Below are 57,671 nucleotides of genomic sequence, written 5' to 3'. Positions count from 1 at the left end.
TAAATTTTTATTAATTATAGCACATAAAGAAAAATCAGTAAGTAAAGCTTTACCTACTGATTAAAAATATTATGAAACCTTTAGTGATCTTATTTTACATTCTTTTTGTAAGTAGTTATCTTTTATATAGTTGAAAACTTCTTTATAGTCCTCTTCACCATATTTTTTAACTAACATAACATTTAAACTTGTACCAAACCATACTCTACAGAAAGAAGGATCTATCATTAATTTTGCCCCTTCTTTACCATTTATTCTTACATTTTCATCTTCTAATAATGTATTAAAGTGATTTATAAGCCCCATCATTATTCTGTCACCCATTTTAGGATCTTCATCAGCTATTGTAACGAAGTAATATGACCAAGCATATAAAAGATTTTCTTCTATAGCTATTCCTGCTACTTTTTCTCCTATAGTTTCATTAAAACATCTATGCATATAGTAAGATAATTTCTTTATATTTTCTTCAAATTTCTTTTCATAGAAATTCATTTCATATCCTACCATCATATCTAATTTGCTCATAATACACCCCCACCAATATTTGTATTCTCAGTATAACATAAAAAGGGTAAGTAAATCATTACTTACCCTCGTCTATCTTTGAAAAATTTTGTTAATATTTTACTACATTTTTCATCATTCTCCCAAACTACTTCAAGAAAATAATTTAGATTATGATTTTGAAGAATATTAACTACAGAACCAGCCGCTCCTGTTGTATCATCAAAGGTACCAATATAAATTTTTGAAAGTCTACTTTGAAGAATAGCTCCAGCACACATAGGACAAGGCTCTAAAGTAACATACATCTCGCAACCATGAAGTCTCCAATTATTTAGTTTATTACAAGCTTCCCTTATGGCAATAATTTCTGCATGAGCTGTTGGATCTTTTAAGGTCTCCTTTAAATTATGAGCCCTTGCAATGATTTCTCCATCCTTTACTATTACAGCTCCTACAGGAACTTCTCCCTTTTCTCTTGCTTTTTCTGCCTCTTCCAAAGCTAAACTAAGCACCCTTAACTCTCCTCTTTTTTTCGTTTATATGTGTAAACTCTAACCTTTTTTACCCTATTTCTATCTAATTCTTCAACAATAACTCTAAAGTCATTAGTTTTTATTTCCTCTCCAACCTTAGGCATTCTTCCTAAATAACCTATTACATATCCTCCAATAGAATCAAATTCCTCAGATTCTATTTCAAATCCTATCATATCGCTTAAGTCAGAAAGTCTTGTGCTACCATCTACTACGAACTCATTTTCTTTGATAACTTCTATATCTTTATCTCTCTCATCGTATTCATCTTCAATATCTCCTACGATTTCTTCTATTAAGTCCTCAATAGTGACAATACCAACTGTTCCACCATATTCATCTAGTACTACTGCTATGTGATTTCTAGTTGTTTTCATCTCTGCAAATAGTTCTGTTATCTTTTTAAATTCAAAGGTTCTAAAAGGTTCTCTCATGTATTCTGTTACATTGAAATTTTCCTCATCACTATCTAAAAGAATTAAATCTTTAACATTTAAAATTCCAACAATATCATCTATTGATTCATTATAAACTGGTATTCTTGAAAATTGTTGTTCTTTTATTACTTTTAATACTTCTTCATAGGTAGCTGTAACATTTACTGCAATGACATTTACCCTTTGAACCATTATATCTTTTACTTGAAGATCTCCAAATTCAAAAACATTGAATATCATTTCTTTTTCTTCAACTTCAAGAACTCCCTCTTCTTCACTTACATCAACCATTGTTTTTAATTCTTCCTCTGTTATAAATGGCTCACTTTTATTTAAATCTCCACCTAATAATCTTACTATTAGGGATGATACTGAAGAAAATAACCAAACAAGAGGTTTGAAAACTGTAACCACTATATTTATTATAGGAGCTACGGCTAAAGAAACCTTCTCTGCATTTTGCTTAGCTAAGGATTTAGGTGTTATTTCTCCAAATATTAATACTAATATTGTCATAACTCCAGTAGCTAAGGCAACTCCACCATCACCAAATATTCTAAACGCAAGTGTTGATGCTAAGGATGATGCACCTATATTAACTATATTATTTCCTATTAAGATTCCACCTAATAATTTATTAGGGTCTTCTAATAATTTTTCTAATAACTTAGCTCCTTTTATCTCTTCATCAACCATATGCCTTACTCTTATTCTGCTTAAAGCCATTAAAGCTGTTTCTGAGGCTGAAAAAAATCCTGATAAAATTATCAAGATAATAAGAAGCACAATTTGAAACGTATATGGGTCCAAATAAACCCCTCCTATTATTCTATATATTTTTCTTCTTTTTTTTATTTTCCTATATAATTATTATATTATACAAAAATTTCATATTAAATAATAATATTTAAAAAACTCCATATAAATATGGAGTTTTTCCTTCACAGTTAAAACCATGGTATCCCCAGTAGGAATATTTCCATACATTTTTATAAATATGTATGCACTTATAAAACATCTATAAACCTACTTAAATACTATATTTGCAAGTGATTAAATATTCCTATAAAATCACTTGTATTTTCTTTTGTGTTTACTAATTGTCCCCTTTTTGTCCCTTTAATATAAAAATTAAATTTATTACACATTTATTAATAAATAGAATATTCTAATTCAAATAATTTATTTAATTATATTTTTATAAATCTTTTATTGATTAAAAAAATATAACTTTTCTTTATCGCCATATTTTTTTAGATTTGTCCACATTTTTGTATTTTTAAAATGCTCTAATGTAAATGAACATCTTAAAAAACTTTGCATTGTATCTATACCATAATCTTTCCCCCTGATTTTGGAACAATATACATTAAGCATATAAACAAAATCATGGCCTCTTGTAATATCCAACAATTCTTCCAAAGTATATTTCTTTTTTCCATATTCATCAATATATTTACTTATAATATTTTTATTTGCTTTCCACAGTTCATTTCCCTTATTTTTAAAATCTACCATTTGAAAAAGTTTTGTTTTACACACAGTATTATCTTCCAACAATATATTATGTATAGGTATTTTATTTATATTAATTTCTAATTTATTTTTAGCATTATATCTTCTTAATAGACTTATATTTATAAGTCTATTAAGAATTTCTTCTCTTAGCTCCTCTTCATTTACTTCTTTAATGTAACATTCACAACATACATTTTTAAAACATTCTATTTCACTATTAATCATCATTTCCATACTAGAAAAATCATAATAAAAAATTCCTTTGGTATCTAATTCATCATCATAGTCTTTGTCTATTATCCCTATAACATTATTCTTTTCTTCAAAAAATTTTTTTATAGATAGCACACCTTCTTTTCCTGTAAATGATTCTTTTAATAATACATCATTTTTTATAAATTTTCTAAGAAATTTATAATCATCCTGTCCTTCTACTATAATTACTTTCTTTGTTTTATTAGCACTTAAAAATAACTTTATCTCTGAAATAATATCTTTCTTAGTTATTGTGCTCCTTATAGAATTATTCCCCATCTATTTCACCCAAATCTATTTGATTTTCCCAATAATTGCTCAATATTTGTGGTGAATGTGTCGCAACTATAACATTTATATTTTTTTTCTCTAAAACTCTCAATACATCACTCATAAATTCTTGTTGCCAACTTATATGAAGAGATATTTCAGGTTCATCTATTAATAATAAACTTTCATTATTAATCTCAAATATTAAGTTATAAAATAACACTATCATTTGTTTTTCACCAGAAGATAACATTGATAACTTAACTTTCTCTCCTTGCATATCTACTATAGACAAACCTTTTTCTTTAGAAATTTTGATATTTTTAAATGCTAATTTAGTATTTATTATATCCATGAACAAATCAAATTTTTCTAACATACCTTCATATACTTGATATTTCTTATCAAAGTCATCAAAATAGATTTTTAATGCCTTTGCGTGTTCTTTTTTAAACTTAATATCTTTTTCAAATTTAACTTCAGAAATATCATATACATTTAGTTTATCAAATTTCTTTCTAATATCTATTATTTTTGATTTGTATTCATTTTCTGTTAAACCAACATTTGTTGCAAATAATCTTACTGGATAACTACTATCTATTATATTAGCTTCTTTTGAATATTTTTGAGATAAATCACTGATTATACTTTTTATTTTTCTAGGTATATTATCTATTACTTCTGTTGTTCTATTTATTTTAGAGCCAACATATCTCGTATGTCTTTTTTTATAATCAACATCATTATATTCCATATCATTACTTAATTTTTTTATTAGTCTTTGCTCTTTTATAAAATAAACTTCCTCTGCATTGTCATAAAGTATTTTTATACCACTAACAACATTAATATCATTATCTATAATACTATTAAATTCAAAACTATCTACATTAAAATATTTGTTTATTAAAGTTTTAAAATATTCATTTCCATATTCCTTTTCTCTTTCTAATATTCTCTTTTCAATGTATCTTCTATTATTAATAGTTATACCATCAAATTCTTTATTAAATAAATTTTCTAATATAACACTAATATTTTCTTCATTTATAATTAATTCATTTTTCACTTTTTTTAATTTTACTTTTTCTTCATTATTTTTAAAATTCAAAGTAATTTCTTCAAAATTTATATCATAAAAATAACTCAGATTAACTTTATTTACAGCCTCTAAAATTTTTAATATAGTTGATTTTCCATATCCATTAGGACCTGTTATAATTATTAATTTGTTATTCTCTAAATTAATATTATAATCAAATATATTAAATAATTTTTTTATTTCAATACTCTTTAACACAACTAACCTCCTAAAATATTTCTTATTTTATTATAATATCCAATTAAAACTATGTACAGAAATTTAAATATATACTATATATTCTAATTATATAAATCAAATCTAATCATTACTTTATTTATATAGCTCTTTATACTTCTAAAATCTTTTAAGTTCTCTACACTATTTAGTTACAATCATCTCATAACCAATACATTCAATTTGAGCTTTCATAGTTTTATAATTGCTTAATAATTTTTTAATATTTTCTCTTTGTTCCTTAGTCATAAATCCTCCTAAATAATAAAAGCACTTACACTATACGTAAATGCTTTAAATTTTATATTCTATATTGTTCTTTTCATAGTAATTAATTAGTAGTTGCTCTACCTCTTCCATGGAATAAACCTTCTTATTTTTATCTCTAAATACATGACCTAAATTAACATAGAACTTGAATACAGTATATAAATCAACCTTAATAATTACTGGTTTCTTAATCTTCCTTATGCTCTTATCAGTTTTCTTACATTGGACTAAACCTAAATCTTTTTCTATATCAACTATAAGCTTATAATGGTCAAGATCACTTTTAATAAACTTACGTAGATTCTTTTCTTTTATGAAGAGGTCTTTTTTAGTTAATCCCATTTGCTCGGCTCTTTTTAACATCTCATTTCTTAATTCATCACTCATAATGCATACTCCTATTAATTACTAAATACTTATACCATAATCTAAATTTCTTAATACTCTCATAAAGGTTATATCTTCTGAATATCTTCTTTGATATTGGTTTCTAAACCATTGACTACCTCTTAACTTTCTTATAGCTCTTGCCTTTGTATTTTTTATATCACTTGAAGATGTTTCAAATATATCAGATATTTGTTCTATGCTTAACTCTTCAGTATCCCACCCATAATATAGCTTTAATATTTCTCTTTCATTAAGAGTGTTATACTTGTCCATAACCTCCTCTAATTCAAGCCTTAATTCACTTAGATATAATTCCTCTTCTCTATCCTTTATCTCATCACTATTGCTCTCTATACTATTTATTAGTTCATCTTGATTCTCTTCACTTACTGGTGTATTAAGACTTATTTCCTCATTAGTATTGTATGTAGTAATAAATCTATGTATTTTTTGATAGATCCAATAAAAAGCATATGTAATAAACTTAGTTTTCTTTATATATTCAATATCATATTTACTACAAGCTAATATAAATCCTATTCTCCCCTCCTGGAGCAAATCATCAAACTCAATAGAACTCGTTTTATCTGAATAGAATTTACTGGCTATTTTGTATATTAACTTATCATTATTTTCTAAAAGCTCATCTAAAGCTCTTTTATCTCCTTGCTGATATAATACAACAAGCTCCTCATTAGTCATTGCTCTCACCCTCATGTATTATTGGATATGGTTTATCTATTCTATTTAAAAATAATAAGTCTTTTATTTTATAATTACTAAAATCATATACCTGTAAATTAGTATTTTCTATTGATTCTATCTTTTCAAAATCAGTATCACCACAAAGAAATAACATTTTTTCCTTAGCCTTAAATATTCCATCTGATGTTTTAATAATAAAACTAGGAAATAACTTACCTTTATTTTTCTTTTTTAATATTTTTTCTATCTTTAATAATCTCTTATTTATCATCATTTATATAGCTCTCCAACTCTTGTATTTTCTTCTCTAGCTCATCAGCTCTTATACTATTTAATATCGAATTACATGAATAAATTATAGTATTAGCTTTCTTAGAATCTATTTCATTGTTTACTATCATATTAGTTATTTTGGCTAATGTTTTTCTTATATCTTTTGGTGAGTTCAATCTTAATCTTATTTTTTTATTTTCATCACCCATAGGGGTACCCCCTTCCTTTCACTCTTGTAATTTCAATGCTTACATTACATTTTTAAGTGCCAAATAATATATAAAAAGAGGTATTTAACCTCTCTTTAACATATTATTGATTACTCATTTCTTCCCAACTAATAATACTTAGATCATCTCTTAATCTGTTTTCTATAAAATTAATCATTCCATTAAATACTAAGTTCATATCATTTTGTATTTGATATTGGCTTATATAGTTATCAATATTATTCTTTAAATCATTTAAAGATTTTTTGATATATTCCCTATTGTCCTTTGGAATTAAAATTAATAAATCAACTCTCTCTGAATTTATCAATTTTCTTATAGTTGCCAAAGCGTTATAATCATCTTTGTAAACCTCAATTATATTTTTAAAGTCCTCTGAATCTGTTATAACTCCTTTTTCTATCATGCTTATAGTATTAGCAAGTCCAACTTGATACCCTGTATCTGATAATCTTCCACTACTATTAGCCTTCCATTTCTTCTGTAAATCTTCTATAGCTCCATTTATTAAATTCATTACATTATCATGAATATTAATTACCTTTGGTGTAAATTGCTCTACTATCTCATTTATTCTTTTTTCCTTGCCTTGTGGTGTTAATTCGCTATTTTTATTTACTTCAAGTATGCTTTCATACACATTATTTTGACTATCCTTATAACTTTTAATTAAACTTAATAATTGACTTTTCTTACTCATTTTCATTACTTCCTTTCTTCTTTACAAACTTTATTTTCCCAATAAGTAGTATTATATTTTTTCACTTTATCCTTGTTCTTTTTACGCCATGCTCTTAAATATGCGTTTCTTTCTTCTCTTGCTTTATCATTCACCCTCAATGCTCCTCTCTGTTTTTTAATCAACAAAAAAGCCACGAGAACAACACCAGTATTCATATACTGATTAATTGTTTCCCGTGGCTATATAACACGCCTTCCACCTTATAGGTAGGGTACTTAAAATATTCTTTTTCTTAATCTAATTATACCATTTTTCCTTATTTAAAACAATAAAAAAGGCTAGTTAATACTAACCTTTAGGTGTTTGATAATGTAAGTTTCTATAAATTGCAATCTAAAACTAATTTAATTAATACTAGAATACTTTCATTACCAGTAGACAAAAATTACAGTAATGTAAATAGATTTTAAACTAAAATAAATTTATATTCAATACTTTATTAAAATAATAAGGCTCGACTTAATGTCGAACCCCTTAATATTAGGTTACGCCCTTTTTGGTAGTAACCTACTCTATATAAATATATATTCTCTTATAAAGTCCTTTTCTATAAGGCTTACTAATCTTCTTTATCTTAACCCCAGTTGATAAAGCTTTAATGATCTGCTCTCTTTCCTCAACTGTTTGATAGCTTATAATTATCTTACTCATTTGATACCCTCTTAATCTATGCTCTATATTCATTAATTCCTATTAAATTCTCTAAAAGTGCTAACACTCTAACTTGTCCAATAGCATTTAGCTTTTTAAATCCCCCTACAATCTTATCTTCGATATTACCTATTAATTCAATTTTCTTCTTGCACTCATTCTCTAATGCTTTATTTCTGTAATATTTAAGTTTCAAATCTATTCTCCATAAACCTCCAAGTGTTTTCTTAGTTGCTCCTAAAGGATTATCCCAAACCTTACTTACGTACTTTATAGCCTCTTCAAAACCAACTTTATCTATCCAATTTTTGTTTATTACTATATCAAAACTTTTAAAAGAACTATCAGCATGAAGAGTAATATAAAACTTCTTGCTATCCCCTTGAAAATCTAATGTTTCAAAATAAAAATTAAATCCGTTTATTGTTCTAACTATATTCACTTTTTAAATTCCTCCAATATTTCTTATGTTTACCTCTTGATTTATTGGAGCTAACATGATACCTTGAAATTGCGAGTTTCTAGGGTATCATGTTAACCCTTAAGGCTAATGTATGTATCTTTACATTAGTCTTTTTTTATATCATCTATGTTTCTTATAGTGTTTTTATCCACTTATTCACCTCATAGAAGAGGTTTGTCTATTATTTAATGTGGACATAGGTTAAATTTTCATAAGTGCTTATACGAGCCATTATCCTCCTTGAAATATGTAAACTAAAATCTATTTATTATTGCCTTTTCCACTCATTAAAACGCCAACTAATATTTTTGTCTTCTTATCTGATTTTTCATAGAGTATGGCAATTAGTTTAATTCTTTCTTTTAACTCCATATCTCGCACTCCTATATTTAATTATTTCCCGAACTTTTCAGTTAATCTTTGAGTTGGTAAATTGTAATCAAACTTAACTACTCCAGTTCTACCATTTCTACACTTAGCAAAATTAATTTCTAAAACATCATCTTTTATATCTTCATTGTTTTCTCTCGCTTTGTAATATCCATCTCTATAAAGTAATCCAATAACATCTGCGTCCTCTTCAATAGAACCTGTGTCCCTTAAATCACTTAGAAGAGGTCTTTTATCTGACCTTTGCTCTGTAGCTCTTGAAAGCTGACACAATCCAATCATAGCAACATTTAGCTCCTTAGCCATTGCTTTTAATGAGTTTGATATAAAACTAGCTTGTTCGTATTTAGTACCCTTAGAAGTTGATTTTATCTTTCCTATGTGATCTATTATTATTACATCTAATCCATGCTTTAATTGAACCTCTTTAGCAACTAATCTTATTTCATTTATTGTTATTGATGAAGGTTCATAGATAAATATATTTTTCTTTCTAAACAACCTATCCATTACATTAGTTATTGATTTTAATTGATTATCACTAAACTTACCTCTTGCTATAACACCATTTTCAATATTGGTATTCATTGATAATACTCTCTGTCCCATTCCTTCAATACTCATATCTAATTGGATATAAAGTACATTTGCTTGTATGTTTTCTAATAATGCAAGTGAAAAGGCTGTCTTTCCCATGCTTGGTCTAGCTCCAAAAACTATAAAGTCTTTTCTATCTAATCCATTAGTAACATTGTCTATCATTCTTATGCCTGTACCTATTCCAGCAAAGCCCTTTTTACTAACATAAGCTTTCTCAATCTTTTCAAAAGTCCTCTCCATAGCCTCACCTATTGTATAAATCTTATCCTTTCTATTGGATTGATTAACTTCTAAAAGCTTATTTTGTAAGTAATCTACTTTACTATTAACATTACCCTCACTACTAATAACTCTCTGACAAGCCATTACGAGCTCTCTCTCACGACTTTTTTCTTTAACTATATTTACATGACTTGATAGTGTTCCATAGTCTACATGGCTTGTTTTTTCTGCTATATCTGTAAGTGTTATTGCTCCATTCTTAACCTCATTACTTAACTTCTCTGATAGTACAACTACATCAAATTGTATTCCCTTACTATAAAGGCTACACATAGCTCTATAAATCATTTGATTCTTGCTATTATAAAAGTCCTTATCTTCTAATTCTCCTATAACCTTAAGTATATATTTATTGTTAGCCGTAACAGTTCCTAAGATAGCCTCTTCTGATTCTAAGGAATATAATAATTGTTTATTCTCCATGTTTATTGCTCCTTCCTAATAATCAAAGTTACTTGTATTATTTTTTAACTTTGGTTCTTCTTTTGATTTAGTAGTAATATCTTCTTGATAATTACAATCTAAATAATCCATATATCTCCCATTAAAGAATGTTGAACCATGTAATATAAATTCTTTTGACTTATTATCTTTCTTTATTTCTTCAACGTATCTCTCAATACATCTGACTATTTGTTCTTTTCCATATTCTTTTAATAATTTAGGTATTTTCTTAATAGCACTTGCTTTACCTTTCTTTAGAGGATATAAACTCCATATTTCCTCTATATCTTGATTACTATTATCTTTACTTTTAGATTTCAAATTCTTATCTAACTCCTTTAATAAATCTAACTTACTAATGTCTTTATCTTTAAGTTTTTCTAATTCTTCTTTTATAAGTTCTTTAGGATATTTACTATTTATTTTATTTATTAAATCTTTTTCTACTTCTTTAGTATTAAGTTCATTTTCTAATGAACTATATATATTTTTATGTTCTTTTTCTGTTTCTTTTATGTTAGTACCCTCATTTTGTGGGTAATCATTACCTACATTTTGTGGGATATTATCACCCTCATTTTGTAGGTTACCTACATTTTGTGGGTTACTGTCATTTTGTAGGTAATCTTTTAATATTAATGCTATGTTTAATTTATAATAATTTCTTCTTTTAATAGTCTGTTTTGTAAAAAAATTCTTTTCTCTCAAAGTTTTTAATGCCTCGATTACTTCTCTATCACTTTTATAAAACCATTCATTCTGAATAGTCTTTATAGTAGGATTACATATACCTGTTTTCCAGTTGTTATGTCTTATTAAAGAAATCAAAACCATTTTCTCAACTCTGTTTATTTCTATCGGTGTTTTATTGTCCATTATAGCGTTAAAATAATCAAACCTATTGTTTTTAAATTCATTTAACACCTCCTTATCCGCCACTCTAAGCACCTCCTTTTATCTTAAGCAAATATACCTCTAAATATATTTAAGTCTTTCCAGTTAGGCTCCTTGCCAGTTTCTCTACATAGCTCTAAATACTTCTTAAATAATTTAAAGCTCATATTAAATCACTTCCTTACTCCATTAGTTAGCATTAACTCAATATTAGTTATGTTGCCTTTGATAGCACCTAAAACAAATTCATAATGCTTTACTTTACTTTCTAGCTCCTTAATATAAATCTCTTTCTTAAGCTCTTCTTCATTGGTTGTAATACCTAAATATCTATCTACCTCTTTACTGTCTACACTCCACTCTTTACCTACTTTCTTAGCTTTAATAATTCCTTTTCTACATAGTTCTCTAGTATATGGGACTGTAGCTCCTATTCTTTTAGATACCTCTTCAATCTTTAGTATGTTACTCACTTCTCTCCCTCCTCTATTCTTCAAGCTCTTTTAAAACTTGAAGAAGTGCTTTTAAATATTCCTCCATAGTTTCCTTCTTATTCTTCATCTGAAAAGAATAGCTCTTGGACTGTTGTGTCTAGTGTTTTTGCTATCTTTTTTATAATTCCAAACCTAATTCCATCAATATCACCTTTTTCAAGTTTAACTATTGTATTTCTTGAAACGCCTGACTCTTTTGATAAATCTTCTTGTGTCCAACCTTTAGCAATTCTTTTAAGTTTTATTTCCATATACTCACCTCTTTTTGCACACAAACGTATGCAATAAATTATATTTTTATTATATGCACACATTTGTGTGAAGTCAATACCTTTTTAAAGTTTTTTTGTTTACATTCGTGTGTAAATATTTTATTATATATCTATATAAGGAGTGATTTTATGAATATAGGTGATAGAATTAAATTCTATAGAAAAGAAAAAAAGTTAAATCAAACCGAATTAGCAAATAAAAGTGGAATTTCAAGAAATGCTCTTTCAAATTATGAGTTAAATAAAAGAAAGCCAACTATTGAAGTTCTAAAAAAAATAGCTAACGCACTGGAAATTAATATCGCTTATTTAGTTGAAGAAAATCTTAGAAACGAAATTATTGATAGACTAAAAAATGACTCAAGTTCTGATTCTGTAATATCTCTACTTGAAGAGCGTTTTAGTAAGATTGGCAACTATGATAGACAATTTGCAACTTACTTTTATGAAAAGTTTCTAGATATATTTAAACCAATGGTAAACCAGTATGACTTTATACAGAGAATAGATGATGTACACTCTATTAAAATTGAGTTTGATGAAAATCTTGCAAATACTTTTGCTAATGCTATGTTTAAACAGTTCCTTGAAAAGGATCTATTAATTATCGAGAAAGACCCTGATAACCCTCTTAACTTAATTGTTGAATTTAAAGATATTGAGGACAACTCTTTAAATGATTCAAAATAAACTATTCCTAACTATATAGGAATTTCCCATTTGAAGTGAGGAGAGGAAAACAGAACCTTTCTAAGAATTGAGTTAGAAAAGTGAATCGCTGCTATCGATTGAGTTTTAACAAATTCTGAAATTCGGAAGTCGTTTAAACCGACATCTGAATTTTAAATGTCTTTATTGAACCTATAGAGATTTAAGGTTTCACAATGAAACTTTGGAAGTCAATTAAATTAACATCTAACTTAAAGAGCTTACCAAATGAGATTAGAGAACCTATTTTAAAAGTCCTAAATAAGGACATTTGAAATCTATTTTATAACTGGTATCTTAAATAAAGAAACCATGAACAAAATAAAAGCCCCTTTATAATAAAGGAGCTTTACTTAAGACATACAGGATATAAAAGACTTCTATATTAGTCTTCAAATATATTATATCAATAATGCTTAATAAAGTTAATAGAGAAAAGGGAATTTATACTTATCACTTTAAAACCGATAGTATCTGTTTATAGTTAGTTATTCTTACTAAATAACGGTGGTTTTAAATCACTGTTATTTTAAACTTAGTATAGGTCGTTAAACACGACCGTTATAATTCGTGGTCAATTTAATTGACTTCGGAATTTAATTTCCGAAAAATTTAAAGGTTCTTTAGAAGAACCCTAATATATTTCTAAGTGCTTTGAAGAAACTTAGAGATTTCTAAATCCTTTAGAGTGATTTAGAACTTTAAGTAGTGCTTAAAAGTCAGCATACCCATTTGTGGGTTCGTCCTAAGTACGAAGGTTAGCCGAAAGTTTGGCTCACCTCTTCCCACTTTAAATGGGAATAATATTTTAACTAAGCTCATTTTGTAGCTTAGTATTTTCGCACACTTTTGTGAGAACGTATTTTGCGTTTTCTCAACTTGTTGGGAATGTAATTTATTAGATAATAGCTATTTACGATTATTTATCTTGATAGTGCGAATTTTGCACTTTCCCCCACTTATGGGTGAATTAATTGGATAATGGGAATTTTCCTGTTCTTTTCATAGGTAGAGAATTATTTTGGCAGCTCAATTTTGAGTTTTCCTATTTATTATGAATTAATATCTCTAGCCAGTCCATTTTTGGATTGGGCAAACTAAATAAATATAATTTACCTGGTAAAAGCTTAGTACAAATTTCGTACCTACCTCTGATTTATTAAAAGTTATATTTTAAGAATTGCTGACTTTTCAGCATACCTCTTCACCAGTAACTTTTAAATTAATAAGGTTAAGAACATTAATCCTATCCATGAAGCATTAAGCACTTTATCATATAGGAACGCTGAACGCAATTTTGCGTTTAGTAAAACTTCCTCATAGCATTAAACACTTTATATTATAGAAATTATTAGAAGGCTTATGAGGTAAGCCGAAAACTCGGCTGACCTATTTATATAGCAAATTTAATAAAAGCCGTCGTGTTTCACGACCCCTTTATAGGAATTTCTATTTTTGAATCTCTTTTTATGGGTGCCGAAAGTGCCGAATACCTAAATGAATAACACTCATTTTAAATCCTAAACGTAGTCATTCAATGACCATGTTTTAAACTCAGTTGTTATCACCAACTAACTTTTTGACTTAATCACTCGTACTAATAATACGAGCGTTATATATTTATTAATCCTATAGTCATTAATATTGTCTTTTGAACTCCTTTTTAGTGAATCAGAAAAGTCAGATAACCATTTTTAGGGTGTTCAAAAAGTTAAATTAATAATCTTAGTCAATAAAAACAACTGACTTTTATAGCTGCTACAAAGAATAGCTGCATTAGCTTACCCGATATTATCGGTTAACCTAAAGGAAGTAATTTTATCTCTCTTTTTAGGGCCTCGCAAAACTCGCAATAGTCCTTTTTAAGGACTGTAAAAACTGTAGATACTAAACTCTATATATTGCTTAAATCCCTTTTTAGGGACTCCAAAAACTCCGAATACTTAAGTGTTGGTCATTCAATGACTAACTTTTAATATTACTTATAGTGTTTAAATTAAATGCCACTACACAAATTTAAATCCATGGTCATTTTAATTGACCTAAAAATTTTTAAAAATGGGAGGAAAATATATGAAAGAAATAACCAACTATAATACTTTAATCTTTGAAGATATAAAACATATAAATGAATATGGACAAGAATTTTGGTATGGAAGAGATTTATTAGAGGTTCTTCAATATTCTAAATGGGAAAATTTCAAGAAAGTAATAGAAAAAGCTAAAGAAGCATGCAACAATAGCGATTTCTTTATTTCTGACCATTTTGCCGACGTCAGGAAAATGGTCCTATTAGGATCTGGAGCAAAAAGAGAAATTGAAGATATAAAATTATCAAGATATGCTTGTTATCTTATAGTTCAAAATGCAGACGCTAGAAAAAAAGTAGTTGCTTTAGGACAAACCTATTTTGCAGTACAAACTAGAAAACAAGAAATAGAAGAAAACTTTGAAGATCTTTCAGAATGTAAGAAAAGACTAGCCATAAGAAATGAATTAAAAGAACATAATAAGAATTTAGTAGATACTGCTAGGATATCCGGTGTAGAAACTAACCTTGATTATGCTATATTTCAAAACAATGGATATATGGGCTTATATGGAGGGTTAAATGCTAGAGATATTCATACAAAAAAAGGATTAAAGAAAAGCCAAAAAATACTTGATCATATGGGAAGTACAGAACTTGCTGCGAACTTATTCCGTGCAACTCAAACTGAAGAGAAACTAAGAAGAGAAAAAATTAGAGGAAAAGAAAAAGCAAATCAAGCTCATTATGAAGTTGGTAAAAAGGTTAGACAAACAATAAGAGATTTAGGTGGTACTATGCCTGAAGACCTTCCAACACCTAAAAAGAGTATAAAACAACTAGAAAAAGAAGAGGCTAAAAAATTAAAAGCTAAAAATAAATAATATAAGTTTAGATAGCTGAATTAACTTTTACCATTATTCAGCTATCTATTCTGCCATAAGTGGTAGAAAATAAATTATCAATATCAAGGAGGGAAATATCATGGCAAGTTATAATCAAATATCAAAAGGTAATTGGCAAGTTGTTATTTCCTTAGGCAATGATCCAGTTACTAAAAAAAGAATAAGAGTTAAAAAACAAGGTTTTAAAACTAAAAAAGAGGCTGAAAAGTTTGTTAATGAATATAGTTCTAAGGTTGATAATGGCTTTTTATTACCTAAATCAAAAGATATATTCCTTAAGGATTTTATCCTAGATTGGTTCTATAACCATAAAGTATTATCAATAGGTATAAATACTAGGAATAACTATTTAAGTCGCATAGAAACCTATATAATACCTCTTCTAGGCAACTATAAATTAACTGAACTAGATACGCTTACTATACAGAACTTTTATAATCATTTACTTACTAAAGATAACCCTTTAAAGCCTTCATCAGCTAAGAAAGTAATAGAGGCTCTTAGCAACTGTTTAAAGTATGCTAAAAAACTTAAATTAATAACTTACTTACCTACAGATATAGAGAAAGTTAATATAGAAAAACCTAAAATAGAATTTTGGAGTAAGCAGCAGCTTGATTTTTTCCTTAATGAAATCAAAGATACTTATTTATACTTTCCAGTTTTAATATGTGCTTTAACTGGTGTAAGAGTTGGAGAACTATGTGGTTTAAAATGGTGTGATGTTGATTTTGGAAGAGGTTATCTAAATATAACTAGACAAGTGATTGCTGACAAATCTACTAATACATTAGTATGTACTGAAAATTTAAAGACTACTAAGAGTGATAGAACTATATCTATTCCAAAGGTATTATTAAGAGAATTTGAAAAGAATCTAAAGGATCCTAACGAATTTATAGTTTTAAGTAGAGAAAATGAAATGTGTAATCCTAGAAATATATCAATGGACTTTACTAAGAAGGTAAACAAGTATAAAGATAAACTACCTCAAATATCAATACATGGCTTAAGACATACTCATGCTACTTTATTAATATTAAATGGTGAGAATATAAAAATAGTTTCTGATAGACTAGGACACAATGATATTACTACTACTTTAAATACCTATACTCATATCATGGAAGAAATGAAAGATAATACGGCTGAATTACTTGATAATTTATTCATAAATACTGCTTAAATATACATTTATTTCACTTAAAAATACCTCAAATAAACTTTTTGTCCCCTAATTGTCCCTTTTTAAGCATAAAAAAAGACTTAATCTAAGTAATTAAGCCATTTCTATTTAATAAGTGGTATCCCCAGTAGGAATCGAACCTACATTTATCCCTTAGGAGGGGATTGTTCTATCCATTGAACTATGGAGACTTATTTGAATTTTATAATAATTTTAACTCTTTAACTAATATATGTCAACAAAGCTTATTTTATAACTATACCATCTAAGATGTTAATTGTAATCTCATCTATAACTTTATTAACATTAAACTCTTTATCTCTACTTAATTCATATAGGGATGTTGATATAAGACTTCCAAATAAACTGTGAGCTAGTAAGGAAATATCACACTCTCTTATTTGTTTTTTGGAAATAGCTTCTTTTAGTATTCTCTCTATTCCTTCAATATACTCAGTTATTTTATTTCTTAGTTCATCCTGCCTAGTTTCTTTTCCCCAAAGCTGACTCATTACCATTTTAAAAAATGCTCTATTTTCATATAATAATTCAAATTGCATTTTAAAAAGTTTTTTTAATTTTTCTATAGGCTCATCTTCTAAATTTTCTATATCAGTTAATTTTTCATGCCAAATTTCTAAGCCTTTACTAATTACAAAATTAAAAATTTCCTCTTTACTTTTAAAATTATAATAAAGTGTTCCCTTAGCAACATTAGCTTTAGATGCAATTTCATCTACAGTTGATCCATTATAACCTGAAGTAGCAAAAACGTTTATAGCTGCTTCAAAAATAGCTTTCTTAGTTCTATTCATACTACCAACTCCAACACTTATTCTTAAAACAATTTAATCATATACCACTTATTTTATTTAATCAATAATATAAATTTGTAATTTCTTGTTTACAAGTTGAATTTATATATATAATAATATAATATATGTATTTAACATAATTTTTAAAGGGAGATTATAATTTATGATAAAAATTTATAACAGGAAAACAAAAGCTTATGATGTTGAGCAAGTAGCTGGTCTTAAATATATAAATTGGTCTTATGCATCTCCTATAGGAAAAAGCTTCTTAGAATTATTTATTAAAAAGAAGATGTTCTCAAAACTTTACGGAAATTTTTGCGATTCTTCTTTAAGTAAGAAAAAAATTAAAGCCTTTATTGATGAGTTTAATATTGATATGTCTCTTTGCAATAAAAATATAGATGAATTTGAAAACTTTAATGATTTCTTTGCAAGGACTCTAACTCCTGAAGCTAGACCTATTGATTATAGTGAGAATATTTTAATTTCTCCTGGAGATGGCAGATTATCTGCATTTGAAAATATAGATCTTGATAAAGTTGTTCAGATAAAAGGATATACATATTCTTTAAAAGAATTAATAGATGATCCTAAAGTAGCTGAAGAATTTGAAGGTGGAACTTGTCTTATACTAAGATTATGCCCAACTGACTATCATAGATTTCACTTCGTAGATAGTGGAACTTGTAGTGAAAGCAAGAAAATTTCAGGTTTTTATTATTCAGTTAATCCTATAGCTCTTAATAATGTATCTGAACTTTTCTGCAAGAACAAAAGAGAATGGTCTATTTTTAACTCTGATAATTTTGGTGAAATTCTTCATGTAGAAGTTGGTGCTACTTGTGTTGGTACAATACTTCAAACATATTCTCCTGAAAAGAGAGTAAAAAAAGGAGAGGAAAAAGGATATTTTAAGTTTGGTGGTTCAACTACTATCTTATTCTTTAAGAAAGATACTATAAAAATAGATAGTGATATAGTTGAACAAACTAAATTAGGTTTTGAAACTAAAGTTAATATGGGTGAAACTATTGGTCATAAATAGTTAAAAAGGAGCTTAATTATGTTAATAATTAAGCTCCTTTTTTATAAAATAAGATTATAGGAGAATTTAAATTTATTTTCTCCCTATTTTCTTTATTTATCCCAAATAAAAATTTTATTTTATTATTTTTTCTAATTCTTCTTTAAATGATTTTTTATTGCCATCAAAAACAACTAAGTTTATTCCCATCTCTTTAGCTCTTTTTGAAATAGATGATTTAATTGGAGGGTGTGTTGCTACTAATATTTTTATTACATTTTCTCCTCCTAATTGCTCAGAATAAACATTTAATTCATTTAAGGCAACTTCATCATATTTTTTTGAATCCTTACAAGAAACACAAATAAGCACTGAATCCTTTATGGCAACAACATCTAGCTCATTTTTAACTCTAGATTCTTTATCATTCCAAAGAAATAATAAACCACTTTTTATATCATCAATGCTTTTTATTTCCTCAATAATATTTTTTGTTAAAACTTCAAGCCATGTTCCACTTTTAAAAATAAATCCCTTTATAAATTCATTTTGGAATGTAACTTTTAAGCATTGATCTAATTCTTTTACTTTTATTTGGCCATTTTTCTCTAAAAAGTTAAGTATTTTATCAAGAAGCATAACTTCTTCTCTGCTCAATAATTCCTTATCTATTTTTATGCTCCTAGGATTTGATTCATCATGGATAAAAGCAGAATTATCACTTAACCTTATTTTATACTTTTTCCAAAGATCTAAATTATCAGCTATATAGTTAGTCATAGTCTCTATAATATTTATCTCTGAAATTTCTGTTGAATCCACAACAATAGAAGCCCCTATACTGTCTATGATGTCTTCTACATCCAAATCTACGAAATTACACTTTTCACATTGTACACTTTCTAAATTTAACTTTAAAAGTTCCTCTTTAGGTATATCAAGGAAGAATCCATCTATATTATGTTTTAATGCTAGGGTATACATTATTAAAATATCTTTTTTATCCCCTTGATTTAAACATATAGCTGTATTTTTACTTTTCATTCTCTTTATAATTTCTTCTATGGATGAAATAGTATCCTTCCCTAATTTTTCATCACTAAAATTGCAATTAGGAAATTTATTCAAATAAAACTGTCTCAATGAATTTAAAACCTTTAATTCTTCATCCTTTTTATATAGATAAATTATCTCTTTAGGCTTTAACTTTTCTGCTAATAAAATACTTGATTCATTATGTTCATCTAAAATCGTAATTATAAAATCATAATTCATATTATCACCTTTAGCATATTATTTTATCTTATTTATAAGATAATCGGACTAAAATTCTTGATGAATTAAGCTCATTTTATAATTATTTTCACCTAAGTAAATTTTTTTATTCCATATTAAAATTATATACATATAAATAAAAAAGCTTGTAACTTAAAGTTACAAGCTTATGGTGCGGCGAAGAGGATTCGAACCCCCGACCAATCGGTTCGTAGCCGACTACTCTATCCAGCTGAGCTACCACCGCATATTAACAGACTTATAATATCATATATTCATTAATAAATCAAGATATTACATATTCTTCCCAAAACTTAAATTATTATTAAATATACTATTTATGGCTCATTCTTGTATTATATACCCTAGATATTTTTTACATTAAATATTATACTTATTTAGAATAACTCTATTAAGAAAAGGAGGAAAATTTATTTTGAAAAAATTTGTTATATTTACTGATTCGGCAGCTGATCTGCCAAAAAGCATGGTAAAAGATTTAGATATTAATTATTTAGGACTTATATGTAATATTAATAATACAGAATATATTGATAATATTGATAGCGAATTAACTCCAAAAGCTTTCTATAATAAATTAAGAGAAGGTATCATGCCATCAACAAGCCAAGTAAACTCATTTAGATTTGTTGAAGCCTTTGAAGAATATGTTAAACAAGGGATCTCTATTTTATACTTAGCATTTTCATCAGCTCTAAGCGGAACATATAATAGTTCACTTATTGCTAGAGAGGAATTATTAGAAAAATATCCTGATGCTGATATAAAGATAGTAGATACTAGAGCTGCATGCCTAGGTCAAGGATTACTAGTTTATTATGCTGCTCAAATGAAAAAGGATGGAAAATCTATAGATGAAATCTACTCTTGGGTAGAAGAAAACAAAAATAGGTTATGTCATTACTTTACAGTAGATAGCTTAGATCATTTAAAAAGAGGGGGAAGAATTTCGTCTACAGCAGCGGCTATTGGTAGCTTATTAAGTATAAAGCCAATGCTATATGTAAATGATGCAGGTGAACTTCATAACTTTGCTAAGGCTAAGGGAAGAAAAAAATCTTTAAAAATGTTATTCCAAGAGCTTGAAAAACGTATTGTAAACCCTAATGAGCAAACAATTTTTATCGCTCATAGTGATTGTATTGAAGATGCAGAGACTTTAGCAGAAATGATTAGAGAAAAATATACTGTAAAAGACATACTTATAGATTATATAGGAATAGTTATAGGTTCTCACACAGGTATAGGAACATTAGCTGTCTTCTTTTTAGGGGATACAAAAGAACCTTAATAAAGTAAGTTTATTATAAATTATTAAAATAAATAAAAAATTAAAACCTATAAATATATTTTGATTAATTATCTAAATATATTTATAGGTTTATTTTATTTAATCTTATTTTTCAGCATAAATTTTTATTATGTTTAGTATTACTTCAACAGCTTTTTCCATTGAATTTATTGATATATATTCATATCTTCCATGGAAGTTTTCTCCACCAGTAAATAGATTTGGTGTTGGTAGTCCCATAAATGATAATCTTGCCCCATCAGTACCTCCTCTTATAGGATTTTTGATTGGCTCAATTCCACATTGTTTCATTGCTTTTTCAGCAGTTTCTACAATATGCATTCTAGGTTCTATCATTTCCTTCATGTTCATGTATTGATCTTTTAAAGTTACTGTAACAGTACCTTCTCCATACTTTTTATTTAACTCTTTAGCTATTTCATTAAATCTTTCTTTTCTATTTTTAAAGCCTTCTTTATCAAAATCTCTTATTATAAATGATAATGAAGTTTTTTCTACTTCACCTTGTATATCTAATAAGAATGAGAAACCTTCATATCCTTCTGTTTTTTCTGGAACTTCATCTAAAGGAAGCATAGAAACAAATTCATGAGCAACTAAAATAGAGTTAATCATTTTTCCTTTAGCACTTCCTGGGTGAACATTTTTACCTATTATTTGAACCTTAGCACTTGCAGCATTAAAGTTTTCATATTCTAATTCACCTATTCTTCCACCATCTAATGTGTAAGCAAAATCTGCTCCAAAGCCTTCAACATCAAAGTGATCTGCTCCTTCTCCGATTTCTTCATCTGGAGTAAATCCTATTTTAATATCACCATGTTTTATTTCTGGATGATTTATTAAATATTCAATAGCTGTTACTATTTCTGCTACCCCCGCCTTATCATCAGCGCCTAAAAGAGTAGTTCCATCAGTAGTTATTAAAGTTTGACCTTTATACATTGGAAGTTCTGGTGAAAAACTTGGTGATAATGTATATCCATTTCCAAGTTCAATATCTTTACCATCATAATTTTCAACAATTTTAGGATTAACATTTTTTCCACTCATATCTGGTGCAGTATCCATATGTGAAATAAATCCTATTTTCGGAATATCCTTATCACAATTACTCTTTAAACAAGCATATACATATCCTTTATCACTTATTCTTACTTCATCTACTCCGATTTCCTTTAATTCCTCTGCAAGGATTTTCCCTAATTCTAATTGACCTTTTGTACTAGGAGTAACCCTTGTTGTCTCATCTGATTTAGTATCTACTTTTACATATTCTAAAAACCTTTCATGAACTTTCTTCATGCTCAACACCACCTTATATAAAAATTGTTAATATTTTGTTAAAACCATTACTTTATACTAATATTATGACTGTTTCACAAAAAAAATACAATAGTTGTCATTTATTAATAAGTAAAAATATCCTATAATGATTAATGTTGGCATTATTGTCCATAATTAAATTAAATTACTAAATTTAATCGAGGTAAAATATGAAAAATAAAAAACTTTTAATTTCAATTTCTTCAGCAATATCCGTATTATTAATTATAGTTGTTTCATACTTTATTTTCTCATACTCAAATAACTTAAACAAATTTAAAGAGGATTTATCATCAAATAATTATGAGGATGCCTCCTATTGTTTTAATAATGGAACAAAAAATATTATATTGAAAAAAACTTTTATTAAATCATCAGAAGATATAATTACAGAAAAACTATCAGAAATAGAGAATGAGTATTATTCTGGCGATATATCTGAAGAAGAAACTGTAGAAGATTTAAATGGACTATTATCCTTAAATACGTCTAATGAGGAAATCTTAAATTTTAAAAACACACTTCCTCTAATAAAAGATTCAAAGGACTCTTTTGATATTGGAATTTCTAAGCTAGATGAAGGAAATTATTTAGAAGCTTTAAACTACTTTAAAAGTGTACATAATCTTTCAGATTGTAAACCTCAAGCACTAGAATATGAAGAAACTTGCTTAGATAAAATAAGAGAACCTATTTTAAAAACTGTAGATGAATATATATCTAATGAAAAATATTCAAAAGGAATAGAGTATTTAGATTCTCAAATAAATTTTCTCCCTGATGATCCAAAATTACAGGAAAAAAGAGATGAATTAGAAAAGCTTAGATTGGAGCATCTTGAAGATTATAGCCAAAAGAATATAGATAAAGCTACAGCTAGAACTGCTCCTGTTATGGAATATTATAAAAAATTAAATGAAGATACAATAAACCAATTTGATATAACTAGTAACACTAATTATTTGGTTTTTGTGAATATAGCTGAACAAAAAACTTATGTCTATGAAGGTTCAAAAAATGATTGGACTTTAGATAAGACCTTTACTTGTTCAACAGGTATTGAAGGAAAAGAAACTCCTGTAGGAGTATTTACTGTACAAAATAGAGCTCCTTGGTTTTTCTCACCTAAATACGGACAAGGTGGTAAATACTATGTTCAGTTTATGGGGAACTATTTATTTCACTCAATCCCATTTGATTCTGACAGAACCACAGTATCAGATCCAACCTTAGGGGTGCCATCTTCCCATGGATGTATAAGATTATCAGTTGAAGATTCTAAATGGTTATATGATAATGTACAAAATGGTTCAAAAATAATAATTTACTAAAATAAAAAACAGCTCATTACGAGCTGTTTTTTTAATTATTTTTTTCATACATTCCATGATTGTATATTCTTCTACTATCTAAAGACCAAATTCTTTCTGAGAATTCATTTTCCTTAGTTTCCTTAATTGCTTTTTTCATATCGTACATTCTAGCATCCATTACATCTAAATAATGTAACATCTCAGCTTCTGGTATAAGAGGCTTAACAGGACTTCCGTATTCAGGCTCATAGTGATGTGATAAAACCATATGTTGAAGTAACATTATAATCTTACTATCAGCATTAACTTCTTTTCCTATTACCTCAATTTCCTTTATTCCTTGAGTAATATGCCCAAGTAAAGTTCCTTCTAAAGTATATTCATCAACTATTCCCATTTCATTAGAAGACATCTCTTTGATTTTAGCCATATCATGAAGTATTACCCCTGCATAAACTAAATCTCTGTTTAAGAAATCATATATTCCACAAATATTCTCAGCTAACTTTAACATAGTTGTTATGTGATATAAAAGTCCACCTTTTATAGAGTGATGATTTGACTTTGCTGCTGGATAGTACATAAGTTTATCCTTATTAAGCTCTAAAACTCTATTTAGAATGTTCTTTATATCTATATCATTCATATTATCAACAGTATCTTTTATAGTATTAAACATTTCATCGCTAGTATATGGCGCACTCTGAACAAAATCATCTAAGTTTATATTATCTTCTTCAGTAACTTTGCTAGCATGTTCCACTTTTAACTGTAAAGTTCCCTGCCAACTATTCACCGTACCTCTAATTTTAAATACTGTATTGCTTTTTAACTCTTCATGCTCAGGTTTAATCTCCCACACTTTACCTAATATATCACCAGTTTTATCACTTAAAACTAAATCTAAATATTTTTTTCCACCAGAATTAGTAGTTTTTAAAGTAACTGATTTTAAAAGAAAAAAACCTTCGACTCTTTCTCCTTTAACGAACTCACCTATTTTTTTTACCGGTATTTCCATAAGTCTATCCTTTCTTTCCATTTTAATCTCTATTTTAATTATTGCATATTATTATTTTTTGTAAACAAATAAGTACTCTATTTATAGCTAAATTTTATATTAATTGATAAAATAACTACTAGGAGGTGACTTGTTAATGAAATTACCTAACAATGTCCAATATATCTTAGAGAAATTTAACTCTAATGGTTTTGAAGCCTTTATAGTTGGTGGTTGTGTAAGAGATTCTTTATTAAATAAAAAACCTCAAGATTATGATATTACAACCAATGCATTCCCTGAAAAAATAGAAGAGCTTTTTGATAAAACTATCCCTACTGGTATTAAACATGGAACAGTAACAGTTTTAATCGACAAAACTCCTTATGAAGTAACTACTTATAGGGTAGATGGGGAATATTTAAATAATAGAAAGCCTAAAGACGTAAAGTTCGTTTCTAATATAGAAGAAGATTTATCAAGAAGAGATTTTACTATAAATGCAATGGCATATAGCCCATATTTAGGATTTAAGGATTGTTTTAATGGAAAAGAGGATCTAAAAAACAAATTAATAAGATGCGTTGGAGATCCTGATAAACGCTTCTCTGAAGATGCCTTAAGAATGCTTAGAGCAATTAGATTTAGTTGTCAATTAAACTTTAAAATAGAAAAATTAACTGCTGAATCTATAAGAAAGAATTTTAAATTAGTAAAAAATATAAGCATGGAAAGAATTCAAAGCGAATTCACTAAAATCATTCTAAGCAATGATCCTGATAGAGGTCTTATGCTTCTTAGAAATCTAGGATTTTCTGACTTTTTAGTTAAGGAATTTAAGAATTTAAAAATAATAAATTGCTATGATTTATATGATGATATTCATGATACTTATGGATTAATAAATTCACTTCCTAAAAAGCTTCATGTAAGATTAGCAGGATTATTCTATAAGGTTTTTAATTCTGAAAATGCAGTTGAGAAGTGCAGAACTATATTAAAGAAACTTAAATATGATAATAATACAATCAACGATACTTGCAACTTAGTAGAAAATATAAATAGTATTTCATGTAATATGACAAGAAAAAAACTAAAACTACTTATAAATTCAGTTGGAACTGAAAATATCTTTGATTTATTAGATTTACAAAAATCATATTTATCTTATATGGATGAATATGATACTGAATGTATAGATATATTAAAAAACAGAGTTTCTGATATATTAGCTTCAAAAGAACCCATATTTATTAAGGACTTAGCCATAACAGGAAATGACTTAATTACCGAACTTAATTTTAAACCTGGAAAAAATATAGGTGTTATATTAAATTTTCTTCTTGAAAATGTAATGCAAACACCAGAGTTAAACAATAAGGAAGACTTACTAAACCTTAGTAAGCAATTTTATTTATATAATTAAATTTAGCACTCTAAAACTTTGAAAACAGGTGCTTTAACTTTAAGGCACCTGACACCATAAGCAAGTTTAATCCTAAACATAGAAAAATAAGCAAGGAAATTATTCCTTGCTTATTTTTAATTCTTTTTCAAGATAGAAGGAATACAGATAAGCTTCCTTAACTTCTTCCCCTAAAATTTTATTTAATGTGTCTTTATATAAGTTAATTTGAATTTTGTATTTATTTATGAAGGCTTCTTCCTCTCCCTCTTTAACATAATCAGTTTTATAATCTAAAAGAACATATCCATCCTCTTCCTCAAAGAAGGCATCTATAATACCTTGTAATCTTACTTTTTCCTCTCCATAGATTTTAGGATCAAGATTTTTTTCTATAATACTGCTTGGAATCTCAGTTATAAAAGGTAATTCTCTATATACCTTTTTGCCAGATTTATATGAGCTTAACATTCTCTGTCCTAATTCACTTTTAAAGAATTTTTGTATTTTAAATACATTTACTACTTTTCCTTCTTCTTCTGTTAAAAGTTCTTTTTTAACCATTTTAAGAACTTCTTCTCTTATTTCATCTATATAAGTTACCTTATCTAAATCAATATGTTGCATTACAAAGTGAGTTATAGTCCCCTTCTTAGCTGCTGAGAATTCTTCCTGTCTTTCCTCCATAAATCTTGGTTTTCTTTTTATTTTTTCTTTTTTATTTTCTTCACTACTTTCATTATCAATAATATTATAACTTTCTTGCATAAACTCTTCATCTTGATGAGCTCTCTTTAATTCAGTTACAGAAATATTTGAAGGAGTATTACAAGACTCTATATATTTATATTTAAAGCCTAGTCTATTTCTTATTTCTATAACTTCTTTTATATCTTTTTTAGATTCAATCCAATTATTACTTTCAAAAATATCAATATTATTTTTTTGTTTTTTATTGTTATTTGTTTCTAAAAGCTCACTTCTATCAAAGCTTTTAAAACTCCAATTAGATTTATCATCTAAATTTAAAGTTATATCTCCATTACCAATATTTCTTATGGCATCTCCATCCTTGTGCTTTGTTAAAGCCATGCCAATCCAATCTAAATAACTCTTCCCCTTTAAAACATTTCCAGGGTTTATTCTATTATCCTCTGAAGAAGCTGAAGCTTTGCACCAATTTTCACAAGACTTTTCTAAATCTGATACAGCACCAGTTATAATTAATTTTTCCTTAGCTCTTGTAAAGGCAACATAAAGTATCCTCATTTCTTCTGATAAAACTTCTAATTCACATTTTTTCTTTATAGCATGCTTTTGAAGAGTATCATACTTTATTCTCTTCTTAACATCTATACAATTTGTTCCTATACCTAAGGTTTCATGAAGTAGTATATCTTCTCTTAAGTCCATCTTGTTAAATTGCTTTCCTGTTCCACCTAATATAACAACTGGGAATTCTAGACCTTTACTCTTGTGAATACTCATTATCCTTACAACATTCTCATTTTCTCCAAGAATCTTTGCACTTCCCATATCTCCAGAAGACTTTTTAAGTTTATTTATGAAGTTTATAAAATTAAATAATCCCTTAAAACTAGTTGATTCATATTGCTTTGCTCTTTGGAATAGTATTCTTAAATTTGCTTGACGTTGAACTCCATTTGGCATTGTTCCAACATACCCATAGTATGATGTATCAGAATATAAGAACCAAATAAATTCATCTATTGGCATATAAGCTGCCTTTTCTCTCCACTTATTTAAATAGTCTAGGAAGTACTTACACTTTCCTTTTAAATCTTTAGATATACTTTCATCATAAGTTCCATCTACAACTTCCTTTATTATTTCAAAGAAGTATTTATCTCTATTTAATAATCTTAAATCTGCAAATTCTTCAGATGTAAATGAAAATATTGGTGAACGTAAAGCAGATAGTATATAAATATCCTGCATTGGATTATCTATTATGTGTAATAAGGCTAATATAGTTCTAATTTCAATAGTTTGAAAATATCCTGTTCCTGTGTCAGCATAAACAGGTATTCCATAGGTTCCTAACTCATCAACAAAGGTTTCTGCCCAATTTTTAGTTGCTCTAAGCAGGATAACAATATCCTTGTATTTAATCTTTCTATATTTTCCTAAATCCTTATCAAAAACCATATAGTGACTTCCATCTTCAGGATTCATTAGCTCCTTAATCTTTTTGCCAATTATTCTAGCTTCTAACTGTATGCTATCTAAATCTTCTTCCTCTTCTCCTAGTTCATCCTCATTGCTATAATCCTTGTTACCTGCTTTATTTAATATGTTTAGCTCTATATCACCAGCTACCTTTAGATTTTCTATTTCATCTATATATTCTTTCTCTACATTTTCCTCATTTAACTCCCCATAGGATGCCCCTAGGTTTAAAGCCTCTTTTTCATCATATTCAAGCTCTCCTACAGTATTGCTCATTAATGTTTTAAAGATATAGTTTACTCCATTTATAATTTCTTCTCTGCTTCTAAAGTTTTTATAAAGCATTATTTTTCTATTAGAATCTTCAAACTCTCTATAATTAATATATTTCTCTAAGAAAAGTTCTGGATTTGCCTGTCTAAACTTATATATACTTTGTTTAACATCTCCAACCATAAATACATTAGGATTTTCTACATCTCTTCTTGATACCATTCCTACAATAGTTTCTTGAATGGTATTACTATCTTGATATTCATCAACTAAAACTTCTTCAAATTTATCCTTAAATTCTAAGGCAACCTGTGAAGGTTTTATATTCCCATCTTCATCTTTATCTATTAATATTTCTAAGCAAAGATGCTCTAAGTCATTAAAATCCAAAATATCCTTTTCTCTTTTTTTATCTCTATACCTATTAGAAAATTCAATTATTAAACCACTTAAACATTTCATTAATGGATACATCTTTTTCATGCCTAAAACAGCTTCTTCTAAAGAAGTTTCAAAAACATTATCCCTTAAATTTTCTATTATTTTTTTGCTTTCATCTCTAAGGCTTTTAGTTTTTTCTAAGGCTCTTTCATCATCAACACTAGCTTTTCTAACTGATTTTAGTCTTCCAAAGCTTGCTCCCATAAGCTTATTATAAAACTTTACTATTCCTTCACTTAAAGCAATTCTAAGCTCTTCAACTTGAATTATTTCAGGATATATATTGACTAAATAAGGCTCAAGTCCTCCCCCCATTTCAGCTATATCCCTAGCTTGAGTAAGCATTGAATAGGCATTATTTAAATCTAAAATTATACTTTCCTTTAATACCTCTATCCACTTCTTACCTTCAAGTTCCTCTATAGAATTTATATTAAATTCTTCTACCTTATCATTTAACCAAGCCTCTGGCCAAGGACCACTCATTATAAAATTATAGAATTTTAATATTATGCTATTTAAATTATCATCACTTTTGCTTCCACCATAAGCCTCAACTAAATCTTTAAAGCACTCATCATCCTTAGCATACATATCCTCAAAAAGGTCAGCTAAAATATCTTGCTTTATAAGTTCACATTCTGTTTGATCTCCTATTCTAAACCCTGGGTCTAAGTCTATTAAGTGGAAATTATTTTTTATAACTTCTAAACAAAAAGAATGCATAGTTGTTATACTAGCTCTATTTAAAAGAGCTAATTGTCTTTGAAGCACTTCAGAACTAGGATCCTTCTCCAAAGCTTTAGATATCGCATCACCTATTCTCTCTCTCATTTCAGAAGCAGCAGCATTAGTAAATGTAACAACTAGTAACTTATCTATATCAACAGGATTTTCTCCCTCTGTTATCATTTTTATAATTCTTTCAACTAATACAGCAGTTTTTCCTGAGCCAGCCGCAGCCGCTACTAAAAGGTTGCATTTTCTAGTATTTATAGCTAATTCTTGTTCTTCAGTCCATTTAGTCCCCATTTACTTCACCACCTACTTTTTCATTTATACTCTTCCATATCTCTTCATCTTTTTTCTTTGGAATAACTTTATATCTATTGTCTTCTAAACTAGAATCAAACTGGCATATATGTGAGTAGTTGCAATAATCACACACTATATTTTTATTTTCCTTACATGGTTCTATATCAATTTTACCTTCTATCATGTTTTGGCATATCTCAATCATTTTTTCATTTACATACTTTCTTAATAATTCAAACTGCTCCATGGTTATTAAAGCTTTATTTTTCCCTAAATCCCCAGCCTTTTTCATATTTGCAGGTATTATAAGAGAGTGTGTTCCAGGTTCTAAAGTATTATCCATTGCCTTAACAACTTTTACGTCGTCTAGTAAAAGACCTTCTAATTTTAACTCTTTTAAAACCTCACTTTTTATTTCTTCTTCTGTTAAATCTCCCTTAGACTTTAATATAGGGTCATCTATTCTAAAATAAAGTATTGCGCCTGGCATAGCTTGATTTTCAACTATATTTTCTGAATTATTTATAAGTGCATCTAAGTAAACTAAAAGTTGCATTTGGAGTCCATTATAAAATTTATTTAAATCAAACTTTTTAGAACCAGTTTTATAATCTATAATTCTTAAATATGTTTCACCATCTAAATTTAATTTATCAACTCTATCTATTCTTCCATTTAAATAAAAACTTTCTCCTGAAGGAAGGTCTAGTTTTATTGAGTTCACATCTTTAGAAAATCCAAAAGCCAATTCATTTTTATAAATTTCAAAATCACTTCTCTTCATTTGTTCACTAATTACCATAACTGATTTTGTAAGAATTCTCTTAAATCTATCTGTAAAATAAGAATATCTCTTTGAACTATTTAATATGGATGACTTATTGTTTTTAACCTGATTATCAACTAAAGAATTTATTATGTTTCTACAATTCTCCTTGCTTAAATCACTCCACTTTAAATCTTTTTCTTTAATTTCATTGGTAAACTCATCTAATATTTCATGCATAAAGCTACCTAAATCAGGTGCTGTAAACTCATATATTTTTCTGTCCTTAGCTTTTAATCCATATTGTATATAGTAAGCAAATGGACACTGGGCATATCTCTCTAATCTTGAAACGCTTAGTGAAATTTTATTTTTATTATCTTCATAAAGCTTTTTAGCCTTTTCCTTGGAAATATTATTTTCTAAATTAGTGTATTCAAGCCCCTTCCTTACATACTCTATTCTTTCTTTCCACTTAGGTTCTCTTAAATACCAATCATAAACATATTTCCAATAGTCCTCTATTTCAGCACCATCATAATTTTTTCTAATTGCTATCATAAGCTCATTTAAAGTAGGAATTTTAGCAGAAATCTTATCATACTTATCATTTACTAATTTAAAGCCTTCACTTTCTTCCTTTACATTTGGAAGTATCTTTTTAAGTCTATGAACTATAATAGAAGGTCTTTGAGATTTACCTTCAAAATCTGCTAAAGGATAAGTAACAACTAAGTATTCCTCTGCTATGGTAAAGGCTGTATAAACTAAAAATTGCTCTTCAAAGATTTTTGTTCTAGTATCTGAAGCTAGTGAAATCCCTTTTTCAAGTAAAATTTCTCTATCATTATCTGATAATATTCCTTCTTCTTTGCTAGCTGAAGGGAGCACCCAATCATTTACTCCTATAATGTATAAAGCCTTTGTTCCCCTACTTTTTATTCTTGTTATATCCCCTATGTTTACTTGATCTAAGGCTACAGGAATTAAACCCATTTCATATTGAGATAATCCAATATTTAATACTTTCATAAATTCATCTAAATTCATAACTTCATTTCCTAGAACATCAACTGCTTGCTCTAAAACATCTATGAAAATATCTCTTACCTCAGAATATTCCTTTGCCTCAATTGCCATATCATTTTCCTTGAAATACTCAACATATTTATCTATGGTATCCATAATATCTAATTTAGAGTCTAAAAATTCATATAAAATTGTGGCAAATTCCTTTAAGGTTTTCTTTCCTTTACACTGCTTATTAAACTCATCTAAAGGAGTTACTATAGTCTCTCTAATATCATTTAATCTTTCTAATCTTTGCTTATTTTCCTCTGATACCTCTTCTTCTTTTAAAATGCTAGAACTATAGTTAACCCATTCTTCCATCCACTTTTTACCCTTTATTCCATAGGCCAATACATAGTTTTCTAGTTCATCAATAAGCTCTGCTCCTTCAACCCCTCTAAACTCTTTAATAAGTCCAGTTTTAAGATATTTAAACATGCTTTCATAAGTCCAATTCTTGCTTATTATATCTACTGCTGAATTTATAAAAACAATAAGTGGATTACTAGCTATATCTATCTTTTTATCTATATAATAAGGAATCTCATATTCTGCAAAAATAGCTGATACAACCTTCTCATAATTATCTACATCCCTGCATATTACTGAAATATCCTTAAATCTGTATTGCTTCTCTCTAACAAGTCTTAATATATCCTTAGCTACAAACTCTATTTCATCATAGTTATTATTTGCTCTATAAAGCCTTAAACTATTATTTTTCCCTCTATACTGTTTAAAAGGATATGCATAGAGTTGCCTTTCTATATGTGCTAATTCCTTATTTTCTTTGAATCTATAGGAAATATCCTCATTTAAATTAATATATCCATTAAAAGCAATTCCTTCTTCTTGTATTAAATTCATTAATCTTTTTTCTGTATTTTTTGTAGCAACAAAAAGATCACTTTCCCCTTTAGGTGAATTTACTTCATCTATGGATAAAGTTATGTTAACACTTTTAGCTCTTTTTAATAATTTTCCTATAACACTTAACTGATTTGGAGTAAAGGAACTAAACTCATCTATCCAAATCTCAGCTCCATCATATAAAGAACATCCATCTAACTTCTCATTTAATAGTAAAAGTTGATCCTCTTCATCAACATATCCCTCATGAAGTCTTGAGTTAAATTCATTAAAAACATCCTTTAATTCTTCCATCTTCATTTTTAGATTTTCATCTTCTATTTCATTAATAGTTAAATCTAAAACTTCATTATTAACATTATACTTTTTAAACTCAGTTATTGTTTTTGATGCTATGTCTATAAAACCCTTTTGTCTAGAAGCATTTTTAAACACAGTCATATTATCCCCTAAATCTTCTAGTACCTTAAAAATAAGCATGCTTTTACCAGCATCCCCCATAATAGTTCTAGTTGCTCCTCCACACTCATTAAAAACATTGTGAGCAAGTCTTTTAAAACTAAGAACCTCAGCATTTAAAACATACCTTTCTCCTATGGCATTTAACACTTTATTCTCAGTCTGAAAAGTAAATTGTTCTGGAACAATTAAAATTAATTTATTGGTAGGTGAATTATTTATTTTCTTTTTTATTTGATTTATACAAAAAGTACTTTTACCAGTACCCGCTCTTCCATATATAATTTTTAAGCCCATATTTACACCTCGAAATTTATTTATATATTTCCAAATTATTACCTCTTATAATAACATTTTATACTTAATTATGCCTTTTAAATAGCAATATGACAAAAAAAATATATAAGGTATTTTATTATAGAAATAGATTACAATACATTATATAATAATGGTGAAATCATAAATAATCATAAAGATGGTTATTAACCAATAAGGGGTGTTTTAAATGAAAATAGGTGATACTTTCAAAAAATTTATGGATACTACAGCTGAAATTGAAACTAAGCTTGGCAATCCAATGGCATGTTTTCTTGAAGAGCAAGAGAGAGAAGAAAAAGAGAAAAAAGCACACCATAAAGAAGTAAAAGCTAAGGGAAAGAATGATAATTAAAATATAATTTATTAACATAAAAATTGAAATTATCAACAGAAAATATAAAACTCTAATGTTTTTTGTGTATAACATTAGAGTTTTTTCTTTAATAATTTTCTATTCTAATAGGTCCACCTATAATATCTCTTCCAACAAAAAGTGATCCCTTTTCATCAGCCTTTATTGTCCACTTTATAAGTGAAATCTCGCCCCTCTCAATTTCTATAGCTGTAATAGTTCTAGGTAATACACAGCACCCTATGTTAAAGTATGTTGATTCATTCCTACTCTTAGGAAATAGTGTTTTATGCGTATGTCCTAAAATAACTCTAGTTTTATTTTCCTCTGCCCACTTACTTATTTTCTCATCAAATAAATTTCTTTTATTATTACTTTTTGCAGGACTTGTAGGATCTTTAAATCCCATAAAAGCCTCTAAAATAGCCCAGACATATCTCACTAAAAATTTTGATAAAAAGGCTAATTCATTATTTAAAAAGTCTATTTGATGACCATGAATTACAAAAAAATCTTTTTTACTTTCTTCATGCACTAGTACTAAAGATTCATATATCTCTAAAGTACTATAAAAATCTGAAGCAGAGTGATTAAATCTATTTCTTCTCTTGTTTTTCCTTAAAAACTTTATTTTACTCTTATCCTTATCATGATTTCCATATATCATATAAAGTCTATTTTTTTCTTTAAATTCTTCTAAAACTTCATAGATCTCATAATTCATATCATATATCTCTTGTATATCTTTAAACTTCCATAATTCATCACCATCTCCAACTTCTATATAAGTAAATTTATTTTTATAATAATACCTTATAGCTGATAGATAAATGTTGATATTAGGAGCTAAACTATCTTTATATGTTCCATCTCCCCTATGACAATCACTAAATAAGACTATTTTAGAATTACTATTAAAAATAATTTCTTTAGAATTATTTTTAATATCATTTAGTTTTTCAACTTTCATTCATAACTCCATAAAATACTGCTTCATATATATTTATATTTTTCTTACATTGATATATTCTCTATGCTAACTAATTTAAAGTTAATTAAAGATAAATATAACTTAATTACTTCTTCTTAAGAATAATATTATATTAAATTAATAAAATCTCATAAAAACTCTTTATTTTAATTACTCTTAATTACTTAAATTCAAATTTATGGTATAATATTTTTTAATTAAGGAGGGGAAATCTATATGAGTACATTTCTTTATTTTATATTTTTTACTTTTATTATTTATATATTACTTACTGGATTTTTTAAAAAGGTTTTTAAGGAAGCTTTTATTGAACTTTTAAATGAAGATAATGAAAAGCTTAAGCTATTTATTAAGGAATGTCTTAGAGAACATGACTTCTCTAAAAGAAATAAAAATTAAGCAAAAAAAAGCATCTAGTAAAACTAGATGCTTTTGGCGGAGAATCCGGGATTTGAACCCGGGCGCCGGTTGCCCGACCTACTCCCTTAGCAGGGGAGCCTCTTCAGCCACTTGAGTAATTCTCCACTTGTGGCGGAGAGAATGGGATTCGAACCCATGGTACGCTCACACGCACGCCGGTTTTCAAGACCGGTGCCTTAAACCAACTCGACCATCTCTCCATGTTTGACACATTTATTATTATATCATTTTCATTTTATATGTCAACTATTTTTTTATAAAAAAAGATACTATTTTTTATTCCATTATAGTATCTTTTTTCTTAATAATTATTTTAATGGTATCTTCATAAATAATACCCAAGTAAATACTGTTAAAAGAAATCCTATTATATTTAATATTAATGGTAATTTACCTTCATTGTGCTTTTTAAAAGCTATGTAACCAGCAATAATACCAGGAATTGAAAAAGGTAATCCTACAATAAAAAAGTATAGTGCTGCAAAAATACTACTCCATCCTAAATATAAAGATAGTGTATATGCTGTTGATCTTTTTGGTTTTTTAGGTCTAACTGGCCCTGATGATCCTTTCAAAATATCTCCTCCCAATAAAATTCATATAATTAAATTATACATTTTTAACTACAAACAAGATTATATTATCTATAAATTTTATATTAACAATTTTTGTATTTAATAAATTATAAAAATATTTTGCTTAAACCTGTTTTTTTAAGACTTATTAATTACATAAAGAAGTTTATCTAAAATACTCTATAAAGTAAATGTCTCTTCAAATTATTTTTTATTTTACATTAAACATAAATAAAAGCACCTAGTAAAACTAGATGCTTTGGCGGAGAATCCGGGATTTGAACCCGGGCGTCGGTTGCCCGACCTACTCCCTTAGCAGGGGAGCCTCTTCAGCCACTTGAGTAATTCTCCATAATATCCCATTTTTATTTTTTATAAAAAAAATGGCGGAGAGAATGGGATTCGAACCCATGGTACGCTCACACGCACGCCGGTTTTCAAGACCGGTGCCTTAAACCAACTCGACCATCTCTCCGCGGTACGATAATTATTATATCAACGGTTTAAATTTATGTCAATACTTTTTTTATAAAAAAATAAAAATAAAAGATACTATATTTGATTTAAATACAGTATCTTTTATATAAAATTTAAAACCTATACAAAAATAAGTTTATTATCTATCCTTACAGCAATATTTGCAACCACATCCAGGTCTTCCTGGTTTGTCAGGTTTTTCTGGTCTTTCAGGTCTTTCATTATTTTTGCATTTTTTATAGCATTCAATTGTAGCAAATAAGTGTTTAAAAGCTTCAAAAACTGTTTTGTCTAATTCCCTATCTAGTTCCATTGCTTCACAGAATAAAGATTTTTGTTTTTTTCTTAAACATTCTAATCTTTCTTCTAATTCATCAATTTCTTTTTGAATATATTTTACACCTTCAAGTTTTTCTTCAACTGCTTCATTAAGTTCAGCAGATTCTCTAGTTAACTCTTCAGCTACTTTCTCTAACTTTCTACATTTATGACAATTATCCTCATATTTATCCCAATTACATTCACAATTACATTTATAGTTATATTTACAATTATCCATAATAATTACACCTCACTTTTATTTCACCTAATTTATACTATGTTAATGATTTATTTTTTGACACAAAAATAAAAAAAACGGTATTAAAATACCGTTTTTTAACTCTATACTAAACTTATTTATTTTAATATATAACCATAAATCTAATTATATATTTCTTCTAAAAGAAACTGTAATTATTTTAGTAAATCACATCTCATATATTCTTTTAAAGCTTCTGGTATAACTACTGATCCATCTTCTTGTTGATAGTTTTCTAATATAGCAGCTACAGTTCTTCCAATAGCAACCCCTGATCCATTTAATGTATGAACAAATTGTGGTTTTTCCTTTGGAGAATTTTTATATTTAATGTTAGCTCTTCTAGCTTGGAAATCTTCAAAGTTTGAACAACTTGAAATTTCAACATATCTATTGTAGCTTGGCATCCAAACTTCTATATCATATTTTAATGCAGCAGTGAATCCTAAATCACCTTTACATATTCTAACTATTCTATATGGTAATCCTAAACCTTGTAATACAGATTCAGCATCTTGAACTAATTTATCTAATTCTTCATAGCTTTGCTCAGGTTTACAGAACTTAACTAACTCAACTTTATTAAATTGGTGTTGTCTTATAAGCCCTCTTGTATCTCTTCCTGCTGAACCAGCTTCTGCTCTGAAACAAGCACTATATGCAGCATGTTTTATTGGAAGTTTATCTCCCTCTAAAGTTTCATTTCTGTACATATTAGTTACAGGAACCTCAGCTGTTGGTATTAAGAAATATCCATTGTTTTCTACTTTGAAAGCATCTTCTTCGAATTTTGGAAGTTGACCAGTACCAGTCATACTATCTCTATTTACCATGTATGGTGGTAATACTTCAGTGTATCCATTTTCAAATGTGTGTTTATCTAAGAAGTAGTTTATTATAGATCTCTCTAATCTAGCACCCATTCCTTTGTAAACTGTAAATCTTGATCCAGCAACCTTTCCACCTCTTTCGAAGTCTAAAAGATCTAAATCTGTTCCTAAATCCCAGTGTGCTTTTGGTTCAAAGTTGAATTTAGTAGGTTCTCCCCATCTTTTTATTTCAACATTGTCCTCATCAGTTTCCCCTTCTGGAACAGCTGGGTTTGGTATATTAGGAATTCTTAGCATGATGTAGTTAATTTTATCGTTTAACTCAGCAACTTTAGCATCATCAGCCTTTATTTTATCCCCTATTTCTCTCATTTCAGCCATTACTTCTGTAACATCTTCTCCAGCTTTTTTTCTCTTTGGAATTTCAGCTGATACTTCGTTTCTTTGTTTCTTTAAAGCCTCAACATCAACTAAAATTTTTCTTCTTTCTTCATCTAAAGCTATAACTTCGTCTATAACATTTACATCAAAGTCTTCTCCTCTATTAGATAAAGCTTTTTTCACTTCTTCAGTATTACTTCTTAACTTTTTTAAATCTAACATTGCCATTCTCCTTTCAAGAACCTTATTTATATTTAAAATTTTATTAACTAAAAAAATATATAAAAAAGGAGCCTCCATTCCCTATAAAAAGGGACGAAAAGACTCCGCGTTGCCACCCTAATTGATAAAATCAAAAAAAGATTTTATCCTCTTAAAAACTTTAACGGTTAATTCCGTACTGCTCATCACAGTCCCTCACAGGTGGATTCATGAAAATATTGTACTAGTTCACACCAAAACCACTAGCTCTCTGAAAGCAATATATAACATTACTAGCCTGATCAACGGTTTATTATTAATTTAAACATAATATATAAAAAATATACTTTAATATTTGCTTTTTGTCAATTCTTAACTATCTTTTGGTAGATTTTTTGTGCATATAATGTCTACGCCAGTATTCATTATATTTTTGCATACCACATTTCCACTTTTAGTTGGCACTCCAACGTATAATCTACTTAAAACATTTGAAAAATCAATCCACTTAGATATCTCAACTGGTTTATTACTTTTTACAGGAACTACATTATATTTTTTAGATCCTCTAACTCTTACCACACTAGTAAATATATCTTTATGCATTAAACCACCCCTTTAGACTCTATCAAATTCCTTAATTCTAGATGCCAAAACCTTGGAATTCTTTGAATCCTCAACTATTTCTGTTGGCTTTTTTTCAAGCTCTCTTGCTAATATATTTATTATTTTGCTTATACAGTAAGCTCCATGACAAGTTCCAAAGGTAGCACCTGTTCTTCTTTTTACACCCTCAACAGTTCTTGCCCCTAGTGGACGTCTTATGCAGTCTACAATTTCCCCTTCACTAATACCATTACAAAGGCATACTATCTTTCCATACCTCTTATCTAAAGATATAAGTTCATTTCTCTCCTCATTAGATAATTCTCTAAAACGATAGAATTCCCTTCTTTTATCTACAAAGTTTTTATTTAAACTACAATTTAATTTATCTATTATCTCATCACATATTATCTTAGATACAGCTGGGGCTATAGTAACCTCTCCATAGTGATTACCCATAACCTTTATATATCCCTTATTTTTTCTACTATCATCTATAATTAGTCTATCCTGATTATGATTATCATAAAAAATATCCTTAACATGTTTTCTACTAATGCTATTTATCATCTCTTTAGCTATTTTTAATGATTTCATAAATCCTAATGAATTATTTGAGTTTATTCCTATTAAAGTATCCCCATTAACAGTATTCTTTTGAATTATAAACTCCTCTTCATTTTTTAATTTAACAACTATATTTGATGTTTTCTCTTTTATTTCATCATTTAATAATAGATAATATGTTTTTAAAGCATTTTTTTGTTCATAATCCTTATCTTGATCTATAGTATAATGTTCACTTGGAGTTGTGTTTATAACAAATCTACAAGTAAATTTATTCTTATTTGTAGTTACTTTAAAGCCTTTAGCTATACTTTGAATATCTAAAACTACTTCCTCTAGTCTAAAGCTTACTCCATTATCATAAGCTATTTCAGCAAATCCTATAGCTAAATCATATGGACTTGTAACAGCTATATTTTCTGAATACATAGCTTTCTTTATTTCACCTTTATAATTAGGTTCTATTTCTCTTGCTCTTTTTTCATCAATTAAATAAATATTATTTATTCCTCTTGATTTAGCTCTCTTATAGTTCTCTTCAATTATTCTAACTGTTTCATCATTATCAGCTATAGTTAAATGTCCTACCCTCTTAAATGGAACATTTAATTTTTTAGTTATTTCAGGTAACATCATGTTTCCCATATTCTCTAAGTAACTCATTAAATTGTCCTTACATTCAGAACCGTCATATACAATTGCTGTATTAACAAAGGAAACATCATCTGCAATATCAAAATCCTTCTCTATAAGAGCTATATTTAAGTTATACTTTGATAACTCATATGCAACAGAGCATCCTATGATTCCTCCACCTAATATCAACACATCATAATCCATATGTTTCACCCCTAGCTCTTAGATATATTCCACTAAAAATTATATCATAAAATATATATACTATTGTAATCATTCCTAAAATTATAGCAATATAAAAAAAGAGTATTCAAGTAAATTTCTATAAAATCTTAATAAATTAAAATTAGAAAAATCTACTTAAAATACTCAAATTTATTTTATATAAATTACAATATAAAATTTTTAACTAGTCCTTAGTTATTTTTTAAGAACTAATAATTAATTTACTCTTGTGACATTTTGTTTAGAATATCCCCTAATTTATTTATAAACTCTCCATAAGTTGCCCAGTCACCATTTTTTTGAGCCTCTATAGCTTTATTAAATAAATCAGCAGCTTCTTTTATTCCACTGTTATCTGAAGTTATTTCATTACTATATGAAATATAAGGTTTTTCAAGTTCCATTTCATTTGGTTTAACTACAAACTGTTGAGTAAAAATGGCTACTACAGGCTCTAAAACAATAAGTACAGCAATTGATGCAATTGATATTATAATAGGTCTAAATTTAAGCTTTAAAATTGAAATAAAAACTACTATTGAAGATATTACACAAGCTACAGCTATAACCTTATAAAATATCATTGTTATTTTAACATCTGTATAACCAGCTCCATAGGATACTCCTCTAGTACTATAAACTAAATTATATGACTTTAATAAATAGCTACACCCTATAAGCAGTGATAATACTGAAGCCAAAACTGCTAGTTGTTTTCCCGCAAACTTTCTTATTCCATAAGTTTTACTATTTATATTTATAACGTTATCCTTGTTTTGATAAATTTTATCTTTAAATCCTAAAGCTAAATATATAATAACTGTTATAAGAACTAAAATAATTATTAGGGAAATAGCTGTACTAAAAAGAGACTGTACTAAAGGTAATTTAAAAACATAAAAAGATATATCCTTATTAAAAATAGGATCTACTTCTCCAAAAGGAACCGCATTAGTAAATTGAAGAATTTTATACCACTGAGTTGTGGCAGTAGCTCCAGCTCCTAATATTGATATTACTAAATTTGATAATAAAAAGTACTTCTTAACTGACTTAAACTTAGTATCACCTACCAAGCTTCTAATACTTTTTCTCAAAGTAAATAAATATATAGCTATTACACAAAAATATAAAATAAATATAGGTACAAATAACTTACATATAGCTATAAGCTTAGTAAAAAATACATTTAAATATCCTACTTCCTTAAACCATTGAACATTAATAATAAAATTAGTTGAAACGAAAAAAACTACAACTAGAAGTAAGATACTAATAAGAACTGTATTAAGTATCTTATTTTTCAAAACTTCCCCTCCTTAAATTTTGACATTTCATATATAAAATAAAACTTCACTAAAACTAAAATTCATATAAGTCTTAAATCTAAATAATATAATTTATATAGAGTTTTAATCTAAGCAATATAAGTTATATAAATCTTTAACTAAAATAATATAAGTTTATATAGAATATTCTTTAGATTATAGCTTATTTTCTAGACATAAAATTTATATGAAGTATTATCCTTATAATTAAAGTTAAAGTAAATTATTTAACTCCACAGAATATAAATTGAAATTATTTCAACATAATTTATACTGAATATTAACTTTAATAAAATTTATTTAAAAACTATGCACCTATTATTAAAATTAATTCATATCATCAGCTTCTTTTAATATACATAGCAATATGTTTTTACTAGATTTAATAGAGTGATGTCCTCTAATTGCTTCTACAAACTCCTTATCATAATCATCTTCCCTTAGATAATCAAATGCCTTATCACCATGATTATAATAAATATATATTGGTTTTATATTTTGAAATTTACTTATTCTATTTTTAGATATTTTTTTACCTAACACTAAAAATGACTTTGTCATTATATTTAAAGGATAATATAATTTTCCTATGTCATGTAATAATCCTAGCTTAGAAAAAATTTTTAATTCACTCTCTGAATTTATCCCTTTACTCTTAGCTAAATTAACACAATCTTTAGAAACCTTTATAGAATGTAACTGTTCTCCTTTTTTCAATCTCTTAAATAAACTAAACTCATAATCATTTAAGATTGATCTTACATAACTATAATCTAACTCTTTAAAATTTGCAGAAATAGCCCATAAAAATTGCTTTATTCTATACGACATCTTTAGGTATTCACCTTCTATTCTCATTAAAGATATTAATACTGTAAATTATACCATATAAAGATAATTATTATATATTATCTTTCCGTTAAAATATTTATCCACTAAATACTCTCTATATGTATATAACTTATTTGTTTTGTGTGGATAACTTGTTATTCTTTTTAAAATTTTGTGGAAAACTTTTAAGATTAGTTAAATCAATAGATTTATTTTAGATTTGAATATATTTAAGAAAAATAAAAAAACTCTAAACATTTGTTTAGAGTTTCTGGTGGAGGTAAGGAGATTCGAACTCCTGACCCCCTGCGTGCAAGGCAGGTGCTCTCCCAACTGAGCTATACCCCCAAAAATGGTGGACCTTCAGGGACTCGAACCCCGGACCTACCGGTTATGAGCCGGTTGCTCTAACCAACTGAGCTAAAGATCCATATTACCTGGCAACCACCTACTCTCCCACACAGTCTCCCGTGCAGTACCATCGGCCTCAATAGGCTTAACCTTCGTGTTCGGAATGGAAAACGGGTGTTACCCTAAAGAGCATCATCACCAGATGACATGTATATGTTATCAAATCTCTAATAATTTGTCAACATATTTTTGAAAGTTTTTGTTCTTTCAAAATTGCACATATTTAATTTACTATATTTGGTCAAGCCCTCGATCTATTAGTATCGGTCAGCTGAACATGTTACCATGCTTACACCCCCGACCTATCAACCTTGTGTTCTTCAAGGGATCTTACTAGCTTACGCTATGGGAAATCTCATCTTGAGGTTGGCTTCACGCTTAGATGCTTTCAGCGTTTATCCATTCCCGACTTAGCTACCCAGCTGTGCTCCTGGCGGAACAACTGGTACACCAGAGGTCAGTCCATCCCGGTCCTCTCGTACTAAGGACAGCTCCTCTCAAATTTCCTACGCCCGCGACGGATAGGGACCGAACTGTCTCACGACGTTCTGAACCCAGCTCGCGTGCCGCTTTAATGGGCGAACAGCCCAACCCTTGGGACCTACTTCAGCCCCAGGATGCGACGAGCCGACATCGAGGTGCCAAACCTCCCCGTCGATGTGGACTCTTGGGGGAGATCAGCCTGTTATCCCCGAGGTAGCTTTTATCCGTTGAGCGATGGCCCTCCCACGAGGTACCACCGGATCACTAAGCCCGACTTTCGTCCCTGCTCCACTTGTGGGTGTCGCAGTCAGGCTCCCTTCTGCCTTTGCACTCTTCGAACGATTTCCGACCGTTCTGAGGGAACCTTTGGGCGCCTCCGTTACTTTTTAGGAGGCGACCGCCCCAGTCAAACTGCCCACCTAACAATGTCCTGTGACCAGATTCATGGCCGCCAGTTAGAATTTCAGTACTGTCAGGGTGGTATCCCAAGGTTGACTCCACCAAGGCTGACGCCCTGATTTCCTAGTCTCCCACCTATCCTGTACAGACAATACCAAAACTCAATGCTAAGCTACAGTAAAGCTCTACGGGGTCTTTCCGTCCAATCGCGGGTAGCGAGCATCTTCACTCGCACTACAACTTCGCCGGATTTACAGTTGAGACAGTGCCCAAGTCATTACGCCATTCGTGCGGGTCAGAACTTACCTGACAAGGAATTTCGCTACCTTAGGACCGTTATAGTTACGGCCGCCGTTTACTGGGGCTTAAGTTCACACCTTCGCTTGCGCTAAGTGTTCCCCTTAACCTTCCAGCACCGGGCAGGCGTCAGCCCCTATACATCAGCTTACGCTTTAGCAGAGACCTGTGTTTTTGCTAAACAGTTGCTTGGGCCTATTCTCTGCGGCCTACTCTCGTAGGCACCCCTTCTCGCGAACTTACGGGGTCAATTTGCCGAGTTCCTTAACTGTAATTCTTCCGCCGGCCTTAGGATTCTCTCCTCACCTACCTGTGTCGGTTTGCGGTACGGGCACTACTTCTCTCTCTAGACGCTTTTCTTGGCAGCGTGGAATCATGTACTTCGGTTCCGTAGAACCTTCCCCATCACGCCTCAGCATTATGAGAGCGGATTTGCCTACTCTCACTGCCTAAACGCTTAGACTAGCATCCAATAGCTAGCACACACTATCCTCCTGCGTCACGCCATCGATAATAACGATGGTAGTGGTACTGGAATATCAACCAGTTGTCCATCACCTACGCCTTTCGGCCTCGGCTTAGGTCCCGACTAACCCTCAGCGGACGAACCTTCCTGAGGAAACCTTAGGTTTTCGGCCTGTGGGATTCTCACCCACATCTCGCTACTGATGCCAACATTCTCACTCGTAACCAGTCCACCGCTCCTTACGGTACGACTTCAGCCCGGTTACGACGCTCTCCTACCGCTTGAACATAAGTTCAAGCCCGTAGCTTCGGTGGTAAGTTTAGCCCCGTTACATTTTCGGCGCAAGATCTCTCGACTAGTGAGCTATTACGCACTCTTTTAATGAATGGCTGCTTCTAAGCCAACATCCTAGTTGTCTTAGAAATCTCACATCCTTTCCCACTTAACTTACACTTTGGGACCTTAGCTGACGATCTGGGCTGTTTCCCTTTTGACCACGGATCTTATCATTCGTAGTCTGACTGCCGAGCTCAAAGTATGTGGCATTCGGAGTTTGATAAGGTTCGGTAAGCGCTATGCCCCCTAGCCCATTCAGTGCTCTACCTCCACTACTCATACTCGACGCTAGCCCTAAAGCTATTTCGGAGAGAACCAGCTATCTCCGGGTTCGATTGGAATTTCTCCGCTATCCACAGCTCATCCCATGCTTTTTCAACAGCAACGTGGTTCGGTCCTCCACGAGGTTTTACCCTCGCTTCAACCTGGCCATGGATAGGTCACCCGGTTTCGGGTCTACGGCATGCAACTAGTCGCCCTATTCAGACTCGGTTTCCCTTCGGCTCCGTACCTTAAGTACTTAACCTTGCTACATACCGTAACTCGTTGGCTCGTTCTACAAAAAGCACCTCATCACCCTCATAAGGGGCTCTGAGCGGTTGTAGGCACACGGTTTCAGGTTCTATTTCACTCCCCTCCCGGGGTTCTTTTCACCTTTCCCTCACGGTACTGCTTCACTATCGGTCATCAGGTAGTATTTAGCCTTGGGAGGTGGTCCTCCCTGCTTCCCACAAGGTTTCACGTGTCTCGTGGTACTCTGGATCATAACTCGTGGTCTTCTCGTTTCACTTACAGGACTATTACCTTCTACGGTGGAACTTTCCAGTTCTCTTCAGTTACAATAGCCTCCACTTTTATGTTATGTCCACAACCCCGGAAACAAGTTTCCGGTTTGGGCTCTTTCCCTTTCGCTCGCCGCTACTAAGAAAATCGATTTTTCTTTCTCTTCCTCCAGGTACTTAGATGTTTCAGTTCCCTGGGTTACCTTCATTAAGCTATGTATTCACTTAATGATACATGGGGTTTCCCATGTGAGTTTCCTCATTCGGAAATCTTCGGATCTCAGGCTATGTGCGCCTACCCGAAGCTTATCGCAGCTTATCACGTCCTTCATCGGCTCCTGATGCCAAGGCATTCACCATGCGCCCTTTGTAGCTTGACCTATATTAGTTATAGTTCTCATTTTACAAAGAATAGAAATTGGTTTTGCCAATTTGGCTTGTTGTTTCTATAAATTAAATTATGTGCAATTTTCAAAGAACAATTTTGAGAGATAGTCTCTCAAAATTAAACAGAGATATTATCCAGAATTCATTGTCATCTTAGTTGTCCTAAGATGTATTCCTTAGAAAGGAGGTGATCCAGCCGCAGGTTCTCCTACGGCTACCTTGTTACGACTTCACCCCAATCGCTGACCCTACCTTCGGCCGCTGCCTCCTTGCGGTTAGCTCACGGACTTCGGGTATTGCCAACTCTCATGGTGTGACGGGCGGTGTGTACAAGACCCGGGAACGTATTCACCGCGACATTCTGATTCGCGATTACTAGTAACTCCAGCTTCATGTAGGCGAGTTTCAGCCTACAATCCGAACTGAGACTGGTTTTTAAGTTTGGCTCCACCTCGCGGTATTGCATCTCTCTGTACCAGCCATTGTAGCACGTGTGTAGCCCTACACATAAGGGGCATGATGATTTGACGTCATCCCCACCTTCCTCCTGGTTAACCCAGGCAGTCTCGCTAGAGTCCTCAACTTAATGGTAGTAACTAACGACAAGGGTTGCGCTCGTTGCGGGACTTAACCCAACATCTCACGACACGAGCTGACGACAACCATGCACCACCTGTCACCTTGTCCCCGAAGGGATTTCCTCGATTAAGAGTAATGCAAGGGATGTCAAGTGTAGGTAAGGTTCTTCGCGTTGCTTCGAATTAAACCACATGCTCCGCTACTTGTGCGGGTCCCCGTCAATTCCTTTGAGTTTTAATCTTGCGACCGTACTCCCCAGGCGGAATACTTAATGCGTTAGCGGCGGCACGGAGGTGTTGAAACCCCCACACCTAGTATTCATCGTTTACGGCGTGGACTACCAGGGTATCTAATCCTGTTTGCTCCCCACGCTTTCGAGCCTCAGCGTCAGTTACAGTCCAGAGAGTCGCCTTCGCCACTGGTGTTCTTCCTAATCTCTACGCATTTCACCGCTACACTAGGAATTCCACTCTCCTCTCCTGCACTCTAGATAACCAGTTTGGAATGCAGCACCCAAGTTGAGCCCGGGTATTTCACATCCCACTTAATCATCCGCCTACGCTCCCTTTACGCCCAGTAAATCCGGATAACGCTCGCCACCTACGTATTACCGCGGCTGCTGGCACGTAGTTAGCCGTGGCTTCCTCCTTGGGTACCGTCATTATCTTCCCCAAAGACAGAGCTTTACGATCCGAAAACCTTCATCACTCACGCGGCGTTGCTGCATCAGGGTTTCCCCCATTGTGCAATATTTCCCACTGCTGCCTCCCGTAGGAGTCTGGGCCGTGTCTCAGTCCCAATGTGGCCGATCACCCTCTCAGGTCGGCTACGCATCGTCGCCTTGGTAGGCCGTTACCCCACCAACTAGCTAATGCGCCGCGGGTCCATCTCATAGCGGATTGCTCCTTTGGTTGAATGATGATGCCATCTTTCAACGTTATGCGGTATTAATCTTCCTTTCGGAAGGCTATTCCACTCTATGAGGCAGGTTACCCACGTGTTACTCACCCGTCCGCCGCTAATCCGTTTCCCGAAGGAAACTTCATCGCTCGACTTGCATGTGTTAAGCACGCCGCCAGCGTTCATCCTGAGCCAGGATCAAACTCTCAATTTAAAAGTTTAATCTATACTCATATTACTTATAAAAGAATTGCTGGTTTATGTTAATATCTTCTGTTTAATTTTCAAAGACCATTTCTTTATCGCTCTCAAGCGACTTCTTTATTTTATCATCACTTTCGAACTTTGTCAACATTTTTCTTCAAAAAACTTTTTTAACTTATTTGCTAAGTTTTGTTTTTTGTTTTGTTGCTGTTCGTCAGCGACAAGTAATATCTTATCACATAAGGTTACATAAACATTTAGTTTATATGCTATATTATAAAATTATATTATATTTTCTATTAATTTCTTTATTTTTCTCAAAAATTCAATTATTGATACACTTGGTAAAGTTTATATTATATTTATACTATTTATTTGCTATTTATAAGTTTTTTTAGGTATTTTAATATAATAATTTGCCTAATAAAACCCTTTTTAATCTAATTTAATTTTATTTATATTTTATTATTTAACTTAAAAAATATAAATTTTAATAGAAAAATTTAAAAAATAAAAAAACTCTGATGCTAAAAGCACCAGAGTTTCATTAAAACTTATTAGTTTTCTTCATCCTTAACTTCAGTAGCTACTTCTTCTACAATTATATTTGTATCTTCCTCTTCATTAGTATCTCCAGAGATTTTAGCAATAGTTACAACAGCTTCATCTTCTAGAGTCCTCATAAGTTTAACTCCCATTGCAGATCTACTTGTAACTGAAATATCACTTACATTTATTCTTATAGCTACCCCTTGGTTATTTATAAGCATAAGCTCATCATCTTCTTTACATACAGTAGCACCAACTACTTTACCAGTCTTATCAGATACTTTATATGTTATAAGACCTATTCCACCTCTATTTTGAACTTTATATTCATCTAGGTTAGTTCTCTTACCATAACCATTTTCACTGACAACTAGTAATTTTTCGTCTTCTACAGCTATATCCATACAAACAGCAACGTCGCCTTCTCTTAAGCTTATAGCTTTAACTCCAGATGCAGTTCTACCCATAGGTCTAACATCTGTTTCATTAAATCTTATAGCATTACCGTCTTGAGTTACAAATATAATATCTGCGTCTCCATATGTTATTTTAGCTCTTAGAAGCTCGTCACCTTCTCTAAGGTTTAATGCTATTAATCCATTCTTTCTTATATTCTTGAAGTCTTTTAATGGTGTTTTCTTAACTATTCCTAGTTTAGTTCCCATAAATAAGTATCCATCTTCTTGAACATCCTTAAATGAAAGAACAGTTTGTATTTTTTCATCTGCTTCTAATGGTAATATATTTACAAGATTTGTTCCCTTAGCAGTTCTTCCTGCATCTGGTACCTCATAAGCTTTTATCTTATAAACCTTACCCTTAGTTGTAAAGAATAATAAGTTTGAGTGTGTTGATGTTACAAGTACATTTTCAACAAAGTCATCTTCTTTTGTTGTCATTGCTTGTATTCCCTTACCACCTCTCTTTTGAGCTGAGTAAACATCTGAAGATATTCTCTTAATATATCCAGTGTGAGTAAGAGTTATTACAACATCCTCTTCTTGTATTAAGTCTTCTATATCTATTTCATTTTCTTGTTTTTCTATTTGTGTTCTTCTTTCATCTGAGTACTTAGCTTTTATTTCTAGAAGCTCTTCTTTTATAACCTCTAATAATCTTTCCTCACTAGCTAAGATTGCATTTAAGTAATCTATTAACTTCATAAGCTCATTATACTCATTTTCAATCTTATCTCTTTCAAGACCAGTAAGTCTTCTAAGTCTCATTTCTAAGATTGCAGCAGCTTGCTTTTCACTTAAACTAAATCTTTCAATAAGTGTGTTTTTAGCTATTTCTGAAGTCTTAGAACTTCTTATGATATTTATAACCTCATCAATATTATCAAGGGCTATTATTAATCCTTCTAATATGTGAGCTCTCTCTTTAGCTTTATTAAGCTCAAATTGAGTTCTTCTAGTTATAACATCCTTTTGGAAGTTTATATAGTGAACTAAAACTTGTTTTAAGTTTAATACTTGTGGTTGATTATCAACTAAAGCAAGCATTATAACTCCAAATGTGTCTTGCATTTTTGTGTGTTTATATAAAAGGTTTAATGTAACATTTGGATTTGCATCTCTCTTAAGTTCTATAACCATTCTCATACCTTCTCTATCAGATTCATCTCTTAAATCTGATATTCCAGTAATTTTTTTGTCCTTAACAAGATCTGCAATATATTCTATAAGCTTAGCCTTATTAACTTGGTATGGAAGTTCAGTTACTATTATTTTATGTCTTCCATTTTCCTCTTCAATTTCAGCTTTAGCTCTTACTACTATTCTACCTTTTCCAGTTTCATAAGCAGCTCTTATTCCTGATTTACCCATTATTATTCCTGCTGTAGGGAAATCTGGTCCTTTAATGTATGTCATTAATTCTAAGCTTGTTAATTCTGGATTGTCTATAAGAGCTATAGTTCCATCAATTACCTCACCTAAGTTATGTGGTGGTATATTAGTAGCCATACCAACAGCTATACCTGACGAACCATTAACTAAAAGGTTAGGATATCTTGAAGGTAATACAACTGGTTCTTTTTCCTCACCATCAAAGTTTGGAATAAAATCAACTGTATTTTTATTAATATCTCTAAGCATTTCAGAAGCTATTTTATTCATTTTAGCTTCTGTATATCTCATTGCCGCTGCTGAGTCTCCATCAACAGAACCAAAGTTACCATGTCCGTCAACAAGCATATATCTTAAAGAGAAATCCTGTGCCATTCTAACTAATGCATCATAAACTGATGAATCACCATGTGGGTGGTATTTACCTAAAACTTCCCCAACTATTCTGGCACATTTTCTATATCCTCTTTCAGGATATAGTCCTAATTCTTGCATTGAATATAAAATTCTTCTGTGAACTGGTTTTAAACCATCTCTAACATCTGGTAATGCTCTACCAACAATAACGCTCATAGCATAATCTATGTAGCACTTTTTCATTTCTTTATTTATATCTATGGGTATTACTTTTCCCTCATTTAAGCTCATGTACTTCACCTCATATTAGTACTATATATCTAAATTGCTAACATTTTTAGCATTCTTCTGAATAAATTCTCTTCTTGGCTCTACTTTATCGCCCATAAGAATTGTAAATATCTCATCAGCTACCATAGCATCCTCAATATCTGCTCTTAATAATATTCTTGATTCTGGATCCATAGTAGTTTCCCAAAGTTGTCCTGCGTTCATTTCTCCAAGACCTTTGTATCTTTGAACATTTACACTACTATCCTTTCCACCAAACTCTTCTATTATTTCATCTGCAGCAGCATCTGAGTATGCATATCTCTCTTGTTTTCCTTTAGAAATTTTATATAGTGGTGGTTGCGCTATATAAACGTGTCCTTGCTCAACTAAGTCTCTCATATATCTATAGAAGAATGTTAATAATAGAGTTCTTATGTGAGCACCATCAACGTCAGCATCAGTCATGATTATTATTCTATTATATCTTATTTTTTCTATATCAAACTCAGGTCCTATACCAGCTCCAATTGCAGTTACCATTGATCTTATAGTATCTGAACCTAAGATTTTATCCAATCTTTGCTTTTCTACGTTCATTATTTTACCTCTTAAAGGTAATATAGCTTGGAATTTTCTATCTCTTCCTTGCTTTGCAGATCCACCAGCTGAGTCTCCCTCAACTATGTAAATTTCACATTCCTTTGGATCTTTTGATGAACAATCAGCAAGCTTACCTGGTAATGAACTTCTTTCAAGTACTGATTTTCTTGTAAGTTCTCTAGCTCTTCTTGCAGCTTCTCTAGCTCTTGATGCTAATAAAGCTTTTTCTATTATAATTTTACCAACCTCAGGATTTTCTTCTAAGAAAGTAGAAATTCCTTCTCCTGAAATTGAATCAACAGCACTTCTAACTTCACTATTTCCTAATTTAGTTTTAGTTTGACCTTCAAATTGAGGCTCAGATATTTTAACAGAAACAACAGCAGTTAAACCTTCTCTTATGTCATCTCCTGATAAGTTCTTATCTGATTCCTTTAAGTGACCAAATCTTCTACCATAATCATTCATTACTCTTGTTAAAGCAGTTTTAAATCCTGCTAAGTGAGTACCACCTTCAACAGTGTCTATATTATTAGCAAAAGTAAAGATATTTTCATTGAAACCATCATGGTATTGTAAAGAAACCTCTACAGCAATTCCATCTTTAAGACCTTCTACATAAATTGGTTCATCATGTAAAACCTCTTTATTTCTATTTAGATAACTTACAAAAGATTTTATACCACCTTCATAGTGATATACTTCTTCTTTAACTTCATCTTCTCTTTCATCAATAAGAGTTATGTTTATTCCCTTATTTAAGAAAGCTAATTCTCTAAGTCTTTGTGATAAAATTTCAAAATCATATTCAGTTTCTTCGAATATTTCATGGTCAGGCTTAAAGTGAACTTTAGTTCCACTACCTTCAGCTTCTCCTATTTTCTCTAAACCTGTAAGCACAGCCCCTCTTTTATAAGACTGTTTCCAAACATATCCATCTCTTGTTACAATTACTTCGCATAATTCTGAAAGAGCATTAACTACAGATGCACCAACACCATGTAATCCACCAGATACTTTGTATCCGCCACCTCCGAATTTACCTCCAGCATGTAGAACTGTCATTATAACTTCTACAGTTGGTTTTCCCATCTTTGGATGAATTCCTACTGGCATACCTCTTCCGTCATCAACTACAGTAACTGAATTATCCTTGTGTATGTATACTTTTATATTTTTACAGTATCCAGCTAATGCTTCATCAATACTGTTATCAACAATTTCGTAAACTAAATGATGAAGACCTCTTGAACTAGTACTACCAATGTACATTCCTGGTCTTTTTCTTACAGCTTCTAGTCCCTCTAAGACTTGAATCTGACTTGCATCATAATTTTGATTGTTTTGCTCCAACATATAACTCCTCCTATATAGCAGCAATTTACCTTTTATAGGGTCTTCCGTGAATAATCTCAAACAACTTAGTCGAAATTCCTTCAATCCTCACACTTAATGTAAACATTATTTAAGAGCTATTAATTTAAAGGCTATGGGTTAACCCTTCCCAAAATAAATGTGGCAATCCTATTTTTATAAAATCTTTTAAAAATAAATCTTTAGTAATAACCTCAAATTTATCTTAATTCAAAAATTTAAGGATTATAATTAATATCTGTACGCTTTGTTAATGTAGATGATGAAATAGGTGAAAGATATACCTTACTCATTTTATCTATCTCAGCTATAACAAAAGATTTTGGCTTTTCATCTGTAATTCTTTCAACAAAGCCATCCTCTTCAGCCATTCTTAAGAATTGTATAGTATCTGAACTATACATAGCAGTTTGTATATCGAATATTCCTATAACATCTTTAACTGGAACTACTACATTCTCTCCTAAGTGTAAAAACACAAATACTCCTCCTTTAACATTGAATACGTCCATTTATAACTCTAAATACTTTTGAGTTTTCATCTAAATAACTGGTTAGATCTTCTATTCCCGTACATGTTATTACTGTTTGTATATTTTTTATTGATGTTAAAACATATCTTTTTCTATTAAAGTCTAATTCTGACAATACATCATCTAATAATAACACAGGATATTCACCTGTTATTTCTTTTATTATTTTTAAAGATGCAAATTTTATTGTTAATACACTAGTTCTTTGCTGACCTTGTGAACCATAAATCTTTGCATCTATATTATTTAAATATATATTAAAATCATCTCTATGTGGACCTATAGATGTAGCTCTTTTATCTATATCCTTTTTTCTATTTTGTTCTAATAGTTTTATCATAGAATCTTTAATATTATCTAAATCTTTTACAGTGGAAATATATTTAAATTCAATTTCTTCTTTTCCTGAAGTTATCTCTTTATGAATTTCTTTAGAATATTTGTTTAACTGTTCTATATATTTTAATCTAGTCTTTATAATATTCTCTCCATATTGAGCCAATTGTATATCATATATGTCTAACATTTCCTCATTTATATTTTTATTCTTTAAAACTAAATTTCTTTCATGTAAGACTTTATTATATTGAACTAAATTATGATAATACCTTTTGTTTAATTGGCTAAGTTCCATATCAATAAATCTTCTTCTTATTCCAGGAGATTCTTTTACTATTTTTAAATCTTCTGGAGAGAACATAACTACGTTAAATGTTCCAATTAATTCTCCAATTTTACTTATCTTTATTGAATTTATGCTAATAGCTTTTTTTCCGTCTTTTAAAATATTCACATCTATGATTTTGTCTAATCTATCCTTATGAACATCTAACCTTATAAAAGCTCTGTCCTTATTCCACTCTATTAGCTCCTTGTCTCTATTAGTTCTGTGTGACTTAGCAAATCCACAATAATATATAGCTTCTATTACATTGGTTTTACCTTGTGCATTATCACCTATAAAGACATTTACATTAGGACAAAGCTTAATTGATAAATTTTCATAATTTCTATAATTAATTAATTGCAAACTTTTTATATACATAAAAACACCTATATTTAATTATACCATATTCTTATGTTCTTTAGGCTATGTATCTTTAAATTAACTTATAAATTTCCCCATTGAACTCTACAGTATCATCAACTCTTAATTTTTTTCCTCTTTGAGTACATACTTCACCATTTACTAAAACTTCTCCGTCCATTATGAACATTTTAGCTTCTGATCCTAAACTAACTGCTCCACACCATTTTAAAAATGAATCTAACTTTATAAACTCTGTATTAATTTTTACTTCTTGCATAATTATACACACAATGTATATTTAAAAATTACATTGTTTCTCCTTTCAAAAAAATAAAATAAAAAAATAGTCTATGGTGAGTTTAGCAATACTAAACTCACCATAGTTATAAAAATCTAATTTAAATTATCTTGCTATTCTAACAGGTAGAACTAAATATTCACATAAATCATTGTTCTTATTTCTTATAATACATGGAGATATGCTACTTGTCATTCTTAATTCTATTTTGTCCTCTTCCATATTTTTTAAAACATCTAGTAAGTATTTTGAGTTAAATGCAATTTGAATTTCATCTCCTTGCAATTTGATAGTAACCTCTTCTCTAACTTTTCCTAATTGAGAATTAGATGTGATTACTATATTTTCATCAGTTATATCAAACTTAACTAAGTTACTATTTCCTTCCTTAGCCATAAGAGATGCTCTTTCAATACCATTTTGAAGAGTTTGTTTATCAACTTCAATTTGTAACTTATGTTCTTTTGGTAATAAGGCATCATACTTTATGAATTCACCTTCCAGCAATCTAGAAATAACTTTTGTATCTCCCATATTAAATAATATGTGATTTGGAGTAAATGTTATGTTGACTATTTCCTCTGAATCTTCTAATATCTTAGCCACTTCGTTAAGTGTCTTTCCTGGTATAACAGCATTAATTGTATTGTTAGTATCTATATTCTCTGTTCTTATTGCTAATCTATATCCATCTAAAGCTACTAAGTTTAATTTAGAGTCCTTAATTTCGAATAATATACCTTGAAGAATAGGTCTAGTTTCATCTTGAGCTATGGCAAAAGAAGTTCCTTTTATCATATTTTTAAGAATTCCTTGGTTTATTGAGAATATCATGTTCTCGTTTATCTTAGGTAAGCTTGGAAAATCTTCTGCATTCATATGTAATAAATCAAATACAGACTTTTGACAAGTTATTCTTATAGCTTCTTCTGATACTGTTTCTATTTTAATTTTATCGTTAGGTAACTTTCTTATTATCTCTCCAAATATTTTAGCATCAACAACTAACTTCCCTGGTTCAGTAACATCAGCTTCAAATTTAGTTTCTATACTAACATCTTTATCTGATCCTATTATAGTTACTATGTTCTCAGAAGCTTCTATGTATAGACCTTCTAAGATAGGCATTGTTGATTTTCCAGTTATAGCTTTTTGAGCTATAGCTATAGATTCTTGTAATTTATTTTTGTCACATGTAAATATCAAAATAAAAACCCTCCTTTTAGGACTTATTCACATAAGTTATACACAGTGTGAATTTTTGCATAATAGATATATTAATAGATAATAAATATAATAATAATAGTAATAGTACCTGTGGATTTGTGGATAAAACCTGGACACCTTTGTATACCAAGGCTTACAGGGATTTTTTGCTTGTGGATAACCTGTAGATTACTGTGAACAATTATCCACAATAAAATAACAGGCAAAAAATAATAAACATAATAATTCACAGGTTATCCACAGATAATATACAGTTATTATGTACTTTGTTAATTACTTTTGAGTAAGCTTTTTAGTAATGTCATTAATCATGCTTTGGAGACCTTCATCAGTCTTTAAATTTTCAGAAATTTTTTCATAAGCATGAATTACTGTAGTATGATCTCTTCCACCAAATTCTTCACCTATTTTAGGTAAAGACATATCTGTAAGTTTTCTACTTAAATACATAGCAATTTGACGAGGATAAGCTATATTTCTAGTTCTTCTTTGAGATTTTAAATCCTCTATTCTTAAATTATAATAATTTGCTACGGATTCTTGAATAGTTTTTACTGTAACTGGAGCACTTTCTTTATTAGATATTATATCTTTAAGTGCTTCTGAAGCTAAATCAACGCTTACATCCCTATTAGTTAGAGAGGAATAAGCTATTATTCTTATAAGTGCGCCTTCTAATTCTCTTATATTTGATTTAATTTTAGTAGCTATATATACCATAACTTCATTTGGTACATTTAAGCCTTCAACATCAGCTTTTTTCTTTAGTATTGCCATTCTAGTTTCGAAATCAGGTGGTTGAATATCTGCTATTAAACCCCATTCAAATCTAGATCTTAACCTGTCTTCTAATGTAGGAATTTCCTTAGGCGGTCTATCTGATGATAGTATAATTTGTTTATTCTCTTCATGTAGAGCATTAAAGGTATGGAAGAACTCTTCTTGAGTACGTTCTTTACCTGCTATGAATTGAATATCATCTATTAATAAAACATCGACTTTTCTATATTTGTTTCTAAACTCTTCATTCTTATCATCTTTAATAGCATTAATAAGTTCATTAGTGAATTTTTCAGATGATACATAAACTACTTTTGCTTTAGGATTTTCTTGAAGAATATAATGTCCTATTGCATGCATTAAGTGAGTTTTTCCAAGTCCTACTCCTCCATAGATAAATAATGGGTTATAAGCTTTTGCTGGTGATTCTGCAACGGCTAAAGATGCTGCATGAGCAAAGCGGTTACTATTACCTATTACAAAGGATTGGAAAGTATATTTAGGATTTAATGTAGCTGACATTTCATCACTTACAACTATAGATCCATCGACATCATTTGTATTCTCTTTCTTCTCTTCTTTCTGCTTTTCCTCATTTTCTTTTTCTTCTTCTAAATCAGACTCAAGATAGAACTCTATTTTAAACTTTCTAGATGTAACTATCTTTAAAGCTTGAATTAATAAGTCTTTATATCTTGTATCTAGAATCCCTTTAGTGAATTCATTAGGAACAGAAAGTTTTAATATATTATCTGAAATTGATATAGGAGTGCAGCTTTTAATCCAAGTATTAAAGCTTATTTCAGAAATTTCTCCTTTTATTATGTTCAATGCTTGTTCCCAGAGATTATTTAGTTGGGCATCCAT

The 57,671-nt window shown here is 29.7% G+C and carries 47 protein-coding genes, 8 tRNA genes, 3 rRNA genes and 1 other annotated feature; of the genes, 9 read left to right on the top strand and 49 right to left on the bottom strand.

Going from position 1 to position 57,671, the window contains the following annotated elements:
• Positions 1-69: 69 nt before the first annotated feature.
• The 17 genes from GOM42_RS00285 to GOM42_RS00210 all read right to left on the bottom strand — a co-directional run bounded on the left by GOM42_RS00285 (position 70) and on the right by GOM42_RS00210 (position 11,923).
• A complete protein-coding gene (locus GOM42_RS00285; RefSeq protein ID WP_003450846.1) occupies positions 70-528 on the bottom strand; it encodes a hypothetical protein in 459 nt (152 codons plus the stop codon).
• 62 nt (positions 529-590) lie between these two features.
• Positions 591-1,022, bottom strand: coding sequence for a nucleoside deaminase (locus GOM42_RS00280; protein WP_110077555.1), 432 nt, complete (start codon positions 1,020-1,022; stop codon positions 591-593).
• Positions 1,023-1,024: 2 nt separating this feature from the next.
• Complete coding sequence (locus GOM42_RS00275) at positions 1,025-2,290, bottom strand: hemolysin family protein (RefSeq protein WP_110077554.1); 1,266 nt, start codon at positions 2,288-2,290, stop codon at positions 1,025-1,027.
• A gap of 399 nt (positions 2,291-2,689) precedes the next feature.
• Positions 2,690-3,532, bottom strand: coding sequence for a hypothetical protein (locus GOM42_RS00270; protein WP_110077553.1), 843 nt, complete (start codon positions 3,530-3,532; stop codon positions 2,690-2,692).
• Positions 3,522-4,826 (bottom strand): AAA family ATPase, encoded by a 1,305-nt coding sequence (locus GOM42_RS00265; RefSeq protein WP_110035204.1) that lies wholly within the window; start codon positions 4,824-4,826, stop codon positions 3,522-3,524. Before GOM42_RS00265 ends, GOM42_RS00270 begins: the two co-directional genes overlap by 11 nt.
• 312 nt (positions 4,827-5,138) lie before the next feature.
• Positions 5,139-5,501 (bottom strand): hypothetical protein, encoded by a 363-nt coding sequence (locus tag GOM42_RS00260; protein WP_110035205.1) that lies wholly within the window; start codon positions 5,499-5,501, stop codon positions 5,139-5,141.
• 21 nt (positions 5,502-5,522) lie between these two features.
• Positions 5,523-6,206 (bottom strand): sigma-70 family RNA polymerase sigma factor, encoded by a 684-nt coding sequence (locus tag GOM42_RS00255; RefSeq protein WP_110035206.1) that lies wholly within the window; start codon positions 6,204-6,206, stop codon positions 5,523-5,525.
• A complete protein-coding gene (locus tag GOM42_RS00250) occupies positions 6,199-6,483 on the bottom strand; it encodes a hypothetical protein (protein WP_110035207.1) in 285 nt (94 codons plus the stop codon). Before GOM42_RS00250 ends, GOM42_RS00255 begins: the two co-directional genes overlap by 8 nt.
• Entirely contained in the window at positions 6,470-6,691 is a 222-nt protein-coding gene (locus tag GOM42_RS00245; protein ID WP_003474856.1) for a hypothetical protein, read from the bottom strand. The genes GOM42_RS00250 and GOM42_RS00245 overlap by 14 nt, the downstream gene beginning before the upstream one ends.
• A gap of 103 nt (positions 6,692-6,794) precedes the next feature.
• Entirely contained in the window at positions 6,795-7,412 is a 618-nt protein-coding gene (locus GOM42_RS00240) for a hypothetical protein (RefSeq protein ID WP_110035208.1), read from the bottom strand.
• 5 nt (positions 7,413-7,417) lie between these two features.
• Complete coding sequence (locus tag GOM42_RS15660; RefSeq protein WP_003474869.1) at positions 7,418-7,546, bottom strand: hypothetical protein; 129 nt, start codon at positions 7,544-7,546, stop codon at positions 7,418-7,420.
• A 415-nt stretch (positions 7,547-7,961) separates the two neighbouring features.
• Positions 7,962-8,105 (bottom strand): hypothetical protein, encoded by a 144-nt coding sequence (locus GOM42_RS00235; protein ID WP_199221012.1) that lies wholly within the window; start codon positions 8,103-8,105, stop codon positions 7,962-7,964.
• A 16-nt stretch (positions 8,106-8,121) separates the two neighbouring features.
• On the bottom strand, positions 8,122-8,547 hold the full coding sequence (locus tag GOM42_RS00230) for a hypothetical protein (protein WP_110035209.1): 426 nt from the start codon (positions 8,545-8,547) through the stop codon (positions 8,122-8,124).
• Between the two features lie 414 nt (positions 8,548-8,961).
• Positions 8,962-10,263, bottom strand: coding sequence for a DnaB-like helicase C-terminal domain-containing protein (locus tag GOM42_RS00225; protein ID WP_110035210.1), 1,302 nt, complete (start codon positions 10,261-10,263; stop codon positions 8,962-8,964).
• A gap of 15 nt (positions 10,264-10,278) precedes the next feature.
• The gene (locus GOM42_RS00220) at positions 10,279-11,223 is read right to left on the bottom strand and encodes a helix-turn-helix domain-containing protein (RefSeq protein ID WP_110077552.1); all 945 of its coding nucleotides are present in this window, start codon (positions 11,221-11,223) and stop codon (positions 10,279-10,281) included.
• Positions 11,224-11,351: 128 nt separating this feature from the next.
• Positions 11,352-11,651, bottom strand: coding sequence for a helix-turn-helix domain-containing protein (locus tag GOM42_RS00215; protein WP_110035212.1), 300 nt, complete (start codon positions 11,649-11,651; stop codon positions 11,352-11,354).
• A 77-nt stretch (positions 11,652-11,728) separates the two neighbouring features.
• Positions 11,729-11,923, bottom strand: coding sequence for a helix-turn-helix transcriptional regulator (locus GOM42_RS00210; RefSeq protein ID WP_110035213.1), 195 nt, complete (start codon positions 11,921-11,923; stop codon positions 11,729-11,731).
• Between the two features lie 150 nt (positions 11,924-12,073).
• Here GOM42_RS00210 and GOM42_RS00205 point away from each other — a divergent pair, with 150 nt between their 5' ends.
• The 3 genes from GOM42_RS00205 to GOM42_RS00195 all read left to right on the top strand — a co-directional run bounded on the left by GOM42_RS00205 (position 12,074) and on the right by GOM42_RS00195 (position 16,772).
• Complete coding sequence (locus GOM42_RS00205) at positions 12,074-12,634, top strand: helix-turn-helix transcriptional regulator (protein ID WP_110035214.1); 561 nt, start codon at positions 12,074-12,076, stop codon at positions 12,632-12,634.
• 2,091 nt (positions 12,635-14,725) lie between these two features.
• On the top strand, positions 14,726-15,565 hold the full coding sequence (gene dinD, locus GOM42_RS00200) for a DNA damage-inducible protein D (RefSeq protein WP_110035215.1): 840 nt from the start codon (positions 14,726-14,728) through the stop codon (positions 15,563-15,565).
• Between the two features lie 100 nt (positions 15,566-15,665).
• Positions 15,666-16,772, top strand: coding sequence for a site-specific integrase (locus GOM42_RS00195; RefSeq protein ID WP_110035216.1), 1,107 nt, complete (start codon positions 15,666-15,668; stop codon positions 16,770-16,772).
• A gap of 116 nt (positions 16,773-16,888) precedes the next feature.
• Here the strand turns inward: GOM42_RS00195 and GOM42_RS00190 are convergent.
• Both GOM42_RS00190 and GOM42_RS00185 read right to left on the bottom strand, forming a co-directional pair.
• Positions 16,889-16,963, bottom strand: a tRNA-Arg gene (locus GOM42_RS00190).
• A gap of 54 nt (positions 16,964-17,017) precedes the next feature.
• Positions 17,018-17,587 carry a TetR/AcrR family transcriptional regulator gene (locus GOM42_RS00185; protein ID WP_011009579.1) on the bottom strand — a complete coding sequence of 190 codons (570 nt, stop codon included), beginning with the start codon at positions 17,585-17,587 and terminating at the stop codon, positions 17,018-17,020.
• A 163-nt stretch (positions 17,588-17,750) separates the two neighbouring features.
• Here GOM42_RS00185 and GOM42_RS00180 point away from each other — a divergent pair, with 163 nt between their 5' ends.
• A complete protein-coding gene (locus GOM42_RS00180) occupies positions 17,751-18,635 on the top strand; it encodes a phosphatidylserine decarboxylase (RefSeq protein WP_003458234.1) in 885 nt (294 codons plus the stop codon).
• 114 nt (positions 18,636-18,749) lie between these two features.
• Here GOM42_RS00180 and GOM42_RS00175 read toward each other — a convergent pair whose 3' ends face one another.
• The gene (locus GOM42_RS00175) at positions 18,750-19,889 is read right to left on the bottom strand and encodes a DUF1887 family CARF protein (RefSeq protein ID WP_003458141.1); all 1,140 of its coding nucleotides are present in this window, start codon (positions 19,887-19,889) and stop codon (positions 18,750-18,752) included.
• Positions 19,890-20,059: 170 nt separating this feature from the next.
• Positions 20,060-20,136: transfer RNA gene (locus GOM42_RS00170), tRNA-Arg, on the bottom strand.
• A gap of 189 nt (positions 20,137-20,325) precedes the next feature.
• Between GOM42_RS00170 and GOM42_RS00165 the strand changes: the two genes are divergently transcribed.
• Positions 20,326-21,201: a DegV family protein gene (locus GOM42_RS00165; RefSeq protein ID WP_003458180.1), complete on the top strand. Its 876-nt coding sequence runs from the start codon at positions 20,326-20,328 to the stop codon at positions 21,199-21,201.
• A 105-nt stretch (positions 21,202-21,306) separates the two neighbouring features.
• Here the strand turns inward: GOM42_RS00165 and pepT are convergent, their stop codons facing one another.
• The gene (gene pepT, locus GOM42_RS00160) at positions 21,307-22,527 is read right to left on the bottom strand and encodes a peptidase T (RefSeq protein ID WP_003458213.1); all 1,221 of its coding nucleotides are present in this window, start codon (positions 22,525-22,527) and stop codon (positions 21,307-21,309) included.
• Between the two features lie 191 nt (positions 22,528-22,718).
• Here pepT and GOM42_RS00155 point away from each other — a divergent pair, with 191 nt between their 5' ends.
• Complete coding sequence (locus tag GOM42_RS00155) at positions 22,719-23,879, top strand: L,D-transpeptidase (protein WP_003458221.1); 1,161 nt, start codon at positions 22,719-22,721, stop codon at positions 23,877-23,879.
• A 31-nt stretch (positions 23,880-23,910) separates the two neighbouring features.
• On the opposite strand, the gene GOM42_RS00150 is transcribed toward GOM42_RS00155, so the two are convergent.
• Entirely contained in the window at positions 23,911-24,903 is a 993-nt protein-coding gene (locus tag GOM42_RS00150; protein WP_003458160.1) for an HD domain-containing protein, read from the bottom strand.
• Between the two features lie 115 nt (positions 24,904-25,018).
• On the opposite strand from GOM42_RS00150, the gene GOM42_RS00145 reads away from it, so the two are divergent.
• Positions 25,019-26,287, top strand: coding sequence for a CCA tRNA nucleotidyltransferase (locus tag GOM42_RS00145; protein WP_003458226.1), 1,269 nt, complete (start codon positions 25,019-25,021; stop codon positions 26,285-26,287).
• Positions 26,288-26,386: 99 nt separating this feature from the next.
• On the opposite strand, the gene addA is transcribed toward GOM42_RS00145, so the two are convergent.
• The gene (addA, locus tag GOM42_RS00140) at positions 26,387-30,202 is read right to left on the bottom strand and encodes a helicase-exonuclease AddAB subunit AddA (protein ID WP_003458222.1); all 3,816 of its coding nucleotides are present in this window, start codon (positions 30,200-30,202) and stop codon (positions 26,387-26,389) included.
• Positions 30,192-33,668, bottom strand: a complete 3,477-nt coding sequence (addB, locus tag GOM42_RS00135) for a helicase-exonuclease AddAB subunit AddB (protein ID WP_252597675.1) — start codon at positions 33,666-33,668, stop codon at positions 30,192-30,194. The genes addA and addB overlap by 11 nt, the downstream gene beginning before the upstream one ends.
• 208 nt (positions 33,669-33,876) lie before the next feature.
• Between addB and GOM42_RS00130 the strand changes: the two genes are divergently transcribed.
• The gene (locus tag GOM42_RS00130; RefSeq protein ID WP_003450864.1) at positions 33,877-34,041 is read left to right on the top strand and encodes a hypothetical protein; all 165 of its coding nucleotides are present in this window, start codon (positions 33,877-33,879) and stop codon (positions 34,039-34,041) included.
• An 88-nt stretch (positions 34,042-34,129) separates the two neighbouring features.
• Here GOM42_RS00130 and GOM42_RS00125 read toward each other — a convergent pair whose 3' ends face one another.
• The gene (locus GOM42_RS00125) at positions 34,130-35,011 is read right to left on the bottom strand and encodes a metallophosphoesterase (RefSeq protein WP_003450881.1); all 882 of its coding nucleotides are present in this window, start codon (positions 35,009-35,011) and stop codon (positions 34,130-34,132) included.
• A 237-nt stretch (positions 35,012-35,248) separates the two neighbouring features.
• Between GOM42_RS00125 and GOM42_RS00120 the strand changes: the two genes are divergently transcribed.
• Positions 35,249-35,431, top strand: coding sequence for a hypothetical protein (locus GOM42_RS00120; protein WP_003450940.1), 183 nt, complete (start codon positions 35,249-35,251; stop codon positions 35,429-35,431).
• Positions 35,432-35,465: 34 nt separating this feature from the next.
• On the opposite strand, the gene GOM42_RS00115 is transcribed toward GOM42_RS00120, so the two are convergent.
• From GOM42_RS00115 to dnaA, 23 genes are all read right to left on the bottom strand, one after another.
• Positions 35,466-35,556: transfer RNA gene (locus GOM42_RS00115), tRNA-Ser, on the bottom strand.
• A gap of 5 nt (positions 35,557-35,561) precedes the next feature.
• Positions 35,562-35,652, bottom strand: a tRNA-Ser gene (locus tag GOM42_RS00110).
• A 108-nt stretch (positions 35,653-35,760) separates the two neighbouring features.
• Complete coding sequence (locus tag GOM42_RS00105; RefSeq protein ID WP_003450912.1) at positions 35,761-36,027, bottom strand: hypothetical protein; 267 nt, start codon at positions 36,025-36,027, stop codon at positions 35,761-35,763.
• A gap of 260 nt (positions 36,028-36,287) precedes the next feature.
• Positions 36,288-36,378 (bottom strand) — tRNA-Ser (locus GOM42_RS00100).
• Positions 36,379-36,411: 33 nt separating this feature from the next.
• Positions 36,412-36,502: transfer RNA gene (locus tag GOM42_RS00095), tRNA-Ser, on the bottom strand.
• Between the two features lie 141 nt (positions 36,503-36,643).
• Complete coding sequence (locus tag GOM42_RS00090) at positions 36,644-37,063, bottom strand: hypothetical protein (RefSeq protein WP_003450960.1); 420 nt, start codon at positions 37,061-37,063, stop codon at positions 36,644-36,646.
• Between the two features lie 176 nt (positions 37,064-37,239).
• Positions 37,240-38,517, bottom strand: coding sequence for a serine--tRNA ligase (gene serS / locus GOM42_RS00085; RefSeq protein ID WP_003450982.1), 1,278 nt, complete (start codon positions 38,515-38,517; stop codon positions 37,240-37,242).
• 86 nt (positions 38,518-38,603) lie between these two features.
• Positions 38,604-38,811 (bottom strand) — a binding site (T-box leader).
• A 57-nt stretch (positions 38,812-38,868) separates the two neighbouring features.
• On the bottom strand, positions 38,869-39,102 hold the full coding sequence (locus tag GOM42_RS00080; RefSeq protein ID WP_003450903.1) for a DUF1667 domain-containing protein: 234 nt from the start codon (positions 39,100-39,102) through the stop codon (positions 38,869-38,871).
• Between the two features lie 12 nt (positions 39,103-39,114).
• Positions 39,115-40,509 carry an FAD-dependent oxidoreductase gene (locus tag GOM42_RS00075; protein ID WP_003458179.1) on the bottom strand — a complete coding sequence of 465 codons (1,395 nt, stop codon included), beginning with the start codon at positions 40,507-40,509 and terminating at the stop codon, positions 39,115-39,117.
• A gap of 242 nt (positions 40,510-40,751) precedes the next feature.
• On the bottom strand, positions 40,752-41,837 hold the full coding sequence (locus GOM42_RS00070) for a UPF0182 family protein (protein ID WP_252597674.1): 1,086 nt from the start codon (positions 41,835-41,837) through the stop codon (positions 40,752-40,754).
• 348 nt (positions 41,838-42,185) lie between these two features.
• Positions 42,186-42,689 (bottom strand): HD domain-containing protein, encoded by a 504-nt coding sequence (locus GOM42_RS00065; RefSeq protein WP_011590026.1) that lies wholly within the window; start codon positions 42,687-42,689, stop codon positions 42,186-42,188.
• A gap of 272 nt (positions 42,690-42,961) precedes the next feature.
• Positions 42,962-43,037, bottom strand: a tRNA-Ala gene (locus GOM42_RS00060).
• 5 nt (positions 43,038-43,042) lie between these two features.
• Positions 43,043-43,119, bottom strand: a tRNA-Ile gene (locus tag GOM42_RS00055).
• A gap of 5 nt (positions 43,120-43,124) precedes the next feature.
• Positions 43,125-43,243, bottom strand: a 5S ribosomal RNA gene (gene rrf, locus GOM42_RS00050).
• Positions 43,244-43,337: 94 nt separating this feature from the next.
• A 23S ribosomal RNA gene (locus GOM42_RS00045) occupies positions 43,338-46,243 on the bottom strand.
• A 187-nt stretch (positions 46,244-46,430) separates the two neighbouring features.
• A 16S ribosomal RNA gene (locus GOM42_RS00040) occupies positions 46,431-47,943 on the bottom strand.
• The 16S, 23S and 5S rRNA genes sit together here with 2 tRNA genes alongside, the layout of an rRNA operon.
• Before the next feature lie 547 nt (positions 47,944-48,490).
• Entirely contained in the window at positions 48,491-50,980 is a 2,490-nt protein-coding gene (gene gyrA / locus GOM42_RS00035) for a DNA gyrase subunit A (protein WP_004456367.1), read from the bottom strand.
• A gap of 21 nt (positions 50,981-51,001) precedes the next feature.
• Positions 51,002-52,918 (bottom strand): DNA topoisomerase (ATP-hydrolyzing) subunit B, encoded by a 1,917-nt coding sequence (gene gyrB, locus GOM42_RS00030; protein WP_003466052.1) that lies wholly within the window; start codon positions 52,916-52,918, stop codon positions 51,002-51,004.
• Between the two features lie 236 nt (positions 52,919-53,154).
• Entirely contained in the window at positions 53,155-53,415 is a 261-nt protein-coding gene (remB, locus tag GOM42_RS00025; RefSeq protein WP_003451015.1) for an extracellular matrix regulator RemB, read from the bottom strand.
• A 13-nt stretch (positions 53,416-53,428) separates the two neighbouring features.
• The gene (recF, locus tag GOM42_RS00020) at positions 53,429-54,514 is read right to left on the bottom strand and encodes a DNA replication/repair protein RecF (RefSeq protein WP_003450989.1); all 1,086 of its coding nucleotides are present in this window, start codon (positions 54,512-54,514) and stop codon (positions 53,429-53,431) included.
• Between the two features lie 55 nt (positions 54,515-54,569).
• On the bottom strand, positions 54,570-54,776 hold the full coding sequence (gene yaaA, locus GOM42_RS00015; protein ID WP_003470354.1) for a S4 domain-containing protein YaaA: 207 nt from the start codon (positions 54,774-54,776) through the stop codon (positions 54,570-54,572).
• A gap of 126 nt (positions 54,777-54,902) precedes the next feature.
• On the bottom strand, positions 54,903-56,003 hold the full coding sequence (dnaN, locus tag GOM42_RS00010) for a DNA polymerase III subunit beta (RefSeq protein ID WP_003451044.1): 1,101 nt from the start codon (positions 56,001-56,003) through the stop codon (positions 54,903-54,905).
• 294 nt (positions 56,004-56,297) lie between these two features.
• Positions 56,298-57,671, bottom strand: a complete 1,374-nt coding sequence (dnaA, locus tag GOM42_RS00005) for a chromosomal replication initiator protein DnaA (RefSeq protein WP_003451025.1) — start codon at positions 57,669-57,671, stop codon at positions 56,298-56,300.

Source organism: Clostridium sp. 16K-1-R1 (assembly GCF_023921145.1).
GTDB lineage: Bacteria > Bacillota > Clostridia > Clostridiales > Clostridiaceae > Sarcina > Sarcina perfringens.
This window is presented reverse-complemented; position numbering and strand designations above follow the sequence as displayed.

What these genes read in the sequence shown, in the direction of transcription:
- GOM42_RS00145 (WP_003458226.1), top strand. Translation starts at nt 25,019, where the DNA reads ATGAAATTACCTAACAATGTCCAATATATCTTAGAGAAATTTAACTCT.
- GOM42_RS00205 (WP_110035214.1), top strand. Translation starts at nt 12,074, where the DNA reads ATGAATATAGGTGATAGAATTAAATTCTATAGAAAAGAAAAAAAGTTA.
- GOM42_RS00240 (WP_110035208.1), bottom strand. Translation starts at nt 7,412, where the DNA reads ATGAGTAAGAAAAGTCAATTATTAAGTTTAATTAAAAGTTATAAGGAT.
- GOM42_RS00250 (WP_110035207.1), bottom strand. Translation starts at nt 6,483, where the DNA reads ATGATGATAAATAAGAGATTATTAAAGATAGAAAAAATATTAAAAAAG.
- GOM42_RS00065 (WP_011590026.1), bottom strand. Translation starts at nt 42,689, where the DNA reads ATGTCGTATAGAATAAAGCAATTTTTATGGGCTATTTCTGCAAATTTT.
- GOM42_RS00155 (WP_003458221.1), top strand. Translation starts at nt 22,719, where the DNA reads ATGAAAAATAAAAAACTTTTAATTTCAATTTCTTCAGCAATATCCGTA.
- serS (WP_003450982.1), bottom strand. Translation starts at nt 38,517, where the DNA reads ATGTTAGATTTAAAAAAGTTAAGAAGTAATACTGAAGAAGTGAAAAAA.
- GOM42_RS00245 (WP_003474856.1), bottom strand. Translation starts at nt 6,691, where the DNA reads ATGGGTGATGAAAATAAAAAAATAAGATTAAGATTGAACTCACCAAAA.
- GOM42_RS00225 (WP_110035210.1), bottom strand. Translation starts at nt 10,263, where the DNA reads ATGGAGAATAAACAATTATTATATTCCTTAGAATCAGAAGAGGCTATC.
- GOM42_RS00195 (WP_110035216.1), top strand. Translation starts at nt 15,666, where the DNA reads ATGGCAAGTTATAATCAAATATCAAAAGGTAATTGGCAAGTTGTTATT.
- GOM42_RS00180 (WP_003458234.1), top strand. Translation starts at nt 17,751, where the DNA reads ATGATAAAAATTTATAACAGGAAAACAAAAGCTTATGATGTTGAGCAA.
- dnaA (WP_003451025.1), bottom strand. Translation starts at nt 57,671, where the DNA reads ATGGATGCCCAACTAAATAATCTCTGGGAACAAGCATTGAACATAATA.
- GOM42_RS00255 (WP_110035206.1), bottom strand. Translation starts at nt 6,206, where the DNA reads ATGACTAATGAGGAGCTTGTTGTATTATATCAGCAAGGAGATAAAAGA.
- recF (WP_003450989.1), bottom strand. Translation starts at nt 54,514, where the DNA reads ATGTATATAAAAAGTTTGCAATTAATTAATTATAGAAATTATGAAAAT.
- GOM42_RS00150 (WP_003458160.1), bottom strand. Translation starts at nt 24,903, where the DNA reads ATGGAAAGAAAGGATAGACTTATGGAAATACCGGTAAAAAAAATAGGT.
- dinD (WP_110035215.1), top strand. Translation starts at nt 14,726, where the DNA reads ATGAAAGAAATAACCAACTATAATACTTTAATCTTTGAAGATATAAAA.
- GOM42_RS00120 (WP_003450940.1), top strand. Translation starts at nt 35,249, where the DNA reads ATGAGTACATTTCTTTATTTTATATTTTTTACTTTTATTATTTATATA.
- GOM42_RS00270 (WP_110077553.1), bottom strand. Translation starts at nt 3,532, where the DNA reads ATGGGGAATAATTCTATAAGGAGCACAATAACTAAGAAAGATATTATT.
- GOM42_RS00285 (WP_003450846.1), bottom strand. Translation starts at nt 528, where the DNA reads ATGAGCAAATTAGATATGATGGTAGGATATGAAATGAATTTCTATGAA.
- yaaA (WP_003470354.1), bottom strand. Translation starts at nt 54,776, where the DNA reads ATGCAAGAAGTAAAAATTAATACAGAGTTTATAAAGTTAGATTCATTT.
- GOM42_RS00080 (WP_003450903.1), bottom strand. Translation starts at nt 39,102, where the DNA reads ATGCATAAAGATATATTTACTAGTGTGGTAAGAGTTAGAGGATCTAAA.
- GOM42_RS00185 (WP_011009579.1), bottom strand. Translation starts at nt 17,587, where the DNA reads ATGAATAGAACTAAGAAAGCTATTTTTGAAGCAGCTATAAACGTTTTT.
- GOM42_RS00260 (WP_110035205.1), bottom strand. Translation starts at nt 5,501, where the DNA reads ATGAGTGATGAATTAAGAAATGAGATGTTAAAAAGAGCCGAGCAAATG.
- addA (WP_003458222.1), bottom strand. Translation starts at nt 30,202, where the DNA reads ATGGGGACTAAATGGACTGAAGAACAAGAATTAGCTATAAATACTAGA.
- GOM42_RS00125 (WP_003450881.1), bottom strand. Translation starts at nt 35,011, where the DNA reads ATGAAAGTTGAAAAACTAAATGATATTAAAAATAATTCTAAAGAAATT.
- GOM42_RS00210 (WP_110035213.1), bottom strand. Translation starts at nt 11,923, where the DNA reads ATGGAAATAAAACTTAAAAGAATTGCTAAAGGTTGGACACAAGAAGAT.
- gyrB (WP_003466052.1), bottom strand. Translation starts at nt 52,918, where the DNA reads ATGTTGGAGCAAAACAATCAAAATTATGATGCAAGTCAGATTCAAGTC.
- GOM42_RS00175 (WP_003458141.1), bottom strand. Translation starts at nt 19,889, where the DNA reads ATGAATTATGATTTTATAATTACGATTTTAGATGAACATAATGAATCA.
- GOM42_RS00090 (WP_003450960.1), bottom strand. Translation starts at nt 37,063, where the DNA reads ATGGATAATTGTAAATATAACTATAAATGTAATTGTGAATGTAATTGG.
- pepT (WP_003458213.1), bottom strand. Translation starts at nt 22,527, where the DNA reads ATGAAGAAAGTTCATGAAAGGTTTTTAGAATATGTAAAAGTAGATACT.
- GOM42_RS00130 (WP_003450864.1), top strand. Translation starts at nt 33,877, where the DNA reads ATGAAAATAGGTGATACTTTCAAAAAATTTATGGATACTACAGCTGAA.
- gyrA (WP_004456367.1), bottom strand. Translation starts at nt 50,980, where the DNA reads ATGAGCTTAAATGAGGGAAAAGTAATACCCATAGATATAAATAAAGAA.
- addB (WP_252597675.1), bottom strand. Translation starts at nt 33,668, where the DNA reads ATGGGCTTAAAAATTATATATGGAAGAGCGGGTACTGGTAAAAGTACT.
- GOM42_RS00235 (WP_199221012.1), bottom strand. Translation starts at nt 8,105, where the DNA reads ATGAGTAAGATAATTATAAGCTATCAAACAGTTGAGGAAAGAGAGCAG.
- GOM42_RS00075 (WP_003458179.1), bottom strand. Translation starts at nt 40,509, where the DNA reads ATGGATTATGATGTGTTGATATTAGGTGGAGGAATCATAGGATGCTCT.